The following is a 52,477-nucleotide window of genomic DNA, read 5'->3' on the forward strand; positions in this document are numbered from 1 at the left end:
ATGCCGCCAATATTGAATAAATCGTGCTGTATGCCTTGTAGCTCAGCGTTGATTTCAGAATCAAAAGAAAAAGCCACGATTACCCCAATTTCAGAATTGAGTTCGTCGACCTCTCCTATCGCTTGTATTAGTAAATCGTCTTTATCCAGACGAATATTTCCGGCAATGCCCGTTCTACCTTTGTCACCCGTGCGGGTATAAACTTTTGATATTCTATTTCCCATATTTATTTACTCGCTTGTCTCTTCCTGTTTTTTTGCCTGTTCTTTTACCTGTATAGACAGGCTACTTGTTACAGCTTTTTACATCTTCTTGTAGTTATTCTAGCTTGTTTTTCAGAGAACGCAGGTAATCTGCTGTTCCTAATAATCGACTACCGTACCAAGAGAAGTACATTGCATCGACTAAAATCACTTTTGAATCGGGTAATATTTTCTGCAATGCTTCAACATGTGATTCTTTAAACGGATAAGGCTCGGTGGATAGCATCACCACATCGGGCTTTTGTTGTTGCAGAATATCTATTTCCGTTTCTGGATATCGATCTTGATTGACGAAGATATTTTGCAAGCCACAACACTTCATCATTTCATCAATAAAGGTATCGCTACCCGCGACCATATAGGGTTTTTGCCAGATAAAGTAAGCGGCTGTTTTGTTTAAACCTTTACCTAGATGACTCATGTCATTATGGATAGTATCAGCCATATTCTTGGCTTTGGTTTCGGCACCCACTAACACCCCGATTTGCCGAATCATGTCTAAGGCATCATCCAACGTGACGATATCGCTCATCCAGACAGGGTAATCCTGTTTCAGCTGATTGATTCCGTCTTCGTAGTTTTCTTCTTTATTACCGATAATAAGGTCGGGTTTAAGTTCGGCAATGACATCAAAATTAAACTTTTTAGTGCCCCCCACCTTTTTCACATTTTTTACTTTATCTTCAGGATCAGTGCAGAATTTAGTGATTCCGACGACTTCCGCATCCAGCCCTAAATCAAACAGTAATTCAGTTTGTGAAGGCACTAAAGAAACAATACGAATCGGCCTGGCAGCCAAGGTGCATGTCTCTCCCATTTGGTCTATCACCGAAATGGGAAAGCTCTGCTGTCGATTTTCTGGCGAATTTAACACTGTTTATTCGGTAGCTTCCCGACGTTTTTTAGCAAGTTCGAGAACGTCGCGTTTTTCAGCGTTATCCAACATACCCCATCCTGCAATTTCCTCAATAGCACGATAGCAACCAACGCAGATGCTATCGTCATCTAAATCACAAATATTAATACAAGGAGACTGTACCGCAGTCTGAAAAGCGCCTTTTTCAGCGCTAGCCTGTTGATTTGATTCGCTCATCTATCAGAAGTTTTCGATGGATAAATCCATGATCGCACCTGCGCCCGATTGTACGGTAGTGGCGTAAGCCTCGCTGCGTGGCAAGATATGTTCTGCATAGAAACGTGCCGTCAGAATCTTCGTTTTGAAGAATTCATCCGTTGAGCCCGCATCGATTTCACGTTGCGCCGCCAATGCACTTTTCGCCATCAACCAGCCACCTAAAGCAGTACCCATTAGCATCAAGTAATTAACCGAAGCAGCACCTGCGCTATGCGGTGTTTCCATGCCTTTTTCTAATACCCACTTCGTTGACTCTGTAACAGCTTTCAATGCCGCAGAAAACTGTGTCGACATAATGGCAAAGTCATCACCCGATTGTGCTTTAAGCGTCGTCTCGAACTCATTCAATTCTGCAATCAATTCTGACACTGTAGCGCCTTTGTCTCTGAGCACTTTACGACCGATTAAGTCACCCGCCTGAATACCGGTTGTGCCTTCATAAATGGTAATGATTCGCGCATCACGCATATATTGTGCAGCGCCAGTTTCTTCGATGAAGCCCATACCACCGTGAACTTGAACTCCTAATGACGTCACTTCCTGAGCAACTTCAGTACACCATGCTTTAACGATAGGTGTGAGTAAATCCATGCGGCGACGTTGAAAATCAGCTACTTTCTCATCTGTCGATTGGTAAGCGTGGTCATGTGCACCAGCAGCCACGTAAGCCAAGGCGCGCCCTGCTTCAGTGAATGCCTTCATTTGCATTAGCATACGACGTACATCAGCATGATGAATAATTGATACTCGACCTTCAGAACCCGGGCTATAACCTTGAGTTCTATCTTTTGCATACGCCAGTGCGTGTTGGTAAGCGCCTTCAGATAAGCCAACGCCTTCCATACCCACTTCTAATCTTGCGTGATTCATCATCGTGAACATGCAAGATAGACCATTGTTTTCTTCACCGATTAAATAACCAACTGCACCTGTTTCATCGCCAAAGCTCATGACACAGGTCGGGCTCGCGTGAATACCTAGCTTGTGCTCAAGTGATACTGCTTTTGCATCATTACGTTCGCCCAGGCTTCCGTCTTCATTGATCAGGTATTTAGGTACGATAAACAATGAAATACCTTTTACACCTTCTGGTGCATCTGGCAGACGCGCCAACACAAGGTGCGCGATATTGTCTGTCATCTCATGGTCGCCCCATGTGATGAATATTTTAGAGCCTTTAATTAAATAATGGTCCCCTTCTTTGGTCGCTTGTGTACGAACCGCAGAAAGATCAGAACCTGCCTGAGGTTCTGTCAGATTCATTGTGCCTGTCCATTCTCCACTCACCATTTTTGGTAAGTAGGTTTTTTTGATCTCGTCAGAACCGTGAGCATTAATCGCTTCGATAGCTCCTGCCGTTAGCATCGGACACAACGCAAATGCCATGTTTGATGCATTCCACATTTCAGAAACCGCAGACTGCATTAAGAAAGGTAAACCCTGACCATCAAATTCGGTCGGCTGATGAAGTCCCGGCCAGCCATTTTCTACAAATTGTTGATACGCTTCTTTGAACCCATCAGGATTCACTACCACGCCATTCTCTAATCGAGAACCTTGCTGATCGCCAATATTATTTAATGGTTCGATGACAAGTGAAGCCAGCTTACCTGCTTCTTTCAGGATCGCTTCCACCATATCTGGTGTAGCATCTTCAAACCCTGGGTGTTGTGCTATAGCGTTAATATCTGCCAATTCTTTTAATACGAACTGCATCTCTTTTAATGGTGCTTCATAAGACATCTAGATTTTCTCTCCTCTGAATTTAATTCAGATTATTATTGGATTCTTTATCATGACGTTACCATTTCGATAACCTTTCAATAACATCATGGTGTTTGAAATATAGCTTAGCAAGTAATCAAAAAAAATCCCAGATAAATAATTTACGTTTACGTAAACGTAAGATACAAATGTAACATAAAAACATAGAAAGAATATGTAGTTATGTCAACATTAGGAGCAAGTAAAGCAAACCCAGTCAGTCAAAATAATACGACACATTCAGAGAACCGAAATTGGCGTATTTATCTTGTGATTCGAATTCCTTTGAGCGCAATACATGGCTATAAGAAAAACGCATATTATCGTGCTGATACGAAAATCCTAACTGAGCATCCAGCACTAGATTCTCTTTATCCACGCTATGGCTATCTTTAAAGGTATTTCCATCAAGAAATATATTTTGCGCAACCGCACGCCCTTCCACTCCACCAAAGAAATACCAGTTACGGTTTTTTGTCGGACTAAAGAATGCACTGCCCGGAAAGCCTGGTTTGATATTAGGAGGGCCAAAATCTGTTTTTAAGTTATCGCCAAAGCGAAACATGACTCCGCCGCCTGCATAGGTATAAACATTGCCTAAAGAAAGTACCTGATGGGGTGACCATGAGTATTCCAGACCGTTGTTCAAGCTTCTGAAGTGCTCACTTTTACGTACATAAGTCGCCATTAATCCGAGTTCATCATGCAACTGATTATCCCAACCTTCTGCTGTTTCTGAGCCAGTAATCCGGTGTATTTCTTCCTGTAGATTTCCAGCTTGAGATGATGGCCCAACAATACCTACGGTAAATTCATAAGCATTCATGGCACGGTAGTTAGCCTTATCCTCGTAGACCGCTCCTAAGGAAGCACTGCCATATAACCAGCCAGCATAAGGGCGATCATCTTCGATCACTTCACTCACGGATATATCTTCGGGGGTGAATATTTTTTGTCCGAATGAATATCCGCCACCTTTATTTTCACTGTCTATAAAAAAGGGAAGCTTGTGACTAATATTATCCAGCCATTGTGGCGGAGAATGTCGCTTAGTCCGGTTTACCTGAAGTCCGCTGGTATAAAAACGGTCGTCTCCACCAGACAATAAATCATTCTCTAACTGGACACTCCAATAAACAGGTTCTTTGGTTTTATTGGTGTTCGTGTCGTTGTTGTTTGTATCTGCCTGTGACTGACTAACGGGTATCAGACAAATAACAAGGGCGGCAATTTTTGGGGATATTCTATTTTTCATGAGTTTACTTTTTTATCGGGTCAAAACAGCAAAAATGAGAGGTTTAAGGCACCCCCCTACTTTCAGGCAGTTTTTTCATCATTTAATGCCGCTATATGTTTATAAAGATAAACATATAGCGGCCTGATACTTTAAAACGTTTCTATTATTTAAATAGATGCAACTAGCCTTAGCTGTCTATTTCTCTGCGGCTTTATGCTTTTGCTTCTGATTAGCGCGATTACTTAGCGCTATCTTCCGACAATTCTTTCGCATCGAGAAGTTCTTCAGTTTCACCACCTCGGTGATACCAATCACCCTCACGCATACGCTGAAATACTACGTAAAGCATCGGAATCAGGAAGATACCCACTGTTGAAGCCGCAAGCATTCCAGAAAGAACCGGCAGACCTACCGCGAACATACTGTCAGCACCAGGACCCGTAGAGGTAACCAATGGAATAAGACTCACAATAAACGCAAAAGACGTCATCATAACCGCACGGAAACGTTGATGTGCACCTGTCACCGCAGATTGAAGGATACTTTGACCTTCAGCGCGCCGTTCTAATGAGAATTCAATCATCAGAATGGCGTTCTTCGCCGCCAGTGCTATGAGCACGACGATACCTATTTGCGCATACAACACAAAGGTTGAGCTCGTTAGCATTAACGCCAACATGGCTCCCAGCATCGCCACTAATACCGACAATAATACCGGTATTGGAACGCTCCAACTTTCATACAGTGCAACCAGGAATAAATAGGCGAAAAGTAACGCCAAACCTAAAACGATTAACGTCTGTCCTGATGACTTTTGTTGTTCAAGCGCTTGACCGGTCCATTCAAAACCATATCCATTCGGTAGTGTTTTTGCAGATAAGTCTGCCATCGCCTGCTGTGCTTCACCGTCACCAGCTCCCGCAGCAGCACTACCATTAATGCTAATCGCACGATAGTTATTGTAACGAACCACTGTTCTTGGGCCGACGCCCAAAGTAGCGCGTGCAACCGTCGAAAGTGGAATCATTTCACCCGCACTATTTCTAATCTGTATCGCATAGATAGACTCAGGGCTGGTTCTGAATTCCTTTTCAGCCTGCATACGTACTGTCCAGGTACGACCAAACATATTAAAATCGTTGATGTAATAACCACCCAGTGTTGCCTGGAGTGCAGTAAATACATCCGAGAGATTCACACCCAGAGTCTGTACCTTGTCACGATCAATCTCTAGATTAATCTGTGGGGTAGACGCTTCATACGTTGAAAATACTCGTGATAATTGTGGCGCCTGATTAGCGGCAACAACGATGCCGCGCATGGTCGCAGCCATTTCCGAAGGTTCCTGCCCCTGTAGACCTTCCAGTATAAATTCGAAACCACCCGCCTGACCGACACCTTGAATAGCTGGTGGATTCAGTGCAATGAAGAAACCATCCGGAATCGTAGACAACGATCCGAACAAGCGTCTTACCACTGCTGTAGAATGCATGTCAGCTGACTCACGTTCCTCGTAATCTTTAAGACGCACGAATAACACTCCGGCATTTGATGCCGCTCCACCACCGAGCAAATCAATACCAACAACCGCGGTAACACTAGAAACGGCAGATTCCTTTTTGATGACTGCTTCTGCTTTCTGCGCTGCAAGCGTACTTCGATTAAGCGATGCACCCGGAGGCAGATTGAAGATCACCATGATGTAACCTTTATCCTCTGAAGGTAAAAAGCCACTAGGAGTAGATTGGAAAATACTAAAGTTTGCGTAGCCAACACCAAAAATGATAACCACACCTAAAATGGCAACACGAACCAGACGCTTAACGATCGCCGCATAGCCATTTCCGACTTTATTGATACCATTTGTGATGTTACGCATGATTCCGCGCGGCTGACCCGGCTTCAAAAACACTGCACACAATGCAGGCGATAAACTCAATGCATTGATTGCAGAAATCACCATTGCCGCAGAAATCGTAATCGAAAACTGACGGAATAAAACACCACTACTTCCAGAGAGGAATGCGACAGGAATAAACACCGATAACAACACCAGCGTTATCGCGATTATCGGCCCGGCAATTTCTCCCATGGCCTTGCTCGTCGCCTCGGCGGAGGTCAATTCGGGGTTCTCCTCCATAACACGTTCGACGTTTTCAACCACCAGTATGGCATCATCAACAACGATACCTATGGCTAACACCAGCGCAAGTAAGGAGATGGTATTGACCGAATACCCAAATGCCAACAGAACCGCGAAGGTTCCTATGACAGCAACAGGAACGGCAATTAAAGGAATCAGTGTTGCTTTAAAACGGCCAAGGAAAATAAACACAACCAAGGCAACCAAAGCAAATGCTTCAAGCAGTGTGCCGATAACTCTTTCCATCATCGCAGATACAAATTCTGCGGTGCTGTAGATAAAGGCGTAACTGACACCATCAGGGAAACGTACCTGAAGTTCTTCCAGACGTTTTGATACAGCCGATGCCACTTCAACCGCATTTGCACCGGGAGAAAGGTAAATACCCACTGGCGCTGCTGGTCGTCCATCGTTGGTAGCGACGGTGTCAAAATTAGCCGCAGAGAGCTCAATTTTTGCTACGTCTTTTAAACGTACTTGAGAACCATCGGTTTGACTACGAAGGATCACATTGCCAAACTCTTCCGTTGATTTCAGACGACCTTTGGTCGTAATGGTTAACTGCAAACGTTGATCTGAACTCAGTGGTGCTGCACCAATTCTACCAGCCGCAGCCTGCAAGTTTTGCGATTCAATCGCTGCAATCACGTCACTTGATGTCATTGAGAAATCAGCAAGCTTTTGCGGATCAATCCAGATACGCATGGAGTAATCACGTACACCAAATACAGAGGCATCACCTACGCCCGGCACACGTTTGAGCTCATCGAGTACATTCAGAGAGACAAAATTACTTAAGAATAATTGGTCATGACTGTCATCTGTTGAACGGAACATAAAGACTTGCAACATATCTGTTGAAACCTTAGATACCGTAACCCCAGTCGAGCGCACTTCCTGAGGTAAACGAGATTCCGCCTGATTCACTCGGTTTTGCACGTTAACCGTATCGATATCCGGATCAGTATCCAAATCGAAGGTTACGTTCAAGGAATATGAACCATCATTAGCGGATGTAGACTTCATGTAAGTCATACCCGTCACACCATTAATGGCATTTTCCAGCGGTTGAGCGACAGACTCTTCCACCGTAAGGGCATCAGCACCAGAATAATTCGCCGTCACTTTCACCGTAGGTGGAGCGATATTCGGGTATTGAGATACTGGAATGACCAGAATTGAAATCAAACCCGCTAGCGTAATTATCAGCGAAATAACGATCGCAAGACGAGGCCTGCGTATAAAGAGATCGAAAATCATGACCGCTTATTCCTTTGTGCTTTTAATGTTGCCAGTAGTGGGCACTGCGCCACTTTGGTCTTCAGCCATTTGCGGGGAGACTTTTCCACCCGGCTTGGCCTTCTGATGACCGCTGATAATGACCTTGTCACCCTCTTCAAGCCCAGAATCAATGACAATCAAAGATCCTTGCTGTTCACCTGTGGTGATGCGTTTAATCACAACTTTATCTTCAGCGTCTACTGCTAAAACATAAGTGCCTTGCTGGTCGAGTAAAAGCGCTGCCTGTGATACCACAAGTTTTCTTTCTGGCTGTTTTCTAATCACAGAAACCTGCACTAATTGCTGGTCAATCAACAGACGATCCGGGTTAGGAATACTGGCACGTACTGTCACCGAATCTGTGGTTGAATTACCTTGTACATTTGTAAATTTGATGGTGCCTTTATGCGCGTAAGTCGATCCATCAGGCAGTTCTAAACTGACATATACGCCGTCTGTTTTTCGTCCCGTTTTACGAATTTCAGTCATTAGCCACTGTGGCACAGGAAAAGAAACATACATCGGGTCTTGAGCAACTAGCGTAACAAGAGCATTACTGTCTGGCCCTACCAGATTACCTACTGAGTAGGTGGTACGACCGACCAAGCCATTCATTGGAGCGGTAATTCTGGTGTAACCCAGATTAAGTTTAGCGCTGCTTAGTTCGGCTTCGCGGACTTGAACGTTTGCCTGCGCTTGCAATAGCGCAGATTGCGCGTCATCCAGAGATGCTTGAGCCAGCGTTCTTTGTTTTACCAGTTTGTTATTTCGATTAAATGTTTGTTGTGCCAACGTCAATGCGGCTTTGGCACTGGCAAGACTTGCCTCTGCCTGACGTACTGTAATTTCAAAAGAGTCTCGCTCTATTTCAAACAGTACCTGCCCTTTTTTGACTTCACCACCTTCAACAAATGATTTCTTTTTCAGGTAGCCTTGCACACGTGCACGAATCTGAACCGTATCTACCGCTTCAACGCGTCCGGTAAATGTTCTCTCTTCCGTGACGTCTTTAAATTTTGCCGCTTCAACAATAACCGTAGCGGGTGGAGGAGCCGCAGCCGGAGCCTTGGTTTCTGCACTGGTACTACTGCCACATCCAGAAAGCAAAAGTGAACCAAAAAGGAAAAGCACGAGAAAGTGCATACGAGTCTTAGCTGAATAGCCGTGTTTAACTGTAGTAGACATTGGAATCATTGTTTATTTGCAAAAAGGGAGCAATCGTACAATACAACGTGAGTTCACACACCCAGAAAAGTATTATGTTTCATTAAATATCTGTAATAAAACTATGCACTGACTGTGCAAAAAAATCGCTTAACGATCATTCATTCATTTAAAATATAAGGTTGGCACCCCCCTACTTATAAGCCGTTTTTTTAAAACGCCTTAAAGTTCTTTAGAAACAACGACCTAAGAAAGTCACTGTAACGAAGCTGTCATCAGAACAGGTTCATTAACTTATCGTAAGGTTTGGGCATGTGTTAACACACATCATGCATCTCATTATCTGCGACCCAGTATCAGCGACTAATTCACGTGCATTAAAATATTAAAGTCCCTGAGATACCTCCAATAATTTTCAGCGCATCTTTTAACGATCCAATACCCGCTTTCGCACTGATGCTTGAGCTTGCAAAGTCACATGCAGCCAACACCTTGGGTTGCATCGATCCCTTTGCCAACGACATCAGTCTTATTTCAGCTGCTGACGCCTGTTTTATGGGACTTTGATCTGCTGTTCCAAAGTTTTCATAGACCGCATCGACGTCGGTTAACATTAACAACATATCTGCACCGATTTTTTTTGCGAGTAACGCACTGGCTTTGTCTTTATCGATAACCGCTTCAATACCGGTGCTTTTACCTTCTTTGTCACGAACGATGGGAATTCCCCCGCCTCCTGCGCAAATCACCACCACATTATTCTTTAGCAATAACTCAATGATTGGAATATCGGGTATTGAAACAGGGTTTGGCGATGGCACCACTCGACGATAACTGTCACCATCTGCGGCGATAGTCCAACCTCTTTTTGCCGCTATTTTTTCTGCTTCCTCTTTGGTGTAGATTGGGCCAACCGGTTTGCTAGGATCCTCGAAAGCCGGATCATCCGGATTCACTTCGATCTGTGTCAAAAGCATCGCTACCTGCCGATCAGAAGGCAAGGCATTCTCAAGTTCTTGTTCAATCAAATAACCAATCATGCCTTCCGTTTCTGCGCCCAAAACATCCAGCGGATAAGCTTCATCTGGCTTGTATGCAGCACCTTGCAACGCCAGCAAACCAACTTGAGGCCCATTACCATGAGTGACCACGACCTGATGCCCTGCCGAGATCACTTCTGCTATGGCTTTAGCAGCAACTTTGGTATTTATGCGCTGGTTTTCCATGGTCAGAGGTTCGCCACGTTTCAGTAGTGCGTTCCCTCCAAGTGCGATCACAATTAACATAATTAATCTCCCATCATCGATACTAGAACGGCTTTTATAGTATGCATGCGGTTTTCAGCCTGATCAAAAACAATGGATGCTTCAGACTCAAACACCTCGTCTGTCACCTCCATACTATCGAGACCGAATTTTTCTTTCATTTCCATACCGACTGTGGTGTCGGTGTTATGAAATGAGGGTAAACAATGCATAAATTTGGTATTGGGGTTACCCGTTTTTTGCATGAGTTCTGTGTTTACCTGATACGGACTTAACAAATCAATTCTTTGCTGCCATTTTTCAGCGGGCTCTCCCATTGACACCCAAACGTCCGTGTAAATAAAATCACAGTCTTTCACCGCCTCATCGGGGTTATCGGTGACCAGCAATTTAGCGCCCGTTTGATTAGCGACAGATTGCGCATAGTCGATGATTTCTGCTTGTGGCCAACAGGCTTTGGGTGCACACAAACGCACATCCATACCCAGCTTAGCGCCACCAATTAGTAAGGAATCACCCATATTATTTTCGGCATCACCGATAAAACAGTATCTGATTTGGCTCATCGGCTTTTCACTGTGTTCGCGCATCGTTAAAGCATCAGCCAAAAACTGTGTAGGGTGATATTCATTGGTGAGCCCATTAAAAACCGGCACCCCAGAAAATTCAGCGAGTTGTTCAACAATGTCCTGACCGAAGCCACGATACTCAATACCGTCGTAAATTCTGCCTAACACTCGCGCGGTATCTTTAATCGTTTCTTTATGACCTATATGGGAACCTGTTGGACCCAGAAAAGTGACATTAGCGCCTTGATCATAAGCCGCAACTTCAAACCCTACACGTGTTCGTGTCGAGTTTTTTTCGAAGATAAGCGCAATGTTCTTGCCTTTTAAGCGCTGTTGTTCAGTTCCTGTATATTTTGCGGTCTTTAGATCCGCTGAAAGCTTGAGTAAAAATTTGAGTTCAGTAGGACTGAAATCTCTAACGGTTAGTAAGCTTCTATTGCGTAAATTAAATGGCATTTCTATTTCCTTGTTCGAGCATTCGAACATCTATCACCTTCACACACTTCATTCCTTTAATAAAAAGTTGGAATAAAGTGTGCGAATTCAACCTGTAAGTTAATTTTTGAGAATCACTTAAAAAATCGGATCGCGTTGAATAGGACAAGTCATACAATGCGCGCCACCACGGGCACGTCCTAACTCTGAACCTTTAACGGTAATCACTTCAATACCAGCCTGACGTAATTTATCGTTGGTAAATGTATTGCGTTCATACCCAATGACTACACCCGGTTCTAATGCAAATACATTATTGCCGTCATCCCATTGCTCGCGTTCGCGTTCATAGCTATCACCACCGGTTGCTACTATCTGAAGTTCTTTAACATCCAGACATTCTGCGGCTACTTCAAACAAGGATTTTGACTCTTCACGAATATCGATCGTGTCTTTTGCCTCACCTGGACGTAAGGAATAGCATTTGATGGTTGAAGCCACTTCGATGTAGCTGGTCGCAATATCGTGATCACATAAACTAAATACAGTATCCAGATGCATTGCTGAACGCGCTTTAGGCATTTCACATGCAACTACGCGCTGTGCCGCACCTGATTTAAATAAGGATTTAGCAACCTGCCCCACAGCTTGTGGCGTTGAACGTTCACCCATTCCAATCAATACTGCACCGTTACCGATTGGCATAACATCGCCGCCTTCCAAAGTCGCAGGACCGTGATCGATATCCGGATCGCCCCACCAGATGTTCATCTGGTTTAGCTTAAACAGCGGATGGAAATGATAGATGGCAGCCATCAACAAGGTTTCTTGTCGACGTGCCTGCCAATGCATTGGATTGAGGGTTAGACCGTTGTAAATCCAGCAACTGTTGTCACGGGTAAAAATCATATTGGGCACGGGTGGAATCACAAACCCTTCTGAACCCAGATAATTTCCGAACATGCCATGTTGCTTAAAAGGAAGGTCGTGAACCGCAATACCACCGATGAGAAATTGAGCCAGATCAGCATCACTCATCTCATTTAGCCAACCTCGTAATTCATCAATCATGCCGACTCCGACATGGTCTTCGGTGATACGTCGATCTAATACCCAGGCTCGTCCCTGCGGTAATGAAAGAACTTCAGCAAGTAACTCATGAACATCGAGTACTTCTACCCCGCGTTCTGTCATTCGATCACAGAATTCAGCGTGGTCTTTTTTTGCCTGATCTATCCAAAAGACATCATCGAAAAGGAGATCATTACAATTCATCGGTGTTACACGGGTGTGTGCCAAACCAGGTCGACAAACAATCACTTTATGTAACTTTCCAACTTCGGAATGTACGCCTAGCGTTTCTGTTATGTTATTAGACATTTTGTTTACCTTTTATTTACCTTTGTTTGTTTGAATACTTGTTAGAAAATATTTTGTTTGAATATTCGTTTAAGTATTTATTTAAATAGTCATTAGATTGTTAAGGATCAGGCCATCGCGCCAAAGCTCAGTACAGCCATAATCAAAATGGAAAGAATGAGCAATAAAGGCCAAACAAACTTCAACCACTTTTCATAAGACACCCGACCTATTGCAAGACCACCAACCACAACCGCTGATGTTGGAGTCACCAAATTGACAAGACCACAAGCAGACTGGAATGCAGTCACAACGAGATCACGACCTACACCGGAAAAGTCCCCAAGTGGCGCCATGATGGGCATACTTAATACTGCTAGACCTGAAGTTGAAGGAACAAAGAATGAAAGCAATACTTCAATCCAGTACATGATGTTGATGAAGAGAATATTGGAAAAGCCTTTAATCGCCTCTGCTGAGGTATTCAAAATGGTATCGGTCATGTGACCTGCATCCATTATCACGACAATGCCGCGCGCAACTCCGATAATTAAGGCAACCCGAAGAAGGTCACGAGCGCCATCAACAAATGAGTCTGTGAAACCTTTTTCACCTACCCTGCCGATCACACCGATGATGAGTGAAGAGGCAAGAAATAGAACGGCCATTTTAGCCATCCACCAGCCTTGTGTTGCCACCCCCCAAACCATGATTCCGAAGGTCGCGATAAACACCACTAAAATCAGTTTATGCGTGGTGGTTAGAACCGCATCAGGTGCTGCTGCAAATTTCAGGAAATGGTCTTTATTACTTTCTTGCTGTTCTGCAACCAGTGATTTTGAAGGGTCTTTACGTACGCGTTCCGCATACCACATCACATAAGCGGTACAAATCAACCAGCCGACACCCAGAATAATTAATCGCAAGTCCATGCCTTCGGTAAAGGGAATTCCCGCAGCATTTGCCGCAATAGTGGTAGAAAATGGATTGATCGTAGAGCCCAAAACACCGATGCCCGCTCCTAATAAAATGACCGCGACACCGGTTAAAGCATCATAGCCAGCGACGATCATAATTGGGACAATCAATATATAGAACGCCATTGTTTCCTCTGCCATGCCGTAGGTAGTACCCCCAGCGGCGAACAGCGCCATCATGATCGGTATCATCCATTTCTCATGGCCTTTCAGAGCAGCCATGGCGCGTGCAATCCCAGTGTTTACAGAACCTGTTGAATTGACAACACCCAAAAAACCACCCAGAACTAATACGAACATAACCACATCAATCGCATTGGCTGTACCAGAATCTGGATCGTAGAAACCCTTTATCGGTGCCATCAAAACATCAAAGATACCTTGAGGATTAGCATCTACTGCGTGATAGGTTCCAGGTACTGGAAGATCTTTACCGACTGACTCACTCGCAACACGATCGAATTCACCTGACGGCACTATCCAGGTCAGCGCTGCCATAACGATAATCAAACCAAAAAGAATCGTGAGTGCACTCGGGAATTTGGATTGAATGGCACTGACTAAGCCGGCTTTATCATTGGCTGTGGAGGGAGTACTTTCTGTTGAAGTAGTCATTTGAATATCCTCTAAAGTTTTGTAAACACAAATAAAAATAATTTTTAACAACTTGTGATGACAAACTTTATTCTCCGGGGAGAGGCTTTACTATTCGTAAATGTGCGTATTAAAGTACGTACTTTGCACAGATATAGTGCATTTGAATTACGTACTAGACGGCAGAATGCGCCAAGCCTTTTTTCAAGATTGTTTCAAAGACGTATTCCAAGAAGATTACAAAGAGTTATGCAGTAGGACACTTATTCTTTGCTAGAAAAAACCCGTATAAGTGGGGGGGTGCCTTTTGTTTTAAACTAGATCTGGACTAGATTTAAACCTGATGGAAACCAGGTTTTAGACGGAGCTTTCGACGAGGTTTCCGGCAAAGCTATCAATAAAAAAAACAAATAGAACGCACAAAAAAATGTACATCAAATATTGTCAAAGCCATGAGGGACTTACTATTCAGGATACGCGCTAACAACTTCTTTTTTTAAGCTCGTTATCTGAGTTAGCTAGGTCTGACAATATTTGATGCACTGACTGCCTTATTCAATGACTAAATTACTAAATCTCTAAGCTATCAAATCACTGTGCGTTTAACTTACGTTGCATCCAGCCCATGTATAACAAAGCCCAGCCATCAAAAAACAGACTGATAGATATATACAAACCAACAATCAACAGTGTTGATTCAGGCCAACCGACCAGAAATAAGATGGCGAGAGCTAATGAAGTGACGCCGTTAAATATCATCCAACCCCAACCTACTAATGGCCGTAACATATAAGCAAAGGTGAAGCTGCCGATGGCATCGATAATGAGATAAATCACTAGCAATACGCCAATTGCTGCAACCCCATCCAAAGGGTAAAACAACATAACACCACCGGTGATTAGCAACATCAATGGTTTCACCCATTGAGTCCAACCGTATAACTTGTATTTAAAGGTATGCACCAGCCAGAAAATACTGCCTACCATTAATAAACCGGCAATAAATATTGTCGCCTGCAATGCCATGATTTCAGGGAGTAAAACGCCAATACACCCAAGCGCTATCAGTAATATCCCTGTAATAACGGAGAAGCTACCAAATTTTGGCAGTGTTGCCATAACCTCCAGTTGTTGCTGATGAATGTCTCCATCGTGTGTTTCGTGACTGTTTATTGATATATGTTTCATGATCTTGTCCTTAAAAATGCACCTAAAAATACTTCTTAAAATATTCCTAAAATGTTAGAAAAATACACTTAAGACATGTTTATATAATGATACTTATTCACATATTGAAACAGTCGATGTTGTACGTAATTTTGCTGTGGAAAATACGTACAAAGTCACCCCCCTACTTTGGGGCACTTTTTTGCAGTACTTTTTTCTGCCGTAATTCTTCTTTTGCAGGACTTCTTTTTTGACATAACTTATTTGAAAGAAAACGAAAGCCCCATATAAACAATAAAATATATAAATCGCGTAAACGTATTCCATCAGACGTAACTTCTTTGAAAAAAACTGAATTCCTTTGACTTATATCCACAAGTCGTCACTGACTTCGTTGTTATTATTAGGAACTTCTGTTTTAGAACTGTAAATCTACATACAAAAACACTGAGAAAAATGCCTAGAAATAAACTCGTACAAACAGTGAATAATCAAACACGCGATAATGTCTTTGAAAACATAGCGGACCATCTGCCGGGAATGGTTATTCGTTGCTTGAATAATAAACAGTGGGATATGTTATTTATCAGTCGTGGGGCTTACGAACTGACAGGCTATACCGCTGAAGAGTTGTTGTCAGAAAATGGTCAAAAATTCTCTTTATTGATTTATGAAGAAGATAAGGCACGCCTTTGGCAAGAAGTACAAACAGCCATCAAACAGAAAAAACCTTTCGAAGTTATTTATCGTTTTAACAGTAAAAATGGCGAACAGAAATGGGTCATGGCGAGAGGCCAGGCTATCTACACGGATAAGTACTATGAGAATCCCAAAGCCGCTACTTCTGAACTCATTCTAGAAGCTATCCTGCTTGATATTACCCAACAAAAACAGATCGAACTTGAACTAAGGCAAAACAAAAAACTACAGCGCAGTATTCTGGATTATTCTATTGAAGGCATTGTGATCCATCGCGACGCGAAGCCTCTGTTTGTCAATAAATCATTTTTAAAGATGCTTGGGTACGACAGTTATCTTGAATTATTAAGACTCGGTTCCATCATCTCTTTGATTTCACCGCCATTCCGTGAACGCATGATAACTTTCGCAGAAGCGCGATTGAAAGGTGAATATGCCCCCGAAGAATATGAGTTTGAAGCCTTACATAAAGATGGCTCAAAACGCTGCATGGAAATTAAATCAAATGTAATTGACTGGCATGGTGAGCCGGCCATTTTAAGCACCTTATTTAACATCACTCAACGAAAAAGAGCCTTGCAACAAGCCAAACAACAACGTGAGCAATTAGCGCATACCAATAGGTTAAATATGATGGGTGAAATGACGGCGGGTATCGCGCACGAACTGAATCAACCGCTCACAGCTATTGCCAGTCGTTGTGCCGCCGCAAAAAACAGAATGAACAGCGAGAATCCAGATCTGGAAAAGGTCAAAGAAGCGCTCTCCAGTATTGAAGAACAAGCACTGCGCAGTGGCAAAATTATTCAGCAATTGCGCGCAATGGTTAAAAGCAATAACTCTCATCTGCAAAGAATAAACATCAACGAGCTACTGGATACCTGTCTTAACTTTTTCAAAATGGAAGGTCTGTTTCATAGCGTCGATATCATCACCAATATTGCTCCTAACCTGCCAGAGGTAAAGGGTGACCCGATTCAGATACAACAAGTAGTATTAAACCTGATTCACAATGCCAACGATGCGATGCAACACATCCCCAAGGATGAACGCTGTTTAACATTAACCGCCTTACAACATGACGATAGTGCTGTTCAAATTTCTGTGAGTGATTGCGGAGAAGGTATCGAAAAAGAACAGGAGACCAAGCTATTTGACTCTTTCTTTACCACCAAAAGCACCGGTATGGGCATGGGTTTATCCATTTGTCGTACGATTATCGATTCGCATAATGGACAACTATGGTTTAGCCGAAACCCCGAACAAGGCATAACGTTTCGTTTTACTCTGCCTATTCATACCGCTAAAGAAGAGTCTAAAAATCAAACTGATAACATTGAGTCGAGGGAATTATAATGACTAATCAAACACAGACTGTATTTATTGTCGACGATGATCAAGCCGTTCGAGATTCATTGGCAGATTTAATGGATTCAGTCGGTATCAACGTAGAAACCTATGCCACCGCCAATGATTTTCTGGGACAATATACTTCTGATCGTATGGGTTGTCTGATACTGGATATACGTATGCCCGGCATGAGTGGTTTGGAGTTACAACAGGAACTGATTCGACGTGATACTGTGTTACCTATCATCTTCATCACGGGTCATGGTGATGTACCGATGGCGGTTCAGGCAATACAGGCCGGCGCATTAGATTTCATACAGAAACCGTTTCGCGACCAGGATTTACTTGATCGTGTGAATCACGCATTGAAAAGTTGTGATTCTCAACAGAATAATCAGCAACAAACGCAATCTGTCAAAAAACATATTCATAACCTTACACCGCGAGAGCATCAGGTCATGGAAATGATTGTTGAAGGTAAAGCCAATAAAGTGATTGCGATTGACCTTGGTTTGAGCCAACGCACTATTGAGGTACATCGCAAGAATGTGATGCAAAAACTGGAAGCGCGCTCATTGGCTGAATTGGTAAGAATTGTGACTCAAACCGGACTGGCTTAAGACACCCCCCTACTTTAGGGGCGTTTTTTATGAGTTTATTTAGCGCGTACTAAAAACCAGATCGAATAGAAAATGTGCTATCAGACCTGATTATCCTGGTTAAGGCTATCCTGATTATGATTGTCTTAATCTAATCTGCTACTTTCTCAAATTGATCCATTGCTTCGATCACATGTGTGGCATACATAACGCTGGGTCCACCACCCATAAGAACAGCAACGCCTAGCGCATCGGTTATCTCTGCGCGCGTAGCACCTGCTTTCATCGCATCATGAGTGTGAAACGCAATACAACCGTCACAACGAGCTGTTACTGCTATAGCTAATGAAATAAGTTCTTTAGTTTTAGTATCTAAAGCACCATTAGCAGAACCTGCCGCATGAAGCGCACCAAAGGCTTTCATGACATCTGGTTGGTCTTGAGATAAAACACCCATATTGCCTTGAATTTTTTCCAACTGTTGTGGGTAGGTTAATGTGCTGGGTAGTTCACTAGTCATTTTAATCTCCTTAATTTCACTAATTTTTGTGTTCTGGTTTCTGGGTTTAAGTACTTATTAAGCACCCTCTATCATCACCATTAATTTTAATACCAGGCAAAGATCCGTTTATTGAGATAGGTTATGAAATTAAACGTTTGTTGTATTTAAAGGTGTATTTAAAGCTGTTTTTTTGATGTCTTTTTCTAATGTATTCATTCATTTGAAAATAGTGAATACAAGAAAAGGAAGTTAAAGAAAGATAAAGAAATGAAAGGCACCCCCCTACTTTGAATGATATTAGGTTTTTGTTTTCTAAAAACCTAAATAGAGCCGAGCTTGCAAGACAAAAGCTTTAGCTGACCCTTTAGGGTGAGGCGTAGCCGAATAATTTATGCAGAGCTAGGGTCTTTTTATTTCGCCGTTTGAAATAACCAAAAGAACTTATTAAGAGGCTACTGCTTGGCTGAAGCCATACGAAATCCATATCGAAGTATCACAAGACATGATCAAACAACCCTGTTTCATATCGATCAAATTACCTCAGCCCTATTCGCAAAATACGTAACTGCATACGCACATCTACGGATTAAAAACGGCTGTATTTAACCTTACAATCTCTACTGAAAGTAACTTAGAGATATAAGGAAATAACATGAAAAAGTTAGCAATAGCGGTATGTGTTTTGGCGGCAGTTAATCTCACTGCGTGTACACAATACAAAAGCATGAAACATGAGAAGCAAAAAGAGTATCTGATTGAGGATACAATTAATGCGACAGATCCAAGTGATCGTGCAGCGATCATCACCAGTAAAATGGTTGAAGCGCTCGGACTGAATGAAGCGCAAAGAGTTAAAGTGGCTCTGCTCAACGAAGACTTTTCAAATCGTTATAGTGTTCTTGCTGCGTCTAACAACCCTAAAATCAACAAACGTAAAGAATTTATCAAACTCACCGACGAGAAGAACCAAGAACTTAAAAAGGTTTTTAATAATGCTCAGGTGACAAAGTGGAATGAAATCCGAAAAGAATTTTGGGATGAATACCGCATGCTTTAACAACACGAATTCTTACAGTAATAGCAATCAGCACACACCAAGGTTTTTGGTGTGTGCTGATTTTTTATAGATGAAAGCTTCTTTAATCAGTACTTTTTTAATTAATACTATTTGTAATTAATACTATTTGTAATTAATTAAAGACAGATAAGTAATAACGCTAAACTATGCTTTCTTCTTTTTTTTCTTGTTACCTGACATCGCTTCAAAGCTTGCAATAATATCGAGCAACTCATTAGTTATGATGTCTTGACGCGCCTGGCGATACTCGCCACCCAATTCCTCTATGTGTTCATCCAGATTTTTCTCCGCAGCTTGCATCGCAGTGAGACGACTGCCGTGTTCAGCCGATTGACTCTCGGCACAGGCACGAAACAGTGAGATGAAAAAGTATTGGTTTAGTAATGATGAGAGTAATGACTCTCGGTTCATTGTATAGGTTGGTAAACTCCTGCCTGGCCAGTCCTTGATATTAAAATTGCTAAATTGGTCTAATTGTAACGGCAATAAATGAAATTTAGTTGGATGGTATGAAGCTCTATTTTTAGGTCGATTGTGATACAGAAATAGATTTTTTATCCCTGATTTTTCACGCCAGCTATCGATATACATCAATATTTGCTGAACACTCGAGGCTATCTGATTGGCTGTTCCCGGTAAGGTTAGTACCTCATCAACCGGTTGTCCTGCACGTTCTAGTAAATCCCCTGCCCGTAAGCCCAAACAAAGCACTTTAGGCTTAACGCAACTCGGCAAGGTTTTGAAATGCTTCAGCATATAGCCTGTAACATCTTCATTAAAGCGACCACACATACCATGATCTGACCCAAAGACCACGGCAGCCATGCCACCGTTAAGTGAAGGCACGATATGTCTTGGATTGAGCTCATCACGCATCACAACACGCAAGCCGAGTTCTACGGTATGCCAATAGTCTGTCAGTGATTCAATAGACTGTTCATACTGATGAATATTCGACGCAGACAAGGCTTTCATGGTTGCAACTATATTGTGCAACCCTTCCATGCTTTTGATTTGTTCTTGTAAGCGTTCAGGCGTTTCCATGACTTTTTATCACTGTTTGATAATCCCGCTGAGAAAATCTACTAACGACTGCCAATCTTCATCACTGAGCTTTTCACCAGATTCGATTTTCGTCGCAAGTGGCTTCATCTGTTGTTGAAGTGCATCGGCAATCTTTTTCTGTGTTACTGATATTTGGTTCAGTGCCAGCCCATCGAACAAGCCCTCATTCACCGCTTTGAGCATCGCTATTTGCTGAATAACCGTGAGTGGCTGATGATCGCCCTGCTTTAACACCTCACGCACGCGTCGACCACGATTAATCGCCGCCTGACTGGCGTCATCAAGACGCGTTGCAAAGCGTGCAAACGATTCGAGCTCTTCAAACTGTGAATAGGCGAGTCTAAGATCACCCGCGACAGCTCTGTATGCTGGCAATTGTGCCTTGCCTCCCACACGTGAAACTGATTTACCAGTATCCACTGCTGGCAACAATCCCTTACGAAATAACCCTGGTGATAAGTAAATCTGGCCATCGGTAATCGAGACCAAATTAGTCGGGATATAGGCGGAAATGTCTTCTGCCTGGGTTTCAATAATTGGCAACGCAGTAAGAGAACCACCACCCAATGCTTCACTCAATTGGGTAGAGCGTTCAAGCAAACGTGAATGTATGTAAAAGATATCACCGGGAAAAGCTTCGCGTCCCGGAGCGCGTCTCAATAGCAACGACAATTCGCGATAAGCACGCGCATGTCGGATCAAATCATCGTAAACAATCAGTACGTGTTTACCCTGATCACGAAACCATTCAGCCATGGTAGTGGCTGCATACGGTGTCATATATTGTAATCCTGGCTGATCTTCACCTGAAGTAACAACCACGATAGTTTGTTCTAACATCTCCGCGTCGCGCAGCGTTTCAACGACTCTGGCAACCGCTGTACCGCGTTGTCCTATGGCACAATAAATACAGATCATGCCTGTGCCGCGCTGATTGATAATGGTATCCACTGCCACCGAGGTTTTTCCCGTTTGGCGATCACCTACGATTAATTCACGCTGACCATGACCAATTGGAATTAACGCATCTATGGATTTAATACCCGTTTGTAAAGGCACCTTTACTGGCGCCCTTTCCATAATTTTGGGGGCTTCGCGCTCCATTGGCATACGCGTGTGAATATTTAACGGAGAACCACCATCCAGCACATTACCAGTAGCATCGATAACCCGCCCCAATAAGGCATCACCCACAGGTGTATCGGCGATATGGCCGGTTCGTTTGACCGATGCTCCTGCTTTAATTAAAGGATCATCAGCCAGTAAAATTACGCCTATCTCATCTTCCCCAAGATCAATCGCAATACCGGGCACGTTTCCCGGAAATAACAGAATTTCTTCAGCCTGCGTTTTGGGTAAACCTTCCACGTGAGCAATGCCACCTCCGACAAAAGTGATAATACCCGTTTCGGTTAGAATCAAATCAGAAGAAGGTTTAGATAGAGCCTCGTCATACATTGACTCTACTTGGCCAAGTGTTTGCTTGAGGTTTTGTTTCAGGCTTTGTTTCAGGCTTTGTTTCAAGTCGCTTTGCTCTAAATTCGCATCAGTCATTGGTCTTAGACTCATAGTCAGAATTATAATTAAGGCTTTTTAATAAGCGTTGATCAAAATCTTTCAAGTACTCATCGATATTCCAGCCTACCTGGTATCCACCGGTATCCAGAGAAATCCCGCAGAGCAAATCACTCGATACTGTGTAATTCACGTTGGCGGAATCGTTAATATTTTTATGGATGGCTTGTGTGATTTTTTGTTTCATCGGCGCTTCAAGTTCAAAAGCGCTAACGATATGAAAATCGCTGGTTGAGGCTTTTAGATGCTTCAATAAATCATCATCCAGATCGTGCAAACGCTTCAGAAATACGGTGATAATCTGTATTTCGAGTGAGGAATCAGATAAGTCAGAAAATACCCGTCGCCCAGTATCCTGAATCGCTTTTACAGTCGTTTTACTCAAATCATCAAGATAATTCTTTTGCTCTTGGTGCAAGTGTTTTTGCCACAATTCCTTTTGCTGCTGTACATCTTTACGCGCAGCTTCTTCCAGCGCGAGACGTTTCTCTTGCGCTGCCGCTTCAGCTTCTTGCATCAACTTTGTTTTGTCTTGTTCCAGAGCTGCAATTTTATTTTCGTAATCCTGCATGGTTAATTGCGCTTTATGATCACGATCTTTGGCTTCATTGATATTATCCGCGATACCTTTCTGGCGTCGATCCATTGCATCAATGATTGGCTTATAAAGAAAACGCTTTAACAGCCATACCAGAACCAGAAAGTTGACGATCTGAGCACTAACTGTCAACCAGTCGATTTCCATCTCAGTTGCCTGCTGCCGTTTTTGCGAATTCCCAGAAAGGGTTTGCGAAGATCAGAATCATTGAAACCACAAAACAATAAATAGCCACTGATTCAATCATCGCCAATCCCACAAACAGTGTTCGGGTAATGGTGCTAGAGGCATCTGGTTGCTGGGCAATGGCACTCAAAGCCTGAGAAACGGCACGTCCCTCACCGAGTGCAGGCCCTACTGAGCCGATTGCGATTGTTAGACCTGCCGTAATTATTGAGGCTACGGCGATGATGCTAAAACTGTCCATTTTTATTCTCCTTTCTAAAGTTAATTAGGATTTGATTCGGGTTTAATGTCTGATTCACTGGGCTTTTTTGGCTCGTCAGAATTTTTTGTTTTATTGATCGCACTGGCTCTGGTTTTATCATGGGCAGCTGTTGCCGATGCAATGTAAACCATCGCCAGCATGGCAAAGATATATGCCTGAACAGTACCAGTGATAAGTCCCAGCAATTGCATAACCAGTGGAAAGAAAAACGGAGTTAGACTCAATAAAATGCCGACAATCACTGTGCCACTCATAATGTTGCCGTATAGCCTGACAGCCAGAGAAATAGTGCGTGTAAGTTCACCAATGATATTAAATGGCATCATCAGAATGGTTGGCTGGATATATTGTTTTAAGTAGCCACCGATTCCATCATTCGCGATACCAAATAAAGGCACGGCGACAAACACGCTTATTGCGAGCGCAGTGGTTGTTGATAATGAGCCAGTAGGAGCAACAAAACCGGGGATATTCTCCAACAAATTAGAGCTCAAAATATAGAGAAACAAGGTGCCAATAAATGGCAAGTATCGACTAGAATCCTTTCCACTTGCATCGCTGATTTGATCATTAATGGTAGTAACGATGACTTCTAGTAGATTCTGCCAACGAGGAATTTCTGCCTCAATCGTCAGTTTTCGGGTAATTATCCATGAACCACCCACCAACACAAACATGACGACCCATGTAAAAACCATAGTCTCATTGATATGCAGCCATTCCCACTGCCACAAAATTGATTGATCAGGGGTGATATTCATATCGGTTTTGCTGTATCAACTCTATCAACTGCAGCTACCGTTGCAGCTTGTTTTACAGATTGATTTACAGGCTCTGGCTTGTATTTTCTGGTGAGAATAAAGCGAACCACGATAAGTCCTAATAGCGCGATCAACAGTCCCTGCCAACCAACATTGCGCATGATCAGATAAAAAATGAACATCACAAAAGCCATGCGTAAGATCAAACTGGATAGCATTAATAATGCGGGATTATTACTTATTGTTAATTTTTTTAGCGTTAACCAAAGCCCGAAAAAATAGACAAATCCAGCAAATCCACCCACTAAAAAAGCCATAAGCCAAGCTGACCAGTTTGCAAATGTATTTATCGCTTCTAAATTTATAGATTCAATCATCATTGTTACTTTCCTTTTTCACCCAAACCCAGGCATTGATACAACCCGCTATTAAGCCAATAATGAGCAGATTTAATGTCCATGAAACTGGCCCAGGCCAGTGCTTGTCAATCCATACGCCCAATGCAACTCCTATCAACGTAGGAACGACCACAGCCCACCCGACAAGACCAAACATTCCCAGACCAAACCACACAGAATGATTTTTTTCCCGTTGCGCACGCAATTTAAGGTCTGCCTTGCGATCGACAGATTTCTCAAAATGTTCCTGCGGTTTTGGTTTTTGATTAGCCATAACGTTGTTTTTCGAGTTGAATTAAGTTGCGCATGACCCCTGCCTCTAAACGTGCCAAAGCACTACGGGTAATTCGTTGTTGTTCATCAAGCAAAATAAAATGTTCCTTAACCAGATGATGGAGTTGCTCAAGATCATCACCACGAACGGCATTGAAAACGGATACCAGAACCTGATTGCCGTGTTTGATCAATGTCCCGATATCGACGGCGACATATTGTTCCTTTGCTTGTTCCTTTGCATTGTTGTGATCACTTTCTTGTGAGCCTTTTTGCGTATCTTGTTGAGTAAAGGTAAGAATGCCCGGCACCAGCGCTGCAACAAAATCGATGTGATTAGGAAGCAGACAAAAGCTACCGTTTTGGGCTTCAGCGACAACTTTTGTTACCTGTTCTTCCAGTAACACTTTTGTTGGCAATAACAACTTCAAGGTCAAAGAAGTCTGATTAAGTGAGTTCTCTGCAGCTGCACTCTCAGTACTTGTACTTTCCGTATTTGCATTGTCTGCAGCAGCTGACTGAATCATGACTTTTTCACAGCCTCATCGATTGAGCCAATCATGTATAAAGCCTGTTCTGGGTAGTCTGCAAACTCATCTGCAAGAATACGTTCACAACCTTCGATAGTGTCTTCAAGCGAGACAGTTCGCCCGGTGTTACCCGTAAATTGTTCCGTGGTATGAAAAGGTTGTGTTAGAAAACGTTCTAAATGACGTGCCCTGCTGACTACTTTGCGATCCTCAGTCGATAATTCCTCGACGCCCAGCATCGCGATAATATCTTTGAGATCTTCATATTCAGCCAATGAGCTTCGTACAGACTGAGCCACATCAAAATGACGTTGTCCAACCACACCGGGACTTAGCATTTTAGAATTGGACTGCAGTGGATCCATCGCCGGATAAAATCCCTGCGATGCGCGTTTACGGGATAACACCACAGACGCAGAGAGATGCGCGAAGGTATGCGTTGCCGAAGGATCAGTCAGATCATCTGCAGGAACATATACTGCCTGCACTGAGGTAATCGCCGCCGATGCTGTACTACAAATGCGTTCTTCTAGTTCAGACAACTCAGAAGCCAAGGTAGGCTGATAGCCAACGCGTGAGGGAATACGCCCCATCAAGCCAGATACCTCGGTGCCTGATTGAATGAAACGAAAAATATTATCAACCATCAACAATACATCACGCTTCGCCACATCTCTGAAATATTCAGCGACACTTAAAGCTGCATGCCCTACACGAAAACGAGCTCCCGGAGGCTCATTCATTTGGCCGAAAACTAAAGCCGTATTTTGCAACACGCCCGCTGCATCCATTTCACGATAGAGTTCTTCAGCCTCACGGCTGCGCTCACCGATTCCACAAAACAGGCTGATGCCCTGATATTGTCCTGCGGTATTATTGATAAGCTCGGTAATAAGTACCGTTTTACCGACACCCGCACCACCAAATAAACCTGACTTTCCACCACGTTCCAACGGAGCCAATAAATCAATGGCTTTTATACCTGTCATAAACACTTCTTGCTTAGTGACTCTTTCAGATAGTGGTAATGGTGCTTTATGGATGGAGCTAAAATGCTTTGTTTTAAAAGGTTCGCCGTTATCTACTGGCTGACCAAACACATTGATCATCCGTCCCAATAACTCTTCACCAACAGGAACTTGCAAAGGTCCACCCGTATCAATAACTTTGGTGCCCCTTGCTAAGCCTCTGGTAGCGGCTAATGCTATACACCTGACTACCGTTTCACTCACATGAGTTTGCACCTCAAGCATCAACGGAAAATTTTCACCAATGTCTACACTTAGTGCTTGACGACGCGCGGGTAAAGCCCCTGCAAAAGAAACATCAACAACGCTTCCGTGAACCGCATGGATATGCCCCACTTTTAATGAACTTTCAGGTTTAGATGTGTCAGTTTGTGTAGTCATTTTATGGGTTGTTTATTACCTAATAAGTCAATCTGTATATCGGTATTTATGTCTCGTAAAAATTGAACGAGTTTTCAAAACTAATTTCGGGAAATCTGTTAGCAACAAATTCCCCGAAAATATTTTGGTCGTTAATCTACTTTCACTTTATGTCGCTTGGTGGCTTCCACTTTAGGAATTGTTACCTCCAACATACCGTCCTTAAATTTCGCTTTGGCTTTGTCGCCGACTACTTCACAGGGCAAAGGTAACGTTCGTGAATAACTTCCACTGCTAGTCTCACGACGGTAATAGTCACCTTTCTCTTCTTCCTTATCATGCTGAACACTACCCTTGATGGTAATGCTGTTATTGGTAACCGATAGATCAACATCTTCCTTTTTCATTCCCGCGACTTCTGCTCGAACCAGAACTTCATCATCACGATCTATAATATCCACCGATGGAGATTGGGTATTAAGCAGACTTGGAAAGTTTCCCCATGACGGAAAGTTGTTCTGAAAACGATTCATCCACTGTGCCGGAAACATATTTTCAAACCATTGGTCCATGTCTTTGCTTGAAACTGGCCAAGCCATCTCAGAACCCTTACTTTTTTGCATAGGTTTAGTTAACGTTTTATCTTCGTTTTTCATCTGATTTCTCCCTAATTAAAAGTTAGTAGGTATATGCAATTTATTGCAGTGACATAGTCTCACCAAGTGAGCGTATTTGTGAATCCGTAGATAAACGTATCTGGGGTGTGGGATATACTTAGATAAATTAAAAAAACAATACAAATGAGAAGATCAGGTAAACAGAAAACTCTTAATTCCAGTCAAAGCCATCTGCGCCCCCATGACGACCAGAATAAATCCCATGAATTTCAGAAAAATTCGTTGTCCTCGCTCGCTCACTCTTTTTTCCACCCAAACCGAAGCGGAAAGAACAATAAACATCAGAACAGCCTCGGTAACCACTGCCAATGTCACACTGATATGGCCCATTACCGTAGGATTATGGGCAGCCAAAGTCATCACTGTCGCTATCGAACCTGGACCTGCAATCAATGGCATCGCAAGTGGTACTAACAATTGATCCGTTTCATCATCTTGAAGGCTTTCATGCTGTACGTGCGTCGGCCTGCCCTTCATCATTTCCAGCCCCATTAACAAAACGATAAGACCACCACCCGCCTGAAATGCAGATAATGAAATGCCAAATAGTTTTAATAAACCACTTCCTGCCAATGTTGCAACGAACAGGATGGTGAAAATATACAATGAAACGCGTAAAGCGGCGTATCTTCGTTTAACTGGGTCGACATCTCCCACAAGCGCAAGAAAGACTGGTGCAGCTCCCAATGGATTTGAGATTGCCACAATGGCAATAGTCGCTTGAATAAAGTGTTCTATATTTGCGGAGAATACGCTGTTCATGGTTAGGTTACTTTTTAGATTAAACGACTAATAAATCGTATTCTTAAGCGGCATCTGCATGCACGACCAGAACGTCACACGGTGCTTTTTGCTGTACTTTTTTGGTATCAAGCTCTGGTGAAATGGATACACTATTTTCTTCGTGTTCTCCCATAATAACGAGATCAGCCTTGATATCTCGGGCAACCTTTATGATCACATCCTCAGTTGATTCCTTAGACAAAGTGATCATGGGTATCATCCGCAAAATGGGAATTGAACGCGCAAAAGCTTCAAGACGCTGGCGATTGTCAGCAATGATATTTTTACTGAGATCTTCGTCTTTACTGGATTCCAGGGTTTCGTTAGCCTGAGTGTTTTCCTGCGGATACTCCTTCACCACATGCAACAAGGTAATTCTTGCGTTGAAATGGCCTGCAAGAGTAACGGCTTTTCGTGCGACAACTTCACTGAATTTCGAAAAATCTGTGGTCAGTAAAATGTGTTGATAAGCTTTCATTTTATTTTTCCACTGTCTCCTATATAAATTTCTAACCATCGATTCGATTAAATCGACGCCTCCTTCATTCGCTAATTACTAATCACTAATGATTTTTTGTTCGTTCTTTTTAATGAATTATCAGATATATACAGTAAAGACTAAATGCGGAGTTATTCGTAGATGCGGTGTGGAAACTACTTAGTTTTCACTACCGACTATCTGGAAAGGGAATTTCTGGAATGAAATTGGCACCCCCCTACTTAGAGGCGTTTTTTTTTTGTATGTTTTTTTGTATGTTTTTTTTACTTCATCATTACGCATGAATTACATATTCAAAACTACGTAGTTATCACAGCTTTTCTAAGCACATCTCCGAATATTGTATGCACCCCAATATTGTTAATGTAAGCCTAGGTTATTCGACAAATAAACAAATAGTTTAGCCTGGATTCATAGGCCTTCCTTCCTATTGAATCTTTTAATCATCTTCTGATCTTTAGAAGGTGATTTTTTTATGATGTCGATTTAATGCTTGTTTAGATGTTTTACTTTTCAAAACTTGTCTTACGGGGTTTGTCTTTCTGGTTTTAATGATAAAGATGGGACTATGAAAAATCACTTGATACCAGCGTTTGGCGCAGACAATGAGCTGTTCTACGTTAAGGGTAATCCGAATAATAATCTGGTCGCTTTCGTTGACTATACCTGCCCTTATTCACGCCGCCTTCGATCTGTTTTAGAAAGATCATCCGAGAAGTTCAAACACCTGAATCTTACTTTAGCTATCCGCTTGGCACCTACTGAGCAGCGTCGTACTGAATCCGCTGAATTAGCCATACGAGCCGCCATTGCAGCAAACAAGCAGGGTAAGTTTCCGGCGATGCATGATGCGTTATTTGAGGAACAACCAGAGTATTCACAAGACAGTCTAATTAAACTCGCAGAACGTTTGGGGCTGAATATTGACCAGTTTCTAACCGACATGATGTCGCCTGAGACTGATGAGAAAATAAAACACGATCAACAATCCGCAGCCGCATCAGCCGTCGTACCACAAACACCGATGCTGTTTATAGACGGCCGTCTTTATCGTGGTGTATGGGACGACACTGCCATTTTGGAGTCCGTTGAACGTCCGCTGGGAGTTCGACTGCGCATTGCCAGCAACGAATTCTTTGAATGGGCGGCATCTGCAGGGCTTGTTTTAGTGATTGCGACACTTGCCGCCTTGCTGATCGTAAATTTTGGTTGGGAACAACCTTACGAAAATATCCGAAAATCGTTAATAGGCATCTACTTCGGTCAAAATTTTCAACTTGAATTGACGCTAGAGGCTTTCATCAATGACGCATTGATGGCTATTTTCTTCTTGATCGTAGGCATTGAAATCAAACGAGAAATACTCGATGGGGAATTATCAAATCCAGCCAGTGCAGCATTGCCTCTGTTTGCAGCGGTTGGCGGTATGCTGATACCTGCCGCTATCTATTATTTGATAAATGCCGGACAAACCACGGCGCATGGTTGGGGAATACCGATGTCGACCGATATTGCATTCACCCTAGGCATTTTAGCCTTACTGGGTAGCCGTGTGCCAACGTCGTTGAAGGTATTCGTTTCGGCACTCGCAATAGCAGATGATATTGGCGCTATTCTTGTTATCGCACTTTTTTATAGTAATGGGTTCCACTTCGATTCCTTTCTTTTTGCAGCAGGTATTTTTGCAATAATGATAGCGATGAATAGTGCGCGTATTTATTCATGCACGCCCTATATAATTCTGGGTGTTGTGCTGTGGTATTTTACTTATGAAAGCGGTATTCACGCGACATTGGCTGGCGTATTAACAGCGATCGCTATTCCGTCGAGACCATCTGCGCAAGTCATCGGAGCCGCAGCCCAGGCCGATGCACTAATCAAACATGAAATAAACAAAGGCGGAACGACAATAGGATCAAAAACCGTTCTGATACTCGAAAATATTGTCGAACGGCTTAGAGGCCCCGGGTTTCATCTGCAATATGCATTAGAGAATTGGAATAATTTTTTCGTACTCCCCCTATTCGCATTTTTTAATACCGGCATCTTAATTATCGGCGCTCAGTTTTCCATTCTCCAACCGGAAGTACTCGGGGCGGTGCTAGGTCTGGTTTTGGGAAAACCCATTGGCATATTATTGTTTGTCTTCATTTCCTTAAAATTTGGCTTCGCAAAACTCTCTCCTGAAATTAACTGGCTGCATTTACTGGGTGCAGGTTGTCTTGCAGGCGTCGGTTTTACCATGTCGATATTCATCGCTTCATCCTCATTTTCGGGTGAACAACTACAGGCTGTAAAACTAGGCGTACTCATCGCATCGTTGATAGCCGCCAATATCGGTATCGTCATCTTGTTACTTGCCGCTAAAAAAAGCCGTAACTCCGCCAGCCCTGCGCTTGAGGTTCCAGAAGCAATCCTGGAAGAGATCAAAGAAAAGCCAATGAATTAATTAAAAGCCACCTCCCTACTTTGGGGCGTTTTTTATAACGTTTGATTAATAGAATCAAAACTACGTAGTTATCACAGCTTTTCTAAGCATATCTCCGAATATTAAGACAAATCAACAATCGCTATTCTAAAAACCATTGATTCATCTTTACTCTCAAGCGAAGCATGAATCATGTCAGATTGGTTTTTTACTCTCACAAAGGAATGAACACATGGATAACTTGATGAACCAGGTTTTAAATAATTTACCTGAGATATTAAAACGTGCAGATGAACCTTCAACGACAATTGCAGATAAGGATTATTCCTTTGAGAAGTGGCAACCCTTGATGGCTACGATGAAACCTTTTCTAAACGAAGAAGTAACGCGTCTGGGTATATCGACAGAAGGAAAATCTGAAATGGATTTGGTGAAAGAAGTATTCACGACTCAAGAAAAACTGAGTATGTGACTTTACTATTTTTCTAAGCCATATTTCCAAGCCAAATAAGACCATTTAACTAAACCTTGATGAACTGGATAAAAAGTCAACATCCTGTATTGCGGATGACATTGCTGAGTATCGTACTCGGATTCATTGGTGCATTTTCAGGGTTGGCTTTTATCTGGATGCTGGTTCAGGCGCAAACGTATTTACTAAGTGGTATTGGACATTACACCCCTCCTACCGTTTTAGACACCACACAAACCGCCCTACCTCTTGAATTATGGTGGATTCCGGTGGTTACCACGCTCGGGGGATTAATCTCTGGGGTGATTGTGTTTCTGTTTGCGCCTGAAGCAGAAGGCCACGGAACCGATGCTTTTATCAAATCGTTCCATCAAGATGCTGGTTATATTCGTGGTCGTGTCCCGATCGTAAAAGCCGTTGCCAGTGCAATTACCATAGGTTCGGGAGGCTCAGCAGGCCGCGAAGGTCCAGTGGCGCAAATCGCTGCCGGAACTGCATCCAGATTATCTGACGGATTAGGTTTAACCGAACAGGAACGACGGCAGATGACCGTCATAGGAACCGCTGCGGGATTAGCCGCAATTTTTAAAAGCCCTTTGGGAACCGCGCTGTTTGCGATTAAAGTGTTGTACTCAGGCTCTGCTTTTGAGACGTCGGTACTTTATTACTCCATTATTGCCACCGCAGTTGCCTATTCCGTTATCGGTTTGTTTAACGGCTGGTCACCCTTATTTATCTTGCCCGAAGGTTTAGCCTTCGAGCACCCTCTGGAACTTCTCTGGTTTGCTGCGCTTGGTCTGGCCGTGGGTGTCGCAGGCGCGTTGGTCCCCACCATTTTTTATGGAACGCGAGATATTTTTCGTGCCTTACCCATCCCGCCCTATTTAAAACCCGCTCTGGGTGGTTTGATATTAGGTGTTATGGCTATGTTTTTGCCTGAAGTTCTGGGTGGCGGCTATGGCTGGATTCAGCTTGCCATCAACGATAAATTACCCCTGGTGTTACTCGCCACTCTGGTCATTGCCAAAACACTGGCGATGGCATTAACAGTAGGTTCGGGTGGCTCTGGCGGAATCTTTGCACCGACATTGTTTATTGGCGCGATGCTGGGTGGCGTTCTCGCATCACTGGTTAGCCAGACGGGATATTTTGTACCAGAGCATGCAGGCTTTGTCGTAATCTCCACTGCCGCGTTATTTGGCTGTGCCTCGCGAGCACCTGTAGCCAGTCTGATCATGATTATAGAAATGACAGGCAGTTATAAATTAGCCGTACCCGCGATGATTACGGTGGTGATTAGTTTATTGGTGCAACAGTTTTTAACGCGTAACGCCAAATACCCTAGCCTTTATGAAGCACAAGTCGTTTCACCCACCGATAGCCCTGCGCATCAGGCAGAATATATGGAAACGGTGATCAATAATTTACACCAGAAAAAAGTCCAATTACCCGCCAATTTAGTCACAGAAGAAGCGAGTCGATTCCTCGCGGCTGGTGGCTCCATCTCCCTGCCCAATGGAAAAAAATTAGCCACGTTGCAAGTTGATCCTAAATCGGTTTCCAATGGGAAATTACTCAGCGATCTTGGTTTAATGGCAGATATTCAAGTGATCGCCATATTTCAGGGAGAAACAATGATTTCCCAGTTTGAGAAGCATCAATTACAAGCGGGTGATTTGTTGGTAGTTGTAGCATCCAGAACAGGACTTTCAAAAGCAGAGCAATGTCTTTTCAATAACCCTGACACTAATACCAACAGCTAAACCTAGGGTAAGCATGCATTATTTCATCTTTTCAATATTTGCAATCATTATGCTTGCCGGCTTATTTTTTGTCGCTATTCATTTAGGTTTCCGCGCACCCAGAAATAAAGAAACGAGGAATCCCAAAGATCTGCTTGGTATTGATTACCTTCAGTTACACATACCTATTTCTTCTAACAAACATCAAAATGACAAACAACTTTTTGGCTGGTTACTTCCCGTATCCGGTTCAACTGAAACGCTGATTATTTTACATGGCTGGGGTGGCAATGCAGAAGTCATGTTGCCGCTTGCCACACCCTTTTACAAAGCAGGTATCAACGTCCTGCTTTTCGATACCAGAAGTCATGGCAGTAGTGATTCGGATACCTTCTCTTCATTACCCCGGTTCGCAGAAGACCTGGGGAATGTGATTGATTGGTTAAAACAACATCATCCCGAAAAATCTAAAAGCATTGCCTTGTTAGGGCATTCAATCGGGGCAGGCGCGGTATTGTTTGAAGCCTCGAAACGCAAGGATATTGCAGCTGTAATCAGTATTTCTGCGTTCGCACACCCTGAATGGATGATGCAGAGATTTTTAAAAAGTTTCTATTTACCTGCCGTTATCAGAAAGCTCGTGATGCGTTATGTGGAATGGGTCATCGGACATCGCTTTGCGACATTCGCGCCGCTTGCAACGGTATGTAAAATCAACTGCCCCATACTGATCGTGCATGGCAAAGAAGACACAACCATTCCCGTTGAAGACGCCAGAGCAATTATAGAACACTGCCCCGAACCACATTTAAGCTTGCTAGAAATAGAAGATGCAAAGCATGATTCAGTCGAGAAAATTGAACTGCATTGTGAAAAACTGATTAACTTTCTTCGCACATCTGGATTTCAGGTTTAACGTCGCAATTACTTTAACCTTAGTCACCCCCCTACTTAGAGGCAGTTTTTTAAAGGTTGAATAGATTTTAACAATCATTCAAATCAGGGATGTTCTAATTAAGTTGTTCTAATTAAGCTGTTCTCATTAAGCTTTTTAACGATTACTTAATCAACGGCAAAATCTGTTTAAACTCCGCTCGGCGAGCATCTTTAATCAACTCATACAGGCACATTTCGACACTCGTAAGACTAGCCCCACTTTTCTCGAGCTTATTTATCGCTAAATCAATATTGGCTTTAGAGCGGGATGAAATACCATCAGTCACCACCTCAACTTGATAATCCCTGGATAACAACCCCAAAGCAGTTTGATACAAACAGATATGCGCTTCAATACCGCAAACAAGCCATTGCTGCACACCACTATCCGCTATGGCTTTTTCAAAGCTGCTGCTTTCACAGGCATTAAAGGTAAACTTTTCCAGTGGTTGATTCGGCGCTAATAACTCACTTAATTCAGGAACTGTTTGCCCCAACCCCTGCGGATTCTGCTCCACCCAAACAATCGGAAGCTTCAGAATCTGGCACCCTTGAATCAACGCCTGAATATTCCGAATTAAAGCCTCGCTTTCATGCACAATACGCGCAAGCTTGCCTTGAACATCAACAACAACCAAACCGATATTTTCCTGATTTAACACATCAACCTACTCCCAGATGTTTCTCTAGTTTTTCATTAGATCTCTTGAATGATTTACCCCATATTAATATTCAAACTCTCATTTAGATAGTGGTAGAGGCAATTGATAACATTTGTAAAACCACCCCCCTACTTATAGGCACTTTTTTAAAAAAGTGCCTATAAGTAGGGGGGTGGTAATTAAAATATTTTTTTCAAACTTCGTTAAAACACTCTGAAAAACTCAAGAAACAATGGTCCAGGATGAAGGTTGTTTGAGTGAGGAACGAGCGAGTTTCCTTCATCCCCATTGTTTCGCCTCTGTACTAAAAAATATGATGTAGGGAATTTACAGCTTTTTATTCGACTACGTCTCAACCTAACTAACAATTCTCGCACTCAGTGATTTGAATTCTCTCCAACCCATATATATCCCCATAGCCACTATAAATATAACGACAGGAATCAATATCCAGACATAGGTTTCCAGATATGCTGCGATGATTGTCGCGATAGCGATAAAAACACCCAGTACTAGAAAGCGCCAGCCGATATAAATACCTGCGAGAAACGTCGATAAACTCATCACCATCATTAATACAAAAGCGGTGGCGTTATTGGGTAATCGACCGAGTTGCAACAGGATGAAGATCACTTTCACTGCTATAAACACAGCGGTCCAATGCAAGATTTGTTGGCGTATAAAATGAAAACCATCGATATCGCCTTTGATGTACCGCGACCATTCCAGAATGATCGCGGCAACAGCAAATACAGGAATCATCCATAGCCAGAAGTTGATACTTAAGGCTCCCACCACGTCGGTATAGGCGATGCCTACAAAACACAATATGAGTAAGATACTCAGAATCGCTTCGCTGATAAAAATCCGGTGAAACCATCCATCGGGATGATGTAAAAGCGTGGGTTCGGGTTTGTTTGCGGTTTTATCTGCTTTTTTGTTCATGATTTTTACCCTGTTTTTTCAGCCTTCTCTATCTCTGCCAAACCAGTATGTATCGCTTTGAAAATGAGCCTGTCTGCTTCGACAGGGTCATTTTCTGGTACATCCCACGCCATTATCTCCCGATATTTTTCTATCAGATGACGCAAGTCTTTAACGATGTTTCCTTGATAGCGTTCGATTTCTATATTTTGTATATCGCTCATCTTTAGATACCTTTAAATGCTCTCTTAGAACGTTAAATCCTGAAGGGGGACGATTAGCATTTCACAACGGCTATTGCTCTGAACATATTGCGGGATAGTGCCGATGAGTTTGTTTAGGCCTTTTTTCTTTCTTGCGCCAAATACCACAAGGTCAGCATCTTGCGCTTCCAGGAAGGTGACGATACCGCTTTTTGTTTCACCGCAAATGACTTTGCTGATAATGGGATAATCGGTGTCTAGCTCACGGGTGAACGCTTTCATTTGTGCTTCTGACGCTTCCATTCTGGCTTGATTTTGTTCTTCAATAATCGCTTCATCAATCAGGTAAGCGCCCATTGCATCGCCATACGCAGAATACGGTACGTACTCTAAAGCGACATTGAGCAAGGTGAGTGATGCTTTGTAGTGTTTAGCCAATTCAATCGCACGCTTGCAGGCATGTTTGGCATAGGCTGAATAATCTACCGCTACTACGATATTTTTGTAGGGCTGGATTTGTTCTGCCAGCTTTTCGAGGTCTTCCCTTTCGCGTAGCCAATCCCATGCATCTTGTAGATTTTCACGGTTAAAGTATTTTACTTCACCAGAGATTAAAAACGGCTTGGCGATGAAAGACATCCAGCGTTCCCATGCCTTGTCACCAACCATTGCGATGCGTTCAAAGTTTTCGAGATGCTTCATGCCAAATTTGAAATCATCTTTGACCGCATCTAAATCCCATCCTGTGAAATTATCGAATTCGAACAGTAAGGTGATTTTTTCATGCTCTTTAATATGCTTTTCTAATTCAGGTATGAATTTTTGATAATCTTCATGGCTTAACTTTCCTGAAGCTCTCACTGCGATGGTGTTACCTTCGTATACGGGTATTATTTGCAACATGATAAATTCCTTTTTTCAGTGGATGTTTAGTGTGTAGCTTGGCGAGTTTCTTTGTAGAGCTTATTCACCAATGACATCATTGCGAAATGATGCTTTCTCATGGTGTCGTGCAATTCTGCATGTTGCTCGTGCTCTTGCTTTTCTTGCTCATGAACCGCTACTTTCGCTTCATCCTTCACTTCAAACACATGACTGGTTGGATCTTTCTCTGCTTTCGCCATAGTCTCTTCGTGCTCATGTTCACGGGCTTCGTGGGCTGTTATAGCCTGAGCGTGTTCATCTAACAGTTGAGAGTGCTGATCGATTGCTTTTTCAATGGTGTGTAATTTATCCAATGCTTCTGCATGTTCTTTTTTCCACAGTGCGATTTCCGCACGCCATAACGCATGCTCAGAATCCCATTGCGTATGCTCCTGATGTTCGGTGAGATGGTCATCACTTTTTATCGCATCAACACGGTCTTTCAGATTCTTTTCGAAAGCGATTAATTGCGCGGTATTGGTGTTCATTATGGCTAGCAGTTTGCTCCAGACAGAATCTGTGACGTAAGCCGCTTCTTTTTTGAATTCTTCTTTATACGCTTCTCTGGATTCATTCAAATTTTCATCCAGCTTTTTGAAATCATGCTTAAGCTCTGTGGTTATTTCTTCCACTTCTGCCTGGCTTAATTCCTTCCATTCGCTCAATTGTTCTTCGGCTGTATGTAATGCCTGTTGTAAGTTTTCGCCCTGATTGACGACCAAGTCTTCAACCGTATCTACCATAGTCTGGTATGCCTGTTTTAGGTCTTTATTCATTTCTTCGATTCTCATGACGTTTCTCCATCAAAAAGATTATTAATTACGACTATGATAATTGCGCACTCACCCACAACATACAATTCGGTCTACTACGTAATTAATTGCGGTAAATACGTAAAACGAATGTGTTTTTTTATATGAATCAATGCTCTAAAAAAGACGAAGCCACCCCCCTACTTTGGAGGACTTTTTTTGAGGATTGGAAAGATTGCCTGATACGAGGAACGGGCAGCGTTCTCTTGAAAGCTGAATAGTTATTGAGAGAGTGTCTGAGTGTCTGAGTGTTTGAATGTTTGAGAAAGATTGAAGAGTGGAGTGAAAAGAAAGGAGAGGAGAAAAAGGAGAGGAGAAAAAAGAGAGAAGAAAAAGAAATCTGGAAAAGCCGAAACAAATAAAAACAGCTAAAGCTAACTTGCGTAGCTTTAGCTGTAATATTTATATAATCATTTTGACGTCGTAACGCTTATAAATAAACGGTTAATTAATCGCGCAACAAAACATTCAAATGATCGACAACAACGGCCCAGTCCGAATCTTCTGCTATCGATTCTTTTAAAAAATCTGCCTGAGACTTGCTCCAGAATTCCGCTTCATAAAGCTCCATATCCTCTGGGATCGGCTTGTGCGTGATGATGAAGTTTTCGATACTTTCGTTGCTTTCTTCCAAGCCTAATTGTGCAAATAAAGCGTTCATATCATGAATTGATGTTTCCATTGTTATCTCCACAGTAATTAAAAAAAGTATTTGGTTTATCTTTATAAGATAAGGCTTAGGTTTAACAGGTTTATCCATGAAAAGCAGTTAACCGTATAATGATAAGGCATTAGCAAACCATCATACGGAACGGTTTCTCCGGCAAATTCAGTTGATGTATCAGCCTTGTACTTTCCAGCTGCCATCGGCTTGACGACACGCTCTGCCATATATCTTTTCTTTTTTACCACCAATAATCGCGTCTACCGTATATTCGCGACAAGGTTGTGCAGAGTTCACCGTATAGGTTCTTGTAGGCACTACACTGTAGTGATTATGTGTGTCTGGATTGTTCCAGGTTGTAGGCACCCCAGTACGCACTGTTTCCAGTGAATGGGCTATTTTTAAGCGATCGGTATCATCCATAGATCGACCAATTGATCCACCAATCTGTGAGCCCACAAGCGTACCAACTATCGTCGCGACCGTTCTACCATGTCCTTTGCCGATTTGGTTACCTGCAACACCACCTAATACACTACCAATAATAATTCCGGCTTGTTCATTAGGGGCGCCATTGCCTGTGCAACCAGCCGCAGCAATACTTGCGACTAATACTGATGTCATCAAAAACGTTTTTTTCATTGTTATATCCAGGTACTTTTTCATAATCTTTACTCAGTTCTATTTTTTTGCCAACAGGACCACTGTTAACTGGCTCTGTTGGCTTTTACTAAAACTCCGTTAATGGCTAATAAATAAGCCACCATTGACAGGAATTAAAGCGCCAGTTGTGTAACTATTTTTCTCATCTGCCAGCCATAAAACTGCCGATGCAATCTCTGCTGGATGACCCATTCTTCCCATCGGAATACCACTAATAATTGATTCCAATACTTTCTCTGGCATATCTGCGGTCATTGCCGTTTCAGAATAACCAGGCGCAACGGTATTTACGGTCACGCCTTTACGTGCGCCTTCATACGCAGCAGACATGGTAAAACCATGGATACCCGCTTTTGCTGCCGAGTAGTTTGGCTGTCCAAATTGACCGCGTTGTCCGTTTACCGATGAAATATTGATAATGCGTCCGTAACCGCGTTCAGTCATTCCCAACAGCACAGGTTTAGTAACATTGAATGCGCTGGTTAGATTGGTATCAATGACTGCCTTCCACTGGTCTATCGTCATGTGTTTGATAGATGCATCACGAGTGATACCCGCACAGTTAACTAATACATCGATGGGGCCAATTCTGCTTTCGATATCAGTAATCATTGCACCCGTTTCATCAAAATCTGATACGTCTGCGGGTGCGATTTCGATATCAAACCCCGCTGCTTTTTGCTCGGCTTGCCATTTTTCTGAGTGTTCTTTATCAGCAGGATAGTAGTTTGCGACTACCTTGCAACCTGAGGTAAATAACTGTCGACAGATTTCACCGCCGAGACCGCCTGTTCCGCCTGTTACTAGTGCAACTTTATTCTTACTCATGTTTATATACTCCATGTTTGATTTAAGTTTTATTCAGAAATACTCAAAAATTATTCGTAAATTCTATTATTCGATTGTGTAAATATAATGAATCAACATGTATTTTGTTACTGGGGTTTAACGTAATTTCACTGTGGAATGTACGTAATTTTTTATCCTGTGCTTATGAGAAAACAGCGCCCCAAATACTCCAATGCTCTTCTGCTAAGCTGCCAAGCGCTACTGGTCGTTAGTGATCAAACATTCTCGAAACACTGATCAGCTTCATCGCAGGCGATAGTCTCAAGCTGGATAGTTGAATGATTAATACCAAAATCTTCTTTGAGTGTATGAGATAGCCGATGGATCAAGGCATCACCGTCATCCCCTTTCCAGACCAGATGCACCGACAAAGCGGTGCGGGTGGTGGAAAGCGCCCAGATATGTAAATCATGTACGCTTGTGATTTCAGGTTGATTGATTAACCAGTCTGAGATGGCGTTACGGTCTACATTCTCGGGCACGCCATCAAGCTCCAGCCTCAATGAATCCCGCAGTAATCCCCAAGCGGTGACTGTAATCACGAGGCTTACGCCAATAGCCACCACTGGATCTAACCAGTTCCAGCCCGTCAACATAATACCTGTAGCAGCGACGACGACTGCGCCTGAAACAATTGCATCTGCCGCCATGTGCAAATACGCGCCTTTGGCGTTAAGGTCTTCTTTCTGGGAGCGCATAAATAACAGTGCCGATCCTGCATTAACCGCAATCCCAATCAATGCAACCCAAAGAATTGTTGCCCCTGGCAGATCAACCGTTGTACCGAAGCGGTGAGCCGCTTCCCAAATTACCAGTACTACGCCTATTAAAATGGCGATGGCATTCAACATAGCGGCTAAAATAGTGGCGCGACCATAACCGAAGGTATAACTTACCGTGCCAACACGTTTAGCCAAAACCATTGCACCCCAGGCAATTAACAGCCCTGCAACATCGGTTAAATTGTGTGCCGCATCCGCCAGTAACGCGAGCGAGCCGGTGATAAACCCCGCTGCGCCCTCGACTATGACATAACTGGTATTAAGCCCCACCGCCCAACGAAAAGCAGGACCCAGATCCTTTGAGGTTATAGTCTCAATTCCGTGCGTATGTCCGTGTTTATCTGGCACTAAGAACTCCTAAATGGATTCCTTTGATTGATCGATTCAAGTACAAAAATGATGCGTTTATAAAATAACACCGAGCTTTTCGCATAGATATTGAACTTCATCCATGTTTTATTGCTTAGCGATCCACTGCGAAATCTCGGGCCAGGTCTCGCGCAAAGTACGTGATCCCATAAACAAGCCAATATGTCCTCCCGGAACGGTTTTCTTGCGGATATCTTTAGCTGGCGTACTGATTAACTGTTCCGCCGCAAGGACCTGTTCGGGGGTTGTGATATCGTCATCTTTACCCGCGAGTAAATACGTTGGACAGCTTATCGCATTGAGATTCAACACACGCCCTAGCCCAACAAACTCACCTTTGGCAAAGCGATTTTCTTTGAATAGTTGTTGAATGACTTGCAGGTACCAACGTCCTGGTAGATCGATAGGATTCTCATACCAGCTTTCGAAGCTTTCTTCTTTGCTCAAATATTCCGGGTCGTCAATGTGCTCGTAAAGTGAGACGTAATTTTTGAAGTAATGTTCTTCTGGATGCATATTTTTCCAGCCTTGCAACATGTAACGACCGGGCATTAATCCTCCGCTGGTTGCGACCATGTCCTCATAAAAAGACATCGGAGATTCCTGCGCCATGTTTTTAATCGGCCCATCTCCTGCGTTGGTATCGATAGGTGCGCCAGCGAGTACAAGTGAATTTACTTTGTCGGGAAAGCGTGAAGCTATCATGGCTGATACCCAGCCTCCCTGACACAGCCCGACCAGATTAACTTTTCCACCCAGGTCTTCAATGACTGTCAGCATTTCTTCCAGATAATTATCCACTTCTAGATTCGCCATATCTGGCGTGGCTGATTTCCAGTCGGTTAATAAGACATGAGGATGTCCATTGGCCATTAATGTTTCAATTAAACTCTGACCCTTGTGATAATCGGCAATCATCGATGTATGACCTGCGTGTGGTGCATCAACGAGTGTTGGAATGTTACCCTCGACAGGTTTTCCATATTCCCGCAGTGCCATTGTGCGCAAATCTAATCTAAGTGTATTCGGGGTTGCGAGTTTGGGCGTAAGATCATGTTCGAGTTTCATTTCCTCAGAAACGAATTTAATATTATCTGAGGCTACTTTCATGCCTTCTTCGATCATTGCTTGCTGATACTGCAAGGGCCAGAAGAAGGGAACGGAGAGTGAAGATGGCTGGGTGATACTCTGCTCAGCCTTTTGCTTATGTGTCATGGTATCTACCTTGAGTGTTAGATTTAATTTAGGATGTGTTAATAATCCTTAAAAAAATCGAGAGTGATAAGTCGCTCTTGTGCTTAGACACTATGTGGAAAATACGTAGTTTTACGGGTTACCTAGAGAAAATAAATTGACACCCCCCTACTTTGGGGCACTTTTTTACTTTTAATAATTAATACCTGGTGGGACTTTCTTCCATACGTCCTTTTTCAGACCTTGTTCATATCCCTTTTTAAACAATCTATTCATTTCTTTTCGATCAAATTCGTCACTCTCTGTGGGCTCATATTCTTCAGGCAGTGCAACCCAATTGAAATCCAGACCTTGTGTTTTCGCCAGCCCATAGACTCTATTCAAGTCATTGAGAGCCTGCGATTTGATCATAGAAGAAAGTGCGCGTTCGGATATTTTGGTGAGGTTTCTGGGGACTTGTTTTAATTCGGGACCTATCTCTGCATTCCGAATAATGTAAATACTCATCTTGCGATTTGGCTCTTCCACCAGATTCAATTTTTTCCTGAAATCGGTTAAATCCAATGTTGCTGCAAGAAAGAATAATTGCGCTTTAACACCGCCATCGACATGCATTTCATCATAGGTTTTACCATCAGCCTCTACTTTAATTAACACCGGAGGAAATGCGACAGGCACAGAAGAAGATGCGAGTATGATTTGCTGAAAAAGCTCCAATGCCTTCGGGTGTCCACTATTAGCAATGGCCCCCATATTCCACACAACCAGTCGATCTGCGTCTAAATTTGTGGTTCCGATAAATAGACGTCGACCCTGACGGTGAGCCAAAGCGACTTTATTTAAAACATCGTTTGTAATATAGCGTTTGATCAAACGGAGTAAGGGTGCTGTGTCGGTGAAGGAATCACTCCACATAAAACTTATCCAACGCGGAAAGTAAATATTGTTCGCATCAATCGTGGTGAAGGCTTCCTGTAAGGTGGCGTCATACTCGGGACCAATAAAGGCAAATGGAGCAATCAACGCGCCGGTACTAATCCCTGTTACTAATTTAAAGGTGGGACGGGTTCCTGTTTTCGTCCAGCCCTGCAAAAAGCCAGCCCCAAAGGCGCCATTATCGCCACCACCGGAAAGTGTCAAGACGCTAGAAGCGGGTAATTTAACGAGACTGCTAGCGGCTAAATGGCTCTTTTCCTGTTTTATTGAGAGTAATAAATCGGATTCGAAATCTTTACTGAATGTCCCTGACCAGGCTCTTACCCCTGACATTCCTGAAATTTTTGCGCTTAACATTTTATCCAAAGGCGCAGGATGACGGGGCAAAGTGCTGCATGCGCTTAACGTCGCAAAACAGACAAGGATGACAACATTACGGATGATAATTTTCATCAAGGTCTCCGGTATCAAGATTAAACCTTCTAATCATCTTTACATCCTATACAACGGTTTTTGGATACATTTATTATTCACACGCGAAAGCTACGCATATAACGTCCTGTTATTAATATCGACTAAATGAACATTAATTTCATAAAAAATTACATTAACCGTTAGAAAAGTAAAAACTTAATGACAAAAGTCAAAAACAGATAAAACTATTCACTTTTATTAGCAATAAACTTGTACTTTGAGGCTGAAACATCTCCGACATCATTAAGAAAAGGTAAATGCAAATGGTTTCTAAACAACAGCATGAAGAGCATCAACAATGGGACAGCGATCATGAAATGTGGTTAGTCGATATTGCAATGTGGCAAAAAGAACAACAAAGCTCGGAGGAGAAATTACTCGCTATTCAAGACGCTATTCGCAAACAAAGTGAAACGTTACAGAAGCATGCACAAACCATTCATGCTCATCAACGTTATGATCATCATCATGAAACACTGCAAACAGAAGCCGAAGCTGCGATTAGCGACAAAACCCATCAGGAAATGGCGTTGAAACATTCAACCGAAACACAAATCCATGAGCATATTAAGCAACAGCATAAAGAAGCCGTGATTCTTATAGACAAGCTATATAAGCTTTTGAAAAAGTAAATTTGCGACTATACAGTGGTGTTTTACCATTCTATCTGTTCGCAAAAACAATCAAAAAGACTCAAAGCCACCCCCCTACTTATAAGCGTTTTTTTAAGTAGGTGTGTCTGTCTCCCTATCTCATATTGAAAACGGTTTAAGCGCCTTCTTAAACCCAAATCAACAATCATTGACTAGGTATTTACCACATCGAAATTAAGCACATGTTCTAGCTATTTTTTTAATCACTGACTGTTAGTGTTGCTGTTGAGATATATCAAAACGCTTTGTGTATTTTGTGAATAAAATCAGCAACACAGAGAAGGGATTAAAAGCGAGAACAGCAGGTAAATAACAAATGAATCAACCTAATAAAGAGATACAAGCGATCAGTGACAGTTGTCAGGATTCTGTATCGCAATACAAAGCTATTGACCATGCATTTAAGGCTAACCTTGCAAAATTCACCTTTGGATTAAGTCCTGCAGGGCTTTTACGCGATTATTTTGATTGGGCTTCGCATTTGGCACTGTCACCGGGAAAGCAATTAGAGCTCACTGAAAAAGAATTTCAAAAAGGCGCCAAGCTGTTACGTTACTCTATTCAATCTGCACTAAATCCTGATTTAGAGCCTTGTATAAAGCCACTACCTCAGGATCACCGCTTTACGGATAAGGGCTGGCAGTCCTGGCCTTATAATATTTATTACCAATCCTTTTTGTTGAACCAGCAATGGTGGCACAACGCTACGACAGATATTGATGGCTTGTCCAACAAGAGTGAAAATGTCATTTCATTTATCGCCAGACAAATACTGGATAAATGGGCGCCCTCTAACTTCCCTTTGTTGAACCCTGAAATTACACGCGAAACTTTTTCATCATTTGGTGCAAACCTTGTTCAGGGTGAAAAAAATCTACTGGAAGATGCAGACAGATTAATTGCAGGCAAACCTGCTGCTGGTATCGAAAATTTCGCTGTGGGACAAAACCTTGCAATTACACCCGGCAAAGTGGTTTACCAGAACCATTTAATTGAATTAATTCAATATACGCCAACTACCAAAAAAGTATATGCCGAGCCAATTTTGATCGTGCCTGCGTGGATAATGAAATATTACATATTGGATCTATCCGCTGAAAATTCGATGGTGAAATACCTCGTCGATAAAGGGCATACCGTGTTCATGATTTCATGGCGCAACCCAGGCTCTGAAGACAGAGAATTGCATCTGGAAGATTACCGTCGCATGGGACCTATGGCCGCTTTAGATGCTATTTCATCCATAATTCCCGATCAGAAGATTCATGCGACTGGCTATTGTCTGGGTGGCACATTGCTCTCTATTGCCGCGGCTGCAATGGCACGCGATGGTGATGATCGTCTAGCCTCAATGACAACTTTAGCGACACAAGTTGATTTTACTGAAGCGGGGGAATTGACCTTATTTATTGGTGAAAGCGAAGTATCTTATCTTGAAGATATGATGCAGGAACAAGGCTATCTTGATGGCTACCAAATGGCTGGGGCTTTCCAGATATTACGTTCAAATGATTTGGTTTGGTCACGCATGGTACACGATTACATGCTGGGTAAACGCCGTCCTATGAATGATTTAATGGCGTGGAATACAGACCTTACCCGTATGCCTTATAGAATGCATTCTGAATACCTCCGTAAGTTATTTTTGAATAACGATCTTGCCAGTGGACGCTATCAAGTAAGCGGTCGTCCTGTGGTCATCAAAGATATTCATACTCCAATATTTGCGGTTTCTACGGTTAAGGATCACGTCGCACCGTGGAAATCAGTCTACAAAATAAATCTTTTGGCTGATGCTGATGAAGTCACTTTTGTGCTCACCAGTGGTGGTCATAATGCCGGTATCGTTAGTGAGCCTGGTCATCCTCATCGTAAATTTCAGGTGGCGACCCACTATGAAGGTGAAACCTATATTGATCCAGACACATGGCAACAGGAAACACCTTATCAAGAGGGTTCCTGGTGGCCAGTTTGGGAACAATGGTTATGTGAACGTTCATCTAAAAAAACCGAAACGCCAACTATGGGAAATACGGAATACCCTCCTCTCATGGATGCCCCGGGCAAATACGTAATGATGACCTAATCTGCATATTGCACTTAAAAAATTATCACTTATCACATGTACAAAGGAATTATTTAAAATGGACGCCTCACTCCCCTTATTAAAAGGTAAAAAAGGAATCGTAGTCGGTATTGCTAACGAAAATAGTATTGCTTATGGCTGCGCTAAAGAAATACATAATGCAGGTGCTGAACTACTACTAGGTTACGGCACTGAAAAGTCTGAACCTTATATTCAACCATTATTAGCAGATCTAGGTAACCCTGATTTAGTACTGTGTGATGTTACCGACGATGAACAACTGGAAAACTTATTTCAGCATGCTAAGGACAAATGGGGAAAAATAGATTTTCTGGTACATTGCATTGCATTTTGTCCAAAGGATGATTTATTTGGCAGGGTAACCGATTGCTCTCGTGAAGGATTTAAAATAGCGATGGATATTTCCTGCTATTCCTTTATTCGTATGGCACATCTTGCTGAACCTCTTATGACAGATGGCGGCACATTGTTGACCATGACCTATTACGGATCTGAAAAAGTGGTTCCTAATTACAACATCATGGGGCCTGTCAAAGCTGCGTTGGAATCATCGGTGCGTTATCTTGCCAGTGATCTCGGCCCTAAAGGCATTCGTGTACACGCCTTATCACCCGGCCCTATTAAAACGCGTGCAGCAAGTGGTATCGATCATTTTGAGGCTCTACTTAATGCAAGTGCTGAGCACACACCTATTCAACAACAAGTGACCATCGAAGATGTGGGTGATGTGGCTGTTGGCATGATTAGCGACTCAGCAAAATCTCTAACGGGTCACATCGCATACGTCGATTCTGGTTACCATATTTTAGGTTAATGTGACTGTTATTTTTCAAACACATTTTTAAACAAATTTTAAACAAAATGATGACTCGTTTCTTTATTTCACTTTTTATTTTTATTCCTGGGGTCCTATCCTATGAGCACTAAATCCACACTAAAAACAATCAGTACCGTGGTCATTCTGGCATTAGTCGCCGGTGGTGGATGGTATGCCTGGCAAGTTCTAAAATCGGATGAAATTCCGGAAAAACTAGAACCCTACTCAGAAGTCATTAATGAGGTAAAAAGCCATATTAAAACGACTGAAGAATTGCCTGATTATATTGCTTCAGGTAATGGACGTATCGAAGCGACAGAATATGATATCGCCACAAAAATTGCAGGTCGTTTGACTAAAGTACTCGCTGAAGAGGGAGATACGGTAGAAGCCGGCCAAACCCTTGCTGTGATTGATACTGATGACCTTAATGCGCAACTACGCGAAGCAAATGCCAGTTATAAAGAGGCTGTTGAAGCACGCAAATACGCGATAGCAATTGTTGAGCAATATAAGAGTGAACTGACTTATGCGCAGACTGAATTACGCCGATTCCTTGAATTGTCGAAAAAAGGTCATGTCTCACAAGAAAATGTTGACCAGAAACGGACTGCTTTTAAATCAGCCGATGCCGCACTTAAAGCTGCCAATATAAAAGTCGTTCAATCTGCATCTGGCATAGAAGCTGCAGAAGCACGCATTCAAAGATTAAAGGCGAATATTGACGACAGCACACTTAAAGCGCCTATAAAAGGTCGTGTACTTTATCGACTTGCAGAACCCGGAGAAGTCCTTGCCAGTGGTGGTAAAGTCATGACAGTTCTGGATTTAACAGATGTTTATATGAGTATTTTTCTTCCTACTGCCGAGGCTGGCAAAGTCACTATAGGCGCTGAAGCTCGTATGATTATTGATGCTATTCCTCAATACACGATTCCTGCAAAAGTAACCTTTGTTGCTGCGGAAGCACAGTTCACACCGCGTTCTGTGGAAACTCGCGCTGAACGTGACAAACTGATGTTCCGCGTTAAGGTGAAAATTGATTCTGCCTTACTTAAAAAGCATATCCAAAAAGTAAAAACAGGTGTGCCCGGCGTTACATATATTTCACTCGATCCTGAAAAAGGATGGACGGATAAATTAGAGTTGAGACTTCCTGAATGAATTCAGAGGATACATCTGTTATCGAGGTGAATGACACCGATAACAATGCCGTTAAAATTCAAAACTTAACGCATTGTTATGCGGAGAATCATGCATTAGATGATATTAACCTGGATTTACCTGCCGGATGCATGGTGGGTTTAATCGGCCCTGATGGCGTGGGAAAATCCACACTGTTAGCGCTGATTGCGGGTGCACGAAAAATCCAGACAGGTGAGATACAAGTACTAGACGGTAATATGAAAAGCAGTCGTTTCCGTTCGACTATTTCTCCTCGTATTGCCTATATGCCGCAAGGTTTGGGTAAAAACCTTTACCCTACTTTATCGGTGTTTGAAAACGTCGATTTCTTTGGTCGTCTGTTTGGTCAAAGTAGAAAAGAACGCAAACAACGGATTACAGATTTACTTGAAAGTACCGGACTAGAAGCCTTTGCTGATCGCCCTGCGAATAAACTATCAGGCGGAATGAAGCAAAAACTTGGTTTGTGTTGCGCATTGATTCATGACCCACAATTACTCATTCTGGATGAACCAACTACCGGGGTCGATCCGCTTTCACGACGTCAGTTCTGGGAATTAATCGATCGCATTCGTAGTCGTGAAAAAGACATGAGTGTCTTGGTCGCAACGGCTTATATGGAAGAAGCAAATAACTTTGATTTTTTAGTCGCTATTGATGATGGAAAAGTAATCGGAACCGGTGCTCCCGAAGCATTAAAAACTCAAACAAATCAGGACACTCTGGATGAAGCCTTTATTTCATTACTTCCAGAAGAGAAGCGTCACGACCATAAACAACTGGTTGTACCGCCAAGAGAAAAAGCTGATGGGAAAGTAGAAGCCGCCATTACTGCGACCGATCTGACGAAACGTTTTGGTGATTTCACTGCGGTCGATAAAGTCAGCCTAAACATAGAGCGCGGTGAAATATTCGGTTTTCTCGGTTCCAACGGCTGCGGCAAAACCACTACCATGAAAATGTTGACTGGCTTACAACCAGTAACCAGCGGAGAAGCCTTGTTATTCGGTAAAAAAGTAGACGCCAATAATATTGAAACACGCAAACGCGTGGGCTACATGTCGCAGGCTTTCTCGCTTTACAATGAATTAACGGTGCAGCAAAACTTAATGCTTCATGCACGCTTATTTCATTTACCTCCGAATAAAATCAAACCACGCATCAAACAATTAACCGAACGTTTTAATCTTGGTGAATACAGTGATGACTACCCTTCTCAGTTACCTTTAGGTATCCGTCAGCGACTTTCTTTAGCGGTTGCGGTGGTTCATGACCCCGATATTTTGATACTCGATGAACCAACATCAGGCGTTGACCCTGTTGCACGCGATAATTTCTGGGAGCTACTAATCGAGTTATCACGCGACCAAGGTGTGACTATATTTATCTCTACCCATTTCATGGATGAAGCAGCACGGTGTGACAGAATATCGTTGATGCATGCGGGTAAAGTACTTGCCAGTGATACGCCTGCCGCTTTACGCGAGTCACGTAATGCGGATACTCTTGAAGAGGCTTTTATTGCTTATCTGGAAGAAGCGGTAACAAAATCGTCTAAATCTAACAAGAAAAATGACAACGCCGTACCCAGTAAGAATAAACAAAACGCTGAGATAAAAGACGTAAACAACGATGAACAAAGTGACAAGGCGCTTGATAAAGAAAATACGGATTCTTCACCACTCGTTTCAAGCACAATCCAGAAAAGTGACGTTAAGCCACCCAAAGCATTCAGCCTTTTGCGCTTATTTGGCTATGCACACCGGGAAACACTAGAGTTATGGCGTGACCCTATTCGTCTTACTTTCGCTTTACTTGGCTCTATCATCCTGATGTTTATCCTAGGTTATGGCATTACCTTAGATGTTGAAGATCTCAGTTTCGCCGTACTGGATCACGACCAAACACCTGAAAGTCAAAGCTATATTGAGAATTTATCCGGTTCTCGTTATTTCATTCAAAGAGCGGATATAAAAGACTCCGATGAACTCGATAGAAGAATGCGTAGCGGTGAACTCAGCTTTACATTAGAAATTCCTCCTAACTTTGGGCATCAATTAAAACGTAGTAGAGCACCTGAGGTAGCAGTAAGGGTTGATGGTTCTATGCCTTTTAGAGCAGAAACAATATCTAGTTATCTTACTGCCAACCACCTCGCTTATTTGAGTGATTTATCATTGAGGACATACGGGGTTGTGCCCACTCTGATACCCGCTGATATAGAATCCCGGTATCGCTACAATCAGGACTTTAAGAGTCTAGAAGCAATGGTACCTGCAGTCATACCCTTGTTACTGGTATTTATTCCCGCCATTTTAATGGCTTTGGGTGTGGTTCGTGAAAAGGAACTGGGTTCAATCACCAATCTTTATGTTACCCCCGTTACCAGACTGGAATTTTTAATAGGTAAACAATTGCCTTACATTTTAGTCAGTATGGTGAGTTTCTTTGGTCTTGTAATGCTCGCTATCTTTATCTTTGGTGTGCCTTTAAAAGGCAGCTTTTTCGCCTTGAGTCTGCTTGCACTGTGTTATGTGACAGCAACCACAGGTATTGGCTTATTAATTTCAGCTTTTACTAACACACAAATTTCGGCGTTAGCTGGAACTGCTGTCATCATATTAATGATAGCGGTAAATTTCTGTGGACTGATTGATCCTGTCGCATCACTGGAAGGCGCTGGCGCGATTATTGGAAAATTGTTCCCCACTACTTACTTTCTTGAAGCAAGTCGTGGCGCATTCAATAAAGCCCTTGGTCTATCTGACCTCTCTCAATACTTTCTTCCGATGATTGCATTCATTCCTGTGCTGACAATTGTTAGCGTTTTCTCACTACGTAGTCAGGACAGATGATATGAAACATCGTGGCAATATCCTACAACTTGGCATCAAGGAATTACGCAGTCTTTGGCGCGATAAAGCATTGTTATTATTTGTTGCTTTTGCGTTTACCGGCTTAATTTATGTCGTTTCATCTGCTACGTCTCAAGAGTTGAATAACGCCCCAATCGCAGTCGTGGATGAAGACCAGTCTCCTTTATCAAAACGCATCATCAATGCTTTTTACGGTCCTTATTTTAAGACGCCTGATATCATCACACTGCCTGAAGTTGACCCTGCGATGGATAATGGCAGTTACACTTTTGTGATAAATATACCGCCCTACTTTGAGCGTGATGTTCTGGCAGGCAAGCAGCCTGATCTGCAAGTGAATATCGATGCTACACGAATGACGCAGGCATTCATCGGCGACGGATATATTCAAAATATCATAGGAACTGAAATCAACGAGTTTGTGAAAGGCTATCGTGCGACGTACGTCTACCCTGTTCAGCTAACGAGTAGAATTAAATTTAATCCGAACCTGACCAGTGTCTGGTTTGGAAGTGTGATGGAGCTGATGAATGTCATCACCATGATTTCTATCATTCTAACTGGCGCGGCGGTCATTCGCGAACGTGAACACGGTACGCTGGAGCATCTATTGGTAATGCCACTCACGCCATTTGAAATTGTTGTCGCCAAAATCTGGGCTAATGGCCTGGTGATATTACTCGCAGCGGCTTTCTCCCTGTTTGTGGTGATTGAAGGCTTTTTGCATGTGCCAATTCACGGCTCAGCAGCCCTGTTCTTATTCGGCGCAGCGATTCATCTATTTGCGACAACATCCTTGGGTATTTTATTGGGAACTCAAGCGCGAACCATGCCTCAACTTGGTCTATTGATCATCTTAATTCTACTGCCCCTACAAATGTTATCTGGCGGTATTACCCCCAGAGAGAGCATGCCTGATATCGTGCAAAACATTATGCTGGTTGCGCCCACCACGCATTTCGTGAAATTTGCACAGGCGATACTTTATAGAGGCGCGGGTTGGGAAGTTGTTTGGCCTTATTTTCTCGCATTACTCGCCATAGGTACCGTATTTTTTCTTTTTGCACTGGCGCGCTTCCGTAAATCTGTGGCTCAAAGCTAAGTCGAGCTCAGCTATGTTCTAACAAAAAACTCTATCCAGTAAGATCAATGTAGATAGATAGATAGATAGATAGATAGATAGATAGATAGATAGATAGATAGATAGATAGATAGATAGATAGATAGAT

50 protein-coding genes (1 of these 50 running past the window's edge) are annotated in these 52,477 nt (G+C 42.7%); 13 read left to right on the forward strand and 37 right to left on the reverse strand.

Annotated elements, in window-relative coordinates:
- From OO007_RS19085 to OO007_RS19140, 12 genes are all read right to left on the reverse strand, one after another.
- A protein-coding gene (locus tag OO007_RS19085) for a cob(I)yrinic acid a,c-diamide adenosyltransferase (RefSeq protein ID WP_131905848.1) crosses the window boundary here: on the reverse strand, window positions 1-224 show its 5' portion. It extends 364 nt beyond the left edge of the window; 224 of the gene's 588 nt are visible here — the first part of the coding sequence; its start codon is at window positions 222-224; the stop codon falls past the left edge of the window.
- A 94-nt stretch (window positions 225-318) separates the two neighbouring features.
- Window positions 319-1,080, reverse strand: coding sequence for an ABC transporter substrate-binding protein (locus OO007_RS19090; RefSeq protein WP_325810016.1), 762 nt, complete (start codon window positions 1,078-1,080; stop codon window positions 319-321).
- A 60-nt stretch (window positions 1,081-1,140) separates the two neighbouring features.
- A complete protein-coding gene (locus OO007_RS19095; RefSeq protein WP_325810017.1) occupies window positions 1,141-1,356 on the reverse strand; it encodes a DUF1289 domain-containing protein in 216 nt (71 codons plus the stop codon).
- A 3-nt stretch (window positions 1,357-1,359) separates the two neighbouring features.
- Window positions 1,360-3,141: an acyl-CoA dehydrogenase C-terminal domain-containing protein gene (locus OO007_RS19100; protein ID WP_325810018.1), complete on the reverse strand. Its 1,782-nt coding sequence runs from the start codon at window positions 3,139-3,141 to the stop codon at window positions 1,360-1,362.
- Window positions 3,142-3,379: 238 nt separating this feature from the next.
- Window positions 3,380-4,417 carry a lipid A deacylase LpxR family protein gene (locus OO007_RS19105; protein ID WP_325810019.1) on the reverse strand — a complete coding sequence of 346 codons (1,038 nt, stop codon included), beginning with the start codon at window positions 4,415-4,417 and terminating at the stop codon, window positions 3,380-3,382.
- 220 nt (window positions 4,418-4,637) lie between these two features.
- The gene (locus tag OO007_RS19110; protein ID WP_325810020.1) at window positions 4,638-7,802 is read right to left on the reverse strand and encodes an efflux RND transporter permease subunit; all 3,165 of its coding nucleotides are present in this window, start codon (window positions 7,800-7,802) and stop codon (window positions 4,638-4,640) included.
- A 6-nt stretch (window positions 7,803-7,808) separates the two neighbouring features.
- On the reverse strand, window positions 7,809-9,008 hold the full coding sequence (locus OO007_RS19115; RefSeq protein ID WP_325810021.1) for an efflux RND transporter periplasmic adaptor subunit: 1,200 nt from the start codon (window positions 9,006-9,008) through the stop codon (window positions 7,809-7,811).
- Between the two features lie 356 nt (window positions 9,009-9,364).
- Complete coding sequence (arcC, locus tag OO007_RS19120) at window positions 9,365-10,273, reverse strand: carbamate kinase (RefSeq protein ID WP_325810022.1); 909 nt, start codon at window positions 10,271-10,273, stop codon at window positions 9,365-9,367.
- Between the two features lie 2 nt (window positions 10,274-10,275).
- On the reverse strand, window positions 10,276-11,277 hold the full coding sequence (gene argF / locus OO007_RS19125) for an ornithine carbamoyltransferase (RefSeq protein ID WP_325810023.1): 1,002 nt from the start codon (window positions 11,275-11,277) through the stop codon (window positions 10,276-10,278).
- 117 nt (window positions 11,278-11,394) lie between these two features.
- Window positions 11,395-12,636 (reverse strand): arginine deiminase, encoded by a 1,242-nt coding sequence (locus OO007_RS19130; protein WP_325810024.1) that lies wholly within the window; start codon window positions 12,634-12,636, stop codon window positions 11,395-11,397.
- Between the two features lie 107 nt (window positions 12,637-12,743).
- Complete coding sequence (locus OO007_RS19135; protein WP_131905858.1) at window positions 12,744-14,207, reverse strand: YfcC family protein; 1,464 nt, start codon at window positions 14,205-14,207, stop codon at window positions 12,744-12,746.
- 570 nt (window positions 14,208-14,777) lie between these two features.
- Window positions 14,778-15,374, reverse strand: coding sequence for an HdeD family acid-resistance protein (locus tag OO007_RS19140; RefSeq protein WP_207907042.1), 597 nt, complete (start codon window positions 15,372-15,374; stop codon window positions 14,778-14,780).
- Window positions 15,375-15,809: 435 nt separating this feature from the next.
- Here OO007_RS19140 and OO007_RS19145 point away from each other — a divergent pair, with 435 nt between their 5' ends.
- The gene (locus tag OO007_RS19145; RefSeq protein ID WP_325810025.1) at window positions 15,810-17,408 is read left to right on the forward strand and encodes a PAS domain-containing sensor histidine kinase; all 1,599 of its coding nucleotides are present in this window, start codon (window positions 15,810-15,812) and stop codon (window positions 17,406-17,408) included.
- Window positions 17,408-18,022 (forward strand): response regulator transcription factor, encoded by a 615-nt coding sequence (locus tag OO007_RS19150; RefSeq protein ID WP_325810026.1) that lies wholly within the window; start codon window positions 17,408-17,410, stop codon window positions 18,020-18,022. Before OO007_RS19145 ends, OO007_RS19150 begins: the two co-directional genes overlap by 1 nt.
- 130 nt (window positions 18,023-18,152) lie before the next feature.
- Here OO007_RS19150 and OO007_RS19155 read toward each other — a convergent pair whose 3' ends face one another.
- Entirely contained in the window at window positions 18,153-18,521 is a 369-nt protein-coding gene (locus OO007_RS19155) for a carboxymuconolactone decarboxylase family protein (protein ID WP_131905861.1), read from the reverse strand.
- Window positions 18,522-19,155: 634 nt separating this feature from the next.
- On the opposite strand from OO007_RS19155, the gene OO007_RS19160 reads away from it, so the two are divergent.
- Window positions 19,156-19,560 carry a hypothetical protein gene (locus tag OO007_RS19160; RefSeq protein ID WP_131905862.1) on the forward strand — a complete coding sequence of 135 codons (405 nt, stop codon included), beginning with the start codon at window positions 19,156-19,158 and terminating at the stop codon, window positions 19,558-19,560.
- Between the two features lie 165 nt (window positions 19,561-19,725).
- Here the strand turns inward: OO007_RS19160 and OO007_RS19165 are convergent, their stop codons facing one another.
- The 12 genes from OO007_RS19165 to OO007_RS19220 form a co-directional block, all read right to left on the reverse strand.
- Complete coding sequence (locus OO007_RS19165; RefSeq protein ID WP_325810027.1) at window positions 19,726-20,625, reverse strand: F0F1 ATP synthase subunit gamma; 900 nt, start codon at window positions 20,623-20,625, stop codon at window positions 19,726-19,728.
- 9 nt (window positions 20,626-20,634) lie between these two features.
- Window positions 20,635-22,200, reverse strand: a complete 1,566-nt coding sequence (locus OO007_RS19170) for an alternate F1F0 ATPase, F1 subunit alpha (RefSeq protein ID WP_325810028.1) — start codon at window positions 22,198-22,200, stop codon at window positions 20,635-20,637.
- The gene (locus tag OO007_RS19175; RefSeq protein WP_325810029.1) at window positions 22,193-22,966 is read right to left on the reverse strand and encodes a F0F1 ATP synthase subunit delta; all 774 of its coding nucleotides are present in this window, start codon (window positions 22,964-22,966) and stop codon (window positions 22,193-22,195) included. The genes OO007_RS19170 and OO007_RS19175 overlap by 8 nt, the downstream gene beginning before the upstream one ends.
- Before the next feature lies 1 nt (window position 22,967).
- Window positions 22,968-23,246 carry a F0F1 ATP synthase subunit C gene (locus OO007_RS19180; protein WP_131905866.1) on the reverse strand — a complete coding sequence of 93 codons (279 nt, stop codon included), beginning with the start codon at window positions 23,244-23,246 and terminating at the stop codon, window positions 22,968-22,970.
- Between the two features lie 20 nt (window positions 23,247-23,266).
- Window positions 23,267-24,028: a F0F1 ATP synthase subunit A gene (locus OO007_RS19185; protein ID WP_325810030.1), complete on the reverse strand. Its 762-nt coding sequence runs from the start codon at window positions 24,026-24,028 to the stop codon at window positions 23,267-23,269.
- Entirely contained in the window at window positions 24,025-24,408 is a 384-nt protein-coding gene (locus tag OO007_RS19190) for an ATP synthase subunit I (RefSeq protein WP_325810031.1), read from the reverse strand. Before OO007_RS19190 ends, OO007_RS19185 begins: the two co-directional genes overlap by 4 nt.
- Complete coding sequence (locus OO007_RS19195) at window positions 24,398-24,700, reverse strand: AtpZ/AtpI family protein (RefSeq protein WP_131906179.1); 303 nt, start codon at window positions 24,698-24,700, stop codon at window positions 24,398-24,400. The genes OO007_RS19190 and OO007_RS19195 overlap by 11 nt, the downstream gene beginning before the upstream one ends.
- Window positions 24,693-25,226: a hypothetical protein gene (locus OO007_RS19200; RefSeq protein WP_325810032.1), complete on the reverse strand. Its 534-nt coding sequence runs from the start codon at window positions 25,224-25,226 to the stop codon at window positions 24,693-24,695. Before OO007_RS19200 ends, OO007_RS19195 begins: the two co-directional genes overlap by 8 nt.
- Window positions 25,223-26,638, reverse strand: a complete 1,416-nt coding sequence (atpD, locus tag OO007_RS19205; protein ID WP_325810033.1) for a F0F1 ATP synthase subunit beta — start codon at window positions 26,636-26,638, stop codon at window positions 25,223-25,225. The genes OO007_RS19200 and atpD overlap by 4 nt, the downstream gene beginning before the upstream one ends.
- Window positions 26,639-26,769: 131 nt before the next feature.
- A complete protein-coding gene (locus tag OO007_RS19210) occupies window positions 26,770-27,216 on the reverse strand; it encodes an Hsp20/alpha crystallin family protein (protein WP_325810034.1) in 447 nt (148 codons plus the stop codon).
- A 210-nt stretch (window positions 27,217-27,426) separates the two neighbouring features.
- Window positions 27,427-28,056, reverse strand: a complete 630-nt coding sequence (locus OO007_RS19215) for a MarC family protein (protein WP_325810035.1) — start codon at window positions 28,054-28,056, stop codon at window positions 27,427-27,429.
- Window positions 28,057-28,099: 43 nt separating this feature from the next.
- Complete coding sequence (locus tag OO007_RS19220; protein WP_325810036.1) at window positions 28,100-28,555, reverse strand: universal stress protein; 456 nt, start codon at window positions 28,553-28,555, stop codon at window positions 28,100-28,102.
- A 589-nt stretch (window positions 28,556-29,144) separates the two neighbouring features.
- Here OO007_RS19220 and nhaA point away from each other — a divergent pair.
- From nhaA to OO007_RS19240, 4 genes are all read left to right on the forward strand, one after another.
- The gene (nhaA, locus tag OO007_RS19225; RefSeq protein WP_325810037.1) at window positions 29,145-31,025 is read left to right on the forward strand and encodes a Na+/H+ antiporter NhaA; all 1,881 of its coding nucleotides are present in this window, start codon (window positions 29,145-29,147) and stop codon (window positions 31,023-31,025) included.
- Window positions 31,026-31,236: 211 nt separating this feature from the next.
- Window positions 31,237-31,476, forward strand: a complete 240-nt coding sequence (locus tag OO007_RS19230) for a hypothetical protein (protein WP_325810038.1) — start codon at window positions 31,237-31,239, stop codon at window positions 31,474-31,476.
- 59 nt (window positions 31,477-31,535) lie between these two features.
- Window positions 31,536-33,239 carry a chloride channel protein gene (locus OO007_RS19235; RefSeq protein WP_325810039.1) on the forward strand — a complete coding sequence of 568 codons (1,704 nt, stop codon included), beginning with the start codon at window positions 31,536-31,538 and terminating at the stop codon, window positions 33,237-33,239.
- Between the two features lie 13 nt (window positions 33,240-33,252).
- Entirely contained in the window at window positions 33,253-34,134 is an 882-nt protein-coding gene (locus OO007_RS19240; protein ID WP_325810040.1) for an alpha/beta hydrolase, read from the forward strand.
- 142 nt (window positions 34,135-34,276) lie between these two features.
- Here the strand turns inward: OO007_RS19240 and OO007_RS19245 are convergent, their stop codons facing one another.
- The 12 genes from OO007_RS19245 to OO007_RS19300 all read right to left on the reverse strand — a co-directional run bounded on the left by OO007_RS19245 (window position 34,277) and on the right by OO007_RS19300 (window position 43,589).
- A complete protein-coding gene (locus OO007_RS19245; protein WP_325810041.1) occupies window positions 34,277-34,816 on the reverse strand; it encodes a hydrolase in 540 nt (179 codons plus the stop codon).
- Window positions 34,817-35,173: 357 nt separating this feature from the next.
- Window positions 35,174-35,761 carry a hypothetical protein gene (locus tag OO007_RS19250; protein WP_131905879.1) on the reverse strand — a complete coding sequence of 196 codons (588 nt, stop codon included), beginning with the start codon at window positions 35,759-35,761 and terminating at the stop codon, window positions 35,174-35,176.
- Window positions 35,762-35,766: 5 nt separating this feature from the next.
- On the reverse strand, window positions 35,767-35,964 hold the full coding sequence (locus OO007_RS19255) for a hypothetical protein (RefSeq protein WP_131905880.1): 198 nt from the start codon (window positions 35,962-35,964) through the stop codon (window positions 35,767-35,769).
- A 24-nt stretch (window positions 35,965-35,988) separates the two neighbouring features.
- Window positions 35,989-36,846: an STAS/SEC14 domain-containing protein gene (locus OO007_RS19260; RefSeq protein WP_325810042.1), complete on the reverse strand. Its 858-nt coding sequence runs from the start codon at window positions 36,844-36,846 to the stop codon at window positions 35,989-35,991.
- A gap of 26 nt (window positions 36,847-36,872) precedes the next feature.
- Window positions 36,873-37,658, reverse strand: coding sequence for a zinc ribbon-containing protein (locus OO007_RS19265; RefSeq protein ID WP_325810043.1), 786 nt, complete (start codon window positions 37,656-37,658; stop codon window positions 36,873-36,875).
- 469 nt (window positions 37,659-38,127) lie between these two features.
- Entirely contained in the window at window positions 38,128-38,361 is a 234-nt protein-coding gene (locus tag OO007_RS19270) for a DUF2789 domain-containing protein (RefSeq protein WP_131905883.1), read from the reverse strand.
- A 41-nt stretch (window positions 38,362-38,402) separates the two neighbouring features.
- Window positions 38,403-38,546: a hypothetical protein gene (locus tag OO007_RS19275; protein WP_165874682.1), complete on the reverse strand. Its 144-nt coding sequence runs from the start codon at window positions 38,544-38,546 to the stop codon at window positions 38,403-38,405.
- Entirely contained in the window at window positions 38,521-38,985 is a 465-nt protein-coding gene (locus OO007_RS19280; RefSeq protein ID WP_131905884.1) for an RT0821/Lpp0805 family surface protein, read from the reverse strand. Before OO007_RS19280 ends, OO007_RS19275 begins: the two co-directional genes overlap by 26 nt.
- 99 nt (window positions 38,986-39,084) lie before the next feature.
- Complete coding sequence (gene phbB, locus OO007_RS19285) at window positions 39,085-39,834, reverse strand: acetoacetyl-CoA reductase (protein ID WP_299875705.1); 750 nt, start codon at window positions 39,832-39,834, stop codon at window positions 39,085-39,087.
- A gap of 236 nt (window positions 39,835-40,070) precedes the next feature.
- Window positions 40,071-40,985, reverse strand: a complete 915-nt coding sequence (locus tag OO007_RS19290) for a cation diffusion facilitator family transporter (RefSeq protein ID WP_325810044.1) — start codon at window positions 40,983-40,985, stop codon at window positions 40,071-40,073.
- Window positions 40,986-41,093: 108 nt separating this feature from the next.
- Window positions 41,094-42,221 carry an alpha/beta fold hydrolase gene (locus tag OO007_RS19295; RefSeq protein ID WP_131905887.1) on the reverse strand — a complete coding sequence of 376 codons (1,128 nt, stop codon included), beginning with the start codon at window positions 42,219-42,221 and terminating at the stop codon, window positions 41,094-41,096.
- 171 nt (window positions 42,222-42,392) lie between these two features.
- Window positions 42,393-43,589, reverse strand: coding sequence for a patatin-like phospholipase family protein (locus OO007_RS19300; protein ID WP_325810045.1), 1,197 nt, complete (start codon window positions 43,587-43,589; stop codon window positions 42,393-42,395).
- A gap of 284 nt (window positions 43,590-43,873) precedes the next feature.
- Between OO007_RS19300 and OO007_RS19305 the strand changes: the two genes are divergently transcribed.
- The 6 genes from OO007_RS19305 (at window position 43,874) to OO007_RS19330 (ending at window position 52,350) form a co-directional block, all read left to right on the forward strand.
- Window positions 43,874-44,242 carry a hypothetical protein gene (locus tag OO007_RS19305; protein WP_131905889.1) on the forward strand — a complete coding sequence of 123 codons (369 nt, stop codon included), beginning with the start codon at window positions 43,874-43,876 and terminating at the stop codon, window positions 44,240-44,242.
- 337 nt (window positions 44,243-44,579) lie between these two features.
- Window positions 44,580-46,349 carry a PHA/PHB synthase family protein gene (locus OO007_RS19310; protein ID WP_325810046.1) on the forward strand — a complete coding sequence of 590 codons (1,770 nt, stop codon included), beginning with the start codon at window positions 44,580-44,582 and terminating at the stop codon, window positions 46,347-46,349.
- A gap of 58 nt (window positions 46,350-46,407) precedes the next feature.
- Window positions 46,408-47,184 carry an enoyl-ACP reductase FabI gene (gene fabI, locus OO007_RS19315; RefSeq protein ID WP_325810047.1) on the forward strand — a complete coding sequence of 259 codons (777 nt, stop codon included), beginning with the start codon at window positions 46,408-46,410 and terminating at the stop codon, window positions 47,182-47,184.
- Between the two features lie 102 nt (window positions 47,185-47,286).
- Window positions 47,287-48,351 (forward strand): HlyD family secretion protein, encoded by a 1,065-nt coding sequence (locus tag OO007_RS19320; protein ID WP_131905892.1) that lies wholly within the window; start codon window positions 47,287-47,289, stop codon window positions 48,349-48,351.
- Window positions 48,348-51,227: a ribosome-associated ATPase/putative transporter RbbA gene (gene rbbA, locus OO007_RS19325; protein WP_325810048.1), complete on the forward strand. Its 2,880-nt coding sequence runs from the start codon at window positions 48,348-48,350 to the stop codon at window positions 51,225-51,227. Before OO007_RS19320 ends, rbbA begins: the two co-directional genes overlap by 4 nt.
- A 1-nt stretch (window position 51,228) precedes the next feature.
- Window positions 51,229-52,350 (forward strand): ABC transporter permease, encoded by a 1,122-nt coding sequence (locus OO007_RS19330; RefSeq protein WP_299875681.1) that lies wholly within the window; start codon window positions 51,229-51,231, stop codon window positions 52,348-52,350.
- The last annotated feature ends 127 nt before the right edge of the window (window positions 52,351-52,477 follow it).

Source organism: Cocleimonas sp. KMM 6892 (assembly GCF_035798195.1).
GTDB classification, from domain to species: Bacteria; Pseudomonadota; Gammaproteobacteria; order Thiotrichales; family Thiotrichaceae; genus Cocleimonas; species Cocleimonas flava.

Excerpts from the sequence above, each read along its gene's own strand:
- OO007_RS19090 (WP_325810016.1), bottom strand. The coding sequence starts at position 1,080 with ATGGGAGAGACATGCACCTTGGCTGCCAGGCCGATTCGTATTGTTTCT.
- OO007_RS19095 (WP_325810017.1), bottom strand. The coding sequence starts at position 1,356 with ATGAGCGAATCAAATCAACAGGCTAGCGCTGAAAAAGGCGCTTTTCAG.
- OO007_RS19100 (WP_325810018.1), bottom strand. The coding sequence starts at position 3,141 with ATGTCTTATGAAGCACCATTAAAAGAGATGCAGTTCGTATTAAAAGAA.
- OO007_RS19105 (WP_325810019.1), bottom strand. The coding sequence starts at position 4,417 with ATGAAAAATAGAATATCCCCAAAAATTGCCGCCCTTGTTATTTGTCTG.
- OO007_RS19110 (WP_325810020.1), bottom strand. The coding sequence starts at position 7,802 with ATGATTTTCGATCTCTTTATACGCAGGCCTCGTCTTGCGATCGTTATT.
- OO007_RS19115 (WP_325810021.1), bottom strand. The coding sequence starts at position 9,008 with ATGTCTACTACAGTTAAACACGGCTATTCAGCTAAGACTCGTATGCAC.
- arcC (WP_325810022.1), bottom strand. The coding sequence starts at position 10,273 with ATGTTAATTGTGATCGCACTTGGAGGGAACGCACTACTGAAACGTGGC.
- argF (WP_325810023.1), bottom strand. The coding sequence starts at position 11,277 with ATGCCATTTAATTTACGCAATAGAAGCTTACTAACCGTTAGAGATTTC.
- OO007_RS19130 (WP_325810024.1), bottom strand. The coding sequence starts at position 12,636 with ATGTCTAATAACATAACAGAAACGCTAGGCGTACATTCCGAAGTTGGA.
- OO007_RS19135 (WP_131905858.1), bottom strand. The coding sequence starts at position 14,207 with ATGACTACTTCAACAGAAAGTACTCCCTCCACAGCCAATGATAAAGCC.
- OO007_RS19140 (WP_207907042.1), bottom strand. The coding sequence starts at position 15,374 with ATGAAACATATATCAATAAACAGTCACGAAACACACGATGGAGACATT.
- OO007_RS19145 (WP_325810025.1), top strand. The coding sequence starts at position 15,810 with ATGCCTAGAAATAAACTCGTACAAACAGTGAATAATCAAACACGCGAT.
- OO007_RS19150 (WP_325810026.1), top strand. The coding sequence starts at position 17,408 with ATGACTAATCAAACACAGACTGTATTTATTGTCGACGATGATCAAGCC.
- OO007_RS19155 (WP_131905861.1), bottom strand. The coding sequence starts at position 18,521 with ATGACTAGTGAACTACCCAGCACATTAACCTACCCACAACAGTTGGAA.
- OO007_RS19160 (WP_131905862.1), top strand. The coding sequence starts at position 19,156 with ATGAAAAAGTTAGCAATAGCGGTATGTGTTTTGGCGGCAGTTAATCTC.
- OO007_RS19165 (WP_325810027.1), bottom strand. The coding sequence starts at position 20,625 with ATGGAAACGCCTGAACGCTTACAAGAACAAATCAAAAGCATGGAAGGG.
- OO007_RS19170 (WP_325810028.1), bottom strand. The coding sequence starts at position 22,200 with ATGACTGATGCGAATTTAGAGCAAAGCGACTTGAAACAAAGCCTGAAA.
- OO007_RS19175 (WP_325810029.1), bottom strand. The coding sequence starts at position 22,966 with ATGGAAATCGACTGGTTGACAGTTAGTGCTCAGATCGTCAACTTTCTG.
- OO007_RS19180 (WP_131905866.1), bottom strand. The coding sequence starts at position 23,246 with ATGGACAGTTTTAGCATCATCGCCGTAGCCTCAATAATTACGGCAGGT.
- OO007_RS19185 (WP_325810030.1), bottom strand. The coding sequence starts at position 24,028 with ATGAATATCACCCCTGATCAATCAATTTTGTGGCAGTGGGAATGGCTG.
- OO007_RS19190 (WP_325810031.1), bottom strand. The coding sequence starts at position 24,408 with ATGATGATTGAATCTATAAATTTAGAAGCGATAAATACATTTGCAAAC.
- OO007_RS19195 (WP_131906179.1), bottom strand. The coding sequence starts at position 24,700 with ATGGCTAATCAAAAACCAAAACCGCAGGAACATTTTGAGAAATCTGTC.
- OO007_RS19200 (WP_325810032.1), bottom strand. The coding sequence starts at position 25,226 with ATGATTCAGTCAGCTGCTGCAGACAATGCAAATACGGAAAGTACAAGT.
- atpD (WP_325810033.1), bottom strand. The coding sequence starts at position 26,638 with ATGACTACACAAACTGACACATCTAAACCTGAAAGTTCATTAAAAGTG.
- OO007_RS19210 (WP_325810034.1), bottom strand. The coding sequence starts at position 27,216 with ATGGCTTGGCCAGTTTCAAGCAAAGACATGGACCAATGGTTTGAAAAT.
- OO007_RS19215 (WP_325810035.1), bottom strand. The coding sequence starts at position 28,056 with ATGAACAGCGTATTCTCCGCAAATATAGAACACTTTATTCAAGCGACT.
- OO007_RS19220 (WP_325810036.1), bottom strand. The coding sequence starts at position 28,555 with ATGAAAGCTTATCAACACATTTTACTGACCACAGATTTTTCGAAATTC.
- nhaA (WP_325810037.1), top strand. The coding sequence starts at position 29,145 with ATGAAAAATCACTTGATACCAGCGTTTGGCGCAGACAATGAGCTGTTC.
- OO007_RS19230 (WP_325810038.1), top strand. The coding sequence starts at position 31,237 with ATGGATAACTTGATGAACCAGGTTTTAAATAATTTACCTGAGATATTA.
- OO007_RS19235 (WP_325810039.1), top strand. The coding sequence starts at position 31,536 with ATGAACTGGATAAAAAGTCAACATCCTGTATTGCGGATGACATTGCTG.
- OO007_RS19240 (WP_325810040.1), top strand. The coding sequence starts at position 33,253 with ATGCATTATTTCATCTTTTCAATATTTGCAATCATTATGCTTGCCGGC.
- OO007_RS19250 (WP_131905879.1), bottom strand. The coding sequence starts at position 35,761 with ATGAACAAAAAAGCAGATAAAACCGCAAACAAACCCGAACCCACGCTT.
- OO007_RS19255 (WP_131905880.1), bottom strand. The coding sequence starts at position 35,964 with ATGAGCGATATACAAAATATAGAAATCGAACGCTATCAAGGAAACATC.
- OO007_RS19260 (WP_325810042.1), bottom strand. The coding sequence starts at position 36,846 with ATGTTGCAAATAATACCCGTATACGAAGGTAACACCATCGCAGTGAGA.
- OO007_RS19265 (WP_325810043.1), bottom strand. The coding sequence starts at position 37,658 with ATGAGAATCGAAGAAATGAATAAAGACCTAAAACAGGCATACCAGACT.
- OO007_RS19270 (WP_131905883.1), bottom strand. The coding sequence starts at position 38,361 with ATGGAAACATCAATTCATGATATGAACGCTTTATTTGCACAATTAGGC.
- OO007_RS19275 (WP_165874682.1), bottom strand. The coding sequence starts at position 38,546 with ATGGCAGCTGGAAAGTACAAGGCTGATACATCAACTGAATTTGCCGGA.
- OO007_RS19280 (WP_131905884.1), bottom strand. The coding sequence starts at position 38,985 with ATGAAAAAAACGTTTTTGATGACATCAGTATTAGTCGCAAGTATTGCT.
- phbB (WP_299875705.1), bottom strand. The coding sequence starts at position 39,834 with ATGAGTAAGAATAAAGTTGCACTAGTAACAGGCGGAACAGGCGGTCTC.
- OO007_RS19295 (WP_131905887.1), bottom strand. The coding sequence starts at position 42,221 with ATGACACATAAGCAAAAGGCTGAGCAGAGTATCACCCAGCCATCTTCA.
- OO007_RS19300 (WP_325810045.1), bottom strand. The coding sequence starts at position 43,589 with ATGAAAATTATCATCCGTAATGTTGTCATCCTTGTCTGTTTTGCGACG.
- OO007_RS19305 (WP_131905889.1), top strand. The coding sequence starts at position 43,874 with ATGGTTTCTAAACAACAGCATGAAGAGCATCAACAATGGGACAGCGAT.
- OO007_RS19310 (WP_325810046.1), top strand. The coding sequence starts at position 44,580 with ATGAATCAACCTAATAAAGAGATACAAGCGATCAGTGACAGTTGTCAG.
- fabI (WP_325810047.1), top strand. The coding sequence starts at position 46,408 with ATGGACGCCTCACTCCCCTTATTAAAAGGTAAAAAAGGAATCGTAGTC.
- OO007_RS19320 (WP_131905892.1), top strand. The coding sequence starts at position 47,287 with ATGAGCACTAAATCCACACTAAAAACAATCAGTACCGTGGTCATTCTG.
- rbbA (WP_325810048.1), top strand. The coding sequence starts at position 48,348 with ATGAATTCAGAGGATACATCTGTTATCGAGGTGAATGACACCGATAAC.
- OO007_RS19330 (WP_299875681.1), top strand. The coding sequence starts at position 51,229 with ATGAAACATCGTGGCAATATCCTACAACTTGGCATCAAGGAATTACGC.